Origin of the sequence: Janthinobacterium woesei, from assembly GCF_051380875.1 — a bacterium.
Taxonomy (GTDB): Bacteria; Pseudomonadota; Gammaproteobacteria; order Burkholderiales; family Burkholderiaceae_D; genus Janthinobacterium.
In genome coordinates this window covers 341791-391793 of record NZ_JBNYXW010000001.1, presented here as the reverse complement: position 1 = coordinate 391793, position 50003 = coordinate 341791, and the positions used below count along the sequence as shown (strand labels likewise).

The 50003-nt window shown below is 62.1% G+C and carries 43 protein-coding genes, 2 tRNA genes, 1 rRNA gene and 1 pseudogene; 25 read left to right on the top strand and 22 right to left on the bottom strand.

Annotated elements, in window-relative coordinates; genetic code table 11:
* A 16S ribosomal RNA gene (locus ACQ4W6_RS01780) occupies positions 1–107 on the bottom strand; the annotation flags it as partial.
* A gap of 378 nt (positions 108–485) precedes the next feature.
* Positions 486–1262, bottom strand: coding sequence for an enoyl-CoA hydratase (locus ACQ4W6_RS01775; RefSeq protein ID WP_436565458.1), 777 nt, complete (start codon positions 1260–1262; stop codon positions 486–488).
* Positions 1263–1360: 98 nt separating this feature from the next.
* Here ACQ4W6_RS01775 and ACQ4W6_RS01770 point away from each other — a divergent pair, with 98 nt between their 5' ends.
* The gene (locus ACQ4W6_RS01770; RefSeq protein ID WP_436565471.1) at positions 1361–2644 is read left to right on the top strand and encodes an MFS transporter; all 1284 of its coding nucleotides are present in this window, start codon (positions 1361–1363) and stop codon (positions 2642–2644) included.
* Between the two features lie 137 nt (positions 2645–2781).
* Positions 2782–3219, top strand: coding sequence for a universal stress protein (locus tag ACQ4W6_RS01765; protein ID WP_436565457.1), 438 nt, complete (start codon positions 2782–2784; stop codon positions 3217–3219).
* Between the two features lie 56 nt (positions 3220–3275).
* Here the strand turns inward: ACQ4W6_RS01765 and mltA are convergent, their stop codons facing one another.
* Positions 3276–4565, bottom strand: coding sequence for a murein transglycosylase A (gene mltA / locus ACQ4W6_RS01760; protein ID WP_436565456.1), 1290 nt, complete (start codon positions 4563–4565; stop codon positions 3276–3278).
* A 10-nt stretch (positions 4566–4575) separates the two neighbouring features.
* Between mltA and ACQ4W6_RS01755 the strand changes: the two genes are divergently transcribed.
* A complete protein-coding gene (locus ACQ4W6_RS01755) occupies positions 4576–4722 on the top strand; it encodes a hypothetical protein (RefSeq protein ID WP_436565455.1) in 147 nt (48 codons plus the stop codon).
* A gap of 24 nt (positions 4723–4746) precedes the next feature.
* On the opposite strand, the gene apaG is transcribed toward ACQ4W6_RS01755, so the two are convergent.
* Positions 4747–5121, bottom strand: coding sequence for a Co2+/Mg2+ efflux facilitator ApaG/CorD (gene apaG, locus ACQ4W6_RS01750; RefSeq protein WP_436565454.1), 375 nt, complete (start codon positions 5119–5121; stop codon positions 4747–4749).
* A 177-nt stretch (positions 5122–5298) separates the two neighbouring features.
* Here apaG and rpe point away from each other — a divergent pair, with 177 nt between their 5' ends.
* The 6 genes from rpe (at position 5299) to trpC (ending at position 10931) form a co-directional block, all read left to right on the top strand.
* Positions 5299–5973: a ribulose-phosphate 3-epimerase gene (gene rpe / locus ACQ4W6_RS01745; protein WP_436565453.1), complete on the top strand. Its 675-nt coding sequence runs from the start codon at positions 5299–5301 to the stop codon at positions 5971–5973.
* Positions 5973–6689 (top strand): phosphoglycolate phosphatase, encoded by a 717-nt coding sequence (locus ACQ4W6_RS01740; RefSeq protein WP_436565452.1) that lies wholly within the window; start codon positions 5973–5975, stop codon positions 6687–6689. Before rpe ends, ACQ4W6_RS01740 begins: the two co-directional genes overlap by 1 nt.
* Positions 6690–6926: 237 nt before the next feature.
* On the top strand, positions 6927–8423 hold the full coding sequence (trpE, locus tag ACQ4W6_RS01735) for an anthranilate synthase component I (RefSeq protein ID WP_436565451.1): 1497 nt from the start codon (positions 6927–6929) through the stop codon (positions 8421–8423).
* Between the two features lies 1 nt (position 8424).
* Positions 8425–8988, top strand: coding sequence for an aminodeoxychorismate/anthranilate synthase component II (locus ACQ4W6_RS01730; RefSeq protein WP_436553863.1), 564 nt, complete (start codon positions 8425–8427; stop codon positions 8986–8988).
* Between the two features lie 65 nt (positions 8989–9053).
* Positions 9054–10097 carry an anthranilate phosphoribosyltransferase gene (gene trpD / locus ACQ4W6_RS01725; protein ID WP_436565450.1) on the top strand — a complete coding sequence of 348 codons (1044 nt, stop codon included), beginning with the start codon at positions 9054–9056 and terminating at the stop codon, positions 10095–10097.
* 33 nt (positions 10098–10130) lie between these two features.
* On the top strand, positions 10131–10931 hold the full coding sequence (gene trpC / locus ACQ4W6_RS01720) for an indole-3-glycerol phosphate synthase TrpC (protein ID WP_436565449.1): 801 nt from the start codon (positions 10131–10133) through the stop codon (positions 10929–10931).
* 27 nt (positions 10932–10958) lie between these two features.
* Here the strand turns inward: trpC and ACQ4W6_RS01715 are convergent, their stop codons facing one another.
* The 9 genes and pseudogenes from ACQ4W6_RS01715 to dkgB all read right to left on the bottom strand — a co-directional run bounded on the left by ACQ4W6_RS01715 (position 10959) and on the right by dkgB (position 21008).
* Positions 10959–12161, bottom strand: coding sequence for a GGDEF domain-containing protein (locus ACQ4W6_RS01715; protein WP_436565448.1), 1203 nt, complete (start codon positions 12159–12161; stop codon positions 10959–10961).
* Positions 12162–12446: 285 nt separating this feature from the next.
* The gene (locus tag ACQ4W6_RS01710) at positions 12447–14300 is read right to left on the bottom strand and encodes a M61 family metallopeptidase (RefSeq protein WP_436565447.1); all 1854 of its coding nucleotides are present in this window, start codon (positions 14298–14300) and stop codon (positions 12447–12449) included.
* Between the two features lie 48 nt (positions 14301–14348).
* Positions 14349–14927 (bottom strand): nucleotidyltransferase family protein, encoded by a 579-nt coding sequence (locus ACQ4W6_RS01705; RefSeq protein WP_436565446.1) that lies wholly within the window; start codon positions 14925–14927, stop codon positions 14349–14351.
* A 13-nt stretch (positions 14928–14940) separates the two neighbouring features.
* Complete coding sequence (locus ACQ4W6_RS01700; protein WP_436565445.1) at positions 14941–17211, bottom strand: xanthine dehydrogenase family protein molybdopterin-binding subunit; 2271 nt, start codon at positions 17209–17211, stop codon at positions 14941–14943.
* Between the two features lie 10 nt (positions 17212–17221).
* Positions 17222–17680: a (2Fe-2S)-binding protein gene (locus tag ACQ4W6_RS01695; protein WP_436565444.1), complete on the bottom strand. Its 459-nt coding sequence runs from the start codon at positions 17678–17680 to the stop codon at positions 17222–17224.
* A gap of 131 nt (positions 17681–17811) precedes the next feature.
* Positions 17812–18528, bottom strand: coding sequence for a DsbC family protein (locus tag ACQ4W6_RS01690; RefSeq protein ID WP_436565443.1), 717 nt, complete (start codon positions 18526–18528; stop codon positions 17812–17814).
* Between the two features lie 149 nt (positions 18529–18677).
* A complete protein-coding gene (locus ACQ4W6_RS01685; protein WP_436565442.1) occupies positions 18678–19910 on the bottom strand; it encodes an FAD-dependent monooxygenase in 1233 nt (410 codons plus the stop codon).
* Between the two features lie 65 nt (positions 19911–19975).
* Positions 19976–20161: pseudogene (locus ACQ4W6_RS01680) on the bottom strand (LLM class flavin-dependent oxidoreductase); the annotation flags it as partial.
* Between the two features lie 22 nt (positions 20162–20183).
* A complete protein-coding gene (gene dkgB / locus ACQ4W6_RS01675; RefSeq protein ID WP_436565441.1) occupies positions 20184–21008 on the bottom strand; it encodes a 2,5-didehydrogluconate reductase DkgB in 825 nt (274 codons plus the stop codon).
* Positions 21009–21223: 215 nt separating this feature from the next.
* Between dkgB and ACQ4W6_RS01670 the strand changes: the two genes are divergently transcribed.
* Positions 21224–21299, top strand: a tRNA-Phe gene (locus ACQ4W6_RS01670).
* 226 nt (positions 21300–21525) lie between these two features.
* Here the strand turns inward: ACQ4W6_RS01670 and ACQ4W6_RS01665 are convergent.
* Both ACQ4W6_RS01665 and ACQ4W6_RS01660 read right to left on the bottom strand, forming a co-directional pair.
* Positions 21526–22263, bottom strand: coding sequence for an anti-sigma factor family protein (locus ACQ4W6_RS01665; RefSeq protein ID WP_436565440.1), 738 nt, complete (start codon positions 22261–22263; stop codon positions 21526–21528).
* The gene (locus ACQ4W6_RS01660) at positions 22260–22766 is read right to left on the bottom strand and encodes a sigma-70 family RNA polymerase sigma factor (protein ID WP_436565439.1); all 507 of its coding nucleotides are present in this window, start codon (positions 22764–22766) and stop codon (positions 22260–22262) included. The genes ACQ4W6_RS01665 and ACQ4W6_RS01660 overlap by 4 nt, the downstream gene beginning before the upstream one ends.
* 91 nt (positions 22767–22857) lie before the next feature.
* On the opposite strand from ACQ4W6_RS01660, the gene ACQ4W6_RS01655 reads away from it, so the two are divergent.
* Positions 22858–24201 carry a S8 family serine peptidase gene (locus tag ACQ4W6_RS01655; RefSeq protein ID WP_436565438.1) on the top strand — a complete coding sequence of 448 codons (1344 nt, stop codon included), beginning with the start codon at positions 22858–22860 and terminating at the stop codon, positions 24199–24201.
* A 95-nt stretch (positions 24202–24296) separates the two neighbouring features.
* Entirely contained in the window at positions 24297–25070 is a 774-nt protein-coding gene (locus tag ACQ4W6_RS01650) for a hypothetical protein (RefSeq protein WP_436565437.1), read from the top strand.
* 224 nt (positions 25071–25294) lie between these two features.
* Here ACQ4W6_RS01650 and ACQ4W6_RS01645 read toward each other — a convergent pair whose 3' ends face one another.
* Together ACQ4W6_RS01645 and ACQ4W6_RS01640 are read right to left on the bottom strand one after the other, a co-directional pair.
* Positions 25295–26413 carry a J domain-containing protein gene (locus ACQ4W6_RS01645; protein WP_436565436.1) on the bottom strand — a complete coding sequence of 373 codons (1119 nt, stop codon included), beginning with the start codon at positions 26411–26413 and terminating at the stop codon, positions 25295–25297.
* A gap of 40 nt (positions 26414–26453) precedes the next feature.
* Positions 26454–26993, bottom strand: a complete 540-nt coding sequence (locus ACQ4W6_RS01640) for a DUF2058 domain-containing protein (protein WP_436565435.1) — start codon at positions 26991–26993, stop codon at positions 26454–26456.
* Between the two features lie 277 nt (positions 26994–27270).
* Between ACQ4W6_RS01640 and ACQ4W6_RS01635 the strand changes: the two genes are divergently transcribed.
* The 8 genes from ACQ4W6_RS01635 (at position 27271) to ACQ4W6_RS01600 (ending at position 37634) form a co-directional block, all read left to right on the top strand.
* Complete coding sequence (locus ACQ4W6_RS01635) at positions 27271–27576, top strand: PsiF family protein (RefSeq protein ID WP_436565434.1); 306 nt, start codon at positions 27271–27273, stop codon at positions 27574–27576.
* Positions 27577–27761: 185 nt separating this feature from the next.
* Positions 27762–30068 carry a putative bifunctional diguanylate cyclase/phosphodiesterase gene (locus ACQ4W6_RS01630; protein WP_436565433.1) on the top strand — a complete coding sequence of 769 codons (2307 nt, stop codon included), beginning with the start codon at positions 27762–27764 and terminating at the stop codon, positions 30066–30068.
* Positions 30069–30161: 93 nt separating this feature from the next.
* Entirely contained in the window at positions 30162–32570 is a 2409-nt protein-coding gene (locus tag ACQ4W6_RS01625) for a S9 family peptidase (protein WP_436565432.1), read from the top strand.
* A gap of 146 nt (positions 32571–32716) precedes the next feature.
* Positions 32717–33148, top strand: coding sequence for a hypothetical protein (locus ACQ4W6_RS01620; protein WP_436565431.1), 432 nt, complete (start codon positions 32717–32719; stop codon positions 33146–33148).
* A 169-nt stretch (positions 33149–33317) separates the two neighbouring features.
* Positions 33318–33393: transfer RNA gene (locus ACQ4W6_RS01615), tRNA-Phe, on the top strand.
* Between the two features lie 300 nt (positions 33394–33693).
* Complete coding sequence (locus tag ACQ4W6_RS01610; protein WP_436565430.1) at positions 33694–34044, top strand: collagen-like protein; 351 nt, start codon at positions 33694–33696, stop codon at positions 34042–34044.
* Between the two features lie 188 nt (positions 34045–34232).
* A complete protein-coding gene (locus ACQ4W6_RS01605) occupies positions 34233–36617 on the top strand; it encodes an acyl-CoA dehydrogenase (RefSeq protein ID WP_436565429.1) in 2385 nt (794 codons plus the stop codon).
* A 297-nt stretch (positions 36618–36914) separates the two neighbouring features.
* On the top strand, positions 36915–37634 hold the full coding sequence (locus ACQ4W6_RS01600; protein ID WP_436565428.1) for a choice-of-anchor J domain-containing protein: 720 nt from the start codon (positions 36915–36917) through the stop codon (positions 37632–37634).
* Between the two features lie 81 nt (positions 37635–37715).
* Here the strand turns inward: ACQ4W6_RS01600 and ACQ4W6_RS01595 are convergent, their stop codons facing one another.
* Positions 37716–38957, bottom strand: a complete 1242-nt coding sequence (locus tag ACQ4W6_RS01595; protein WP_436565427.1) for a TCR/Tet family MFS transporter — start codon at positions 38955–38957, stop codon at positions 37716–37718.
* A gap of 106 nt (positions 38958–39063) precedes the next feature.
* On the opposite strand from ACQ4W6_RS01595, the gene ACQ4W6_RS01590 reads away from it, so the two are divergent.
* A complete protein-coding gene (locus ACQ4W6_RS01590; RefSeq protein WP_436565426.1) occupies positions 39064–39702 on the top strand; it encodes a TetR/AcrR family transcriptional regulator in 639 nt (212 codons plus the stop codon).
* An 89-nt stretch (positions 39703–39791) separates the two neighbouring features.
* Positions 39792–41153, top strand: a complete 1362-nt coding sequence (trhP, locus tag ACQ4W6_RS01585) for a prephenate-dependent tRNA uridine(34) hydroxylase TrhP (protein WP_436565425.1) — start codon at positions 39792–39794, stop codon at positions 41151–41153.
* Positions 41154–41331: 178 nt separating this feature from the next.
* Here the strand turns inward: trhP and ACQ4W6_RS01580 are convergent, their stop codons facing one another.
* Complete coding sequence (locus ACQ4W6_RS01580) at positions 41332–41955, bottom strand: hypothetical protein (RefSeq protein WP_436565424.1); 624 nt, start codon at positions 41953–41955, stop codon at positions 41332–41334.
* 377 nt (positions 41956–42332) lie between these two features.
* Between ACQ4W6_RS01580 and gdhA the strand changes: the two genes are divergently transcribed.
* Positions 42333–43676 (top strand): NADP-specific glutamate dehydrogenase, encoded by a 1344-nt coding sequence (gene gdhA, locus ACQ4W6_RS01575; protein ID WP_436565423.1) that lies wholly within the window; start codon positions 42333–42335, stop codon positions 43674–43676.
* Between the two features lie 8 nt (positions 43677–43684).
* Here gdhA and ACQ4W6_RS01570 read toward each other — a convergent pair whose 3' ends face one another.
* Positions 43685–44242 carry a flavin reductase family protein gene (locus tag ACQ4W6_RS01570; protein ID WP_436565422.1) on the bottom strand — a complete coding sequence of 186 codons (558 nt, stop codon included), beginning with the start codon at positions 44240–44242 and terminating at the stop codon, positions 43685–43687.
* 179 nt (positions 44243–44421) lie between these two features.
* Between ACQ4W6_RS01570 and ACQ4W6_RS01565 the strand changes: the two genes are divergently transcribed.
* Together ACQ4W6_RS01565 and ACQ4W6_RS01560 are read left to right on the top strand one after the other, a co-directional pair.
* On the top strand, positions 44422–45051 hold the full coding sequence (locus ACQ4W6_RS01565) for a GIN domain-containing protein (protein ID WP_436565421.1): 630 nt from the start codon (positions 44422–44424) through the stop codon (positions 45049–45051).
* Between the two features lie 40 nt (positions 45052–45091).
* Positions 45092–45889 (top strand): enoyl-CoA hydratase, encoded by a 798-nt coding sequence (locus ACQ4W6_RS01560; RefSeq protein WP_436565420.1) that lies wholly within the window; start codon positions 45092–45094, stop codon positions 45887–45889.
* Positions 45890–45956: 67 nt separating this feature from the next.
* Here ACQ4W6_RS01560 and ACQ4W6_RS01555 read toward each other — a convergent pair whose 3' ends face one another.
* Positions 45957–49118, bottom strand: coding sequence for a S8 family serine peptidase (locus ACQ4W6_RS01555; protein WP_436565419.1), 3162 nt, complete (start codon positions 49116–49118; stop codon positions 45957–45959).
* Positions 49119–49120: 2 nt separating this feature from the next.
* On the bottom strand, positions 49121–49942 hold the full coding sequence (locus ACQ4W6_RS01550; protein ID WP_436565418.1) for an NF038120 family PEP-CTERM protein: 822 nt from the start codon (positions 49940–49942) through the stop codon (positions 49121–49123).
* Positions 49943–50003 lie beyond the last annotated feature (61 nt).

The following is a 50003-nucleotide window of genomic DNA, read 5'->3' as shown; positions in this document are numbered from 1 at the left end:
CCCGTTCGCCACTCGCCACCAGAGCAAGCTCCGTGCTGCCGTTCGACTTGCATGTGTAAGGCATGCCGCCAGCGTTCAATCTGAGCCAGGATCAAACTCTTCAGTTTAATCTCTGTTACTTTGCCATTTTATTGGCACCGTCTTGCGACGGGTCGCTCACTCAAAAAACTGACAGGCTACTTCCGAAGAAGTATCCTATTTCATTATTTCTTGTGAACATTTGATATTTTAAGTTAGACGCCAATCCGAAGATCGACGCTGCACTTGCATCAAATGTCCACACTTATCGACTGTTAATTGTTAAAGAACTGTGATCGGCACTGCTTTCGCGCTATCGACAAAGCGTTGTGTTTGTCAGCTGCGAAGAAGAAAGAGTATGAAGCATTTCGCTAAATCCGTCAACATCTTCTTTTTTACTGCATCGCCGTTTCCGGTGATCCTCAACTGCCGCATTTGACTGCGTCTCATTGGGGAGGCGAATCATATCAAAGACCATCGAAGTTTGGCAAGCGCTTTTCCAGGAAAGCGTGCATGCCTTCTTTTTGAGCAGGTGTGCCGAAGGCGGCCTGGAACAAACGGCGTTCATAGGCGACGCCATCGGTCAGGGTAGTTTCGAAGGCGCGGTTGACGCAATCCTTGATCATCATGGCAACCGAGGTCGGCATGGCGGCGATGGTCTTGGCGGCAGCCAGGGTTTCTTCCAGCAATTTATCGGCCGGCACCACGCGCGACACCAGGCCGATGCGTTCAGCTTCATGCGCGTCGATGGTACGTGCCGTCAGCAACAGGTCCATGGCCTTGGCCTTGCCGATGGCGCGCGGCAGGCGCTGCGTACCGCCCGCGCCCGGCGTGACACCGACCTTGATTTCCGGCTGGCCAAATTTGGCGCTGTCGGCGGCAATCAGGAAATCGCACATCATGGCCAGCTCGCAGCCGCCGCCCAGCGCATAGCCGGCGACCGCGCCCACCACGGGTTTGCGCACGCGCAAGATATGCTCCCAGTTGCGGCTGATGTAGCCCTGGGTGAAAGTATCGGGATAGGTATACTCGGCCATGGCCGCGATGTCGGCGCCGGCGGCAAAGGCTTTTTCGCTGCCCGTGAGCACGATGCAGCCGATATTCTCGTCGGCATCGAACTTGAGCAGCGCATCGCCCAGTTCATTCATCATGCGTTCGTTCAAGGCATTCAGCGCTTTCGGGCGGTTCAGGCGTATCACAGCCACTTTGTCCTGGATGTCGATGATCAAGTCTTCGTATTGCATATAGTCTCCTCTGGATGAACACGGTAACAACGATTGTAGCGGCTAACGGCAGCGGCGCGGCAGGCACGCTGCTATTATTGTGAGCCTGATCATTTCTTATCGAGCGGCAAATTTTCTCCTCTTTCCTCCAGTCTTGCGCCAACCGCCTGCGCGGTGATGGCAGCGCCGCCACGATCAATTTTCGCCGCCTGTGGTTCAGCAATGGCCTCAATTGCTTCGGCGCCCAGATCACCTCACTGGCCTTGCCCCTGTGCGCGGTACTGCTGCTGCATGCGACGCCGGAACAAATGGGCTTGCTGGTCGCCCTGCAGGCGCTGCCGTTTGCCCTTTTCGGCTTGCCCGTCGGCGTGCTGCTGGACCGGCGCAGCAAACACCCGATCATGCTGTTCAGCGAAACCATGTCCGGCCTGGCCCTGGCCAGCGTGGCCATCGCTTACTGGTGCGGCGTGCTGTCGATGCCGTGGTTATATATAGTAGGATTCATTATCGGCACGGGTTTCGTCGTGGGCGGCGGCGCAGAACAAGTCTTCCTGACTTTTTTGGTGGGGCGCGACGGCTTGATCGATGCCCAATCGAAATTTGCCGCCACAGAATCGGCGTCGCGGCTGATCGGCCCCGGCCTGGCCGGCGTGCTGGTGCAAGTGCTGTCGGCGCCGGTCGCCATCCTGTGCACGGCCTGCGGCTATCTTGTTTCCGTGTGCAATCTGCGTGCCATGAGCGTGCGCGATCCGCGTCCCGCGCCATCCGATAAGCACGCCTTGCGCGACATCGCCGATGGCTTGCTGTTTGTCTGGCGCGAACCGCTGCTGCGCGCGCTGGCCTGGGGCGCCGGCATCTGGCACTTCCTGTTTTACGCCAGCATGGCCTTGACAGTGCTGTTTGCCACGCGCGATCTGGGCATGAGTCCCGGCGTGCTGGGCATGACGCAAATGCTCGGCGGCGCCGGCGTATTGCTGAGTGCCATCATCGTCAAGCCGCTGACAAAGCGCTACGGCACCGGCCGCACCATCCTCATCGGCCTGGCGTCAACCTCCGTGTGTTTTGCGCTGACGCCAGCGATACCCGCCTCTTTATTCGGCAGTGCGGCCGCCAGCGCCGTGGCGTATGGCGTGCTGATGTTCTTTTTTGATTGCGGCGTGATGCTGTTCTTTATCCCCTACCTGGGCTTGCGCCAGAAAGTCACGCCCGATGCCATGCTGGGCCGCATGACGTCCACCATGCGTTTTTTGACGGTGGCCACGGCACCGCTGGGCGCGCTGGCAGCCGGCTCGATAGCCGAACATTTTGGCGTGCGTAATGGCCTGGCCTGCATCGCCGCCGGCAGCATCGCATTGACGATCGCCATGGTGTGGGGCACGCCGCTACGTAGCGTGCGCACCTGAAGCTGCGAACAGGCATACACTGTTAAAAGATTGCCTTGACGACACTATTCATGGCAAAGCTTGTCAGGTTTGATTTACATCAAGGAATTCATTGAGGTAAGTCCATAAGCTGTCTCACATCACATCAGGAGCATGCCATGTTCAATACCATATTATTTCCCACCGACGGCTCGCCGTTGTCTGACAAGGCTGCCGAGACGGCCATCGCCTTCGCCCAATTAAACAAGGCCAAGCTGGTCGCCATCAGCGTGGTACAGCCGTTCCCGTTTTCGCCAATGGCAGATGGCGGCATCGTGCTCGACGCCGGCCTGTATGAACAGCAGATGCAGGAAGCATCGCAACGCGCGATCGACAAGATCGGCGAAGCGGCGCGCGCCGCCAGCGTGCCGTTCGAAGGCCTGGTAGCCGTATCGCCCAGCCCGCACGAAGAAATCGTCAATGCGGCGCAAACCTATCAGTGCGACATCATCCTGATGGCCTCGCATGGCCGCAAGGGCTTGAACAAGCTGTTCGTGGGTAGCGAAACGCAAAAAGTACTGGCGCATACCCATTTGCCAGTGATGGTTCTACGTTAATACTCGTCCACCCCGCCCGGCGCCGCGCCGCGCCGCACCGCGCCGCACAAATAACATTAGCGCGCCGGCGCCTGTTTCGGCAACAACACCCACACGGCGCCGCTCTGCTTCATGCGGCCCGCGTTCTCCGCCGCTTCCGCACCAAAACCAAAGAAATAATCGACACGGATAGGCCCGCGAATGGCGCCGCCCGTATCTTGCGCCATCACCAGGCGCTGCATGGGGATATCGCTATTGGCTTGCGTGGTGGCCAGGAACACGGGCGCACCCAGCGGCACATAGCGCGAATCGATGGCCACCGAGCGCTGCGGTGTCAGCGGCACGCCCAGCGCGCCCTTCGGCCCCACTTTCGGATCGGGCAAGCGCTCTTCCTTGAAGAATACATAGCTGGGATTGGCGTTGAACAACTCATCCTTGCGCGTGGGATGGCCGGCGATCCACGCCTTGATGCCCTGCGCGGACGCTTGGCTCATGCTCAGTTCGCCCTTCTCGACCAGATAACGGCCGATGGATTTGTATGGATGGCCATTCTGGTCCGCATACGCGACGCGTACGGTTTCCTGCGTATCGGTCAGCTGCACGCGCCCGGAACCCTGCACTTGCAGGAAGAACGCTTCCACTTCGTCATCAACCCACAACAATTCCTTGCCGGTAACGGACGTGGCGCGCTCGATGTCTGCACGCGTGGCGTACGGCACCACCTTCTTGCCCACCAGCTTGCCGCGCAGGCGCATGTTTTTCAGTTCCGGATACACGCCGGCCAGATCGACCGAGACCAGGTCGTCAGGCACCTTGTACAGCGGTGTCTGGTACGGGCCACCACGCTTGCGCGCACCGTGCAGCAAGGGTTCATAGTAACCAGTGACGAGGCCAGTACTGGCGCCATCGGCAGTGATGACTTGATTTGGCACAAAGAAGGTTTCAAAAAACAGGCGGATGGCCTTGTCGCTGTCGGCATTCACCTGGCGCGCGATCGTGCATGCCTCTTTCCAGTCAGGGCGCTTGAGCAGCACGCCACACGAGGCCATGAAGGCAGGCCATGCGGCGCGCATGTCGTCGCGGCCCCAGCCCGGCAAGGCGGCAAACTGGGCAGGCGCAAACGTGGGTGCAGCCGCATCCGTGGCATCCTTGGCATCCTTGGCATCCCTGGCTTCGGCTGCGGCCGGCTTGGCCGGAACAGGCTTGACGACGGACGGGGCAATCGCCGGCGCCTTGCCGTCGGCAGCGCCGGGGACGGCAGGCGGCGTGGTGCACGCGGAAAGCGCAAGCGCGACGCCACCGATTGAAACGAGTAGACTACCGCGTGTAAATAGACGGCGGGTAAATAGGCTGCGGGTAAATAACATAGGAGTGCGTATGTGGATCTTGATGGTAGAGGCGCTGGTGGCGTTCTTCTTGCTGGCATTTATAGTCTGGTGGACCATGTATTCGGGCAAGAAACCGGCGCCTCCAGTACGCAAGCAACTCAGCGAAGCGCAAGACGCCACCGAAAAACTGAAATAGCGGGCGCGAGCCACCGGCTTGTTCTTAATGCAGGGTACGTGGCACCGACAGCACGAATTCGGGAATGGCCGCCTCGAACTGATGGCCATCTTCGGCCACGCAGAAGTATTCGCCGCGCATCGAGCCTTGCGGCGTGGTCAGCATGGTGCCGCTCGTGTATTCGAATTGCTCGCCCGGCTGCAGCAATGGCTGGTGGCCGACGGCGCCCAGGCCACGCACCTCTTCCACCTTGTCATTCGCATCCGTGATGACCCAGTGGCGCGAAATGAGTTGCGCGCCAACGCTCCCCGTATTGACGACGCGTATGGTGTAGCTGAACACGTGCCGTCCCTGGTCCGGTGCCGATTGCTCGGGCAGATACTGCGTCTTGACCGTTACCGTAAATTCATAAGTCGCCATCGTCATTCCTCTTCAGACATTGCCAGTCGTATATTGCATGTATCGCGTATCGCGCGTGCCGCATTGGCCACCGCGCGCTGTGTATTCTGTGTGTCACTGTGCTTCAATAAGGCATGGTGACGGCGTCAAGCGTAAAATAGCGCATCTTCGCATTTTCTATCCTTTGGCTACTTCACCATGACAACATTCCGTATTGCTCCCAGCATCCTGTCCGCCGACTTTGCCCGCCTGGGCGAGGAAGTGCGCAACGTCGTCACCGCCGGCGCCGACATCATCCACTTCGACGTGATGGATAATCACTATGTGCCGAACCTGACCATCGGCCCACTGGTGTGCGAAGCGATTCGCCCGCACGTGCAAGTACCCATCGATGTGCATCTGATGGTCAAGCCTGTTGATCGCATTATCCCGGATTTCGCCAAGGCTGGCGCGAACATCATCACCTTCCACCCGGAAGCGTCGGAACATATTGACCGTTCGCTGCAACTGATCCGCGATAACGGCTGCAAATCGGGCCTGGTTTTCAACCCGGGCACGCCGCTGCACTACCTGGAACACGTGATGGACAAGATCGACATCATCCTCATCATGTCGGTCAATCCAGGCTTCGGCGGCCAGTCCTTCATCCCGCATACGCTGAAGAAAATCGCCGAAGCGCGCCGCATGATCAATGAATCGGGCCGTGACATCATGCTGGAAGTCGATGGCGGCATCAAGATCGACAACATTGCCGCCGCTGCCGCTGCCGGCGCCGACACCTTCGTCGCCGGCTCGGCCATCTTCGGCAAGCCTGACTACAAGGCTGTCATCGACGCCATGCGCGCGGAACTCGCAAAAGTGGCAGGCGCCTGATGCAGGCGGGCACGGTAAAAGACAGGGTACTGGCCGGCGTGCGCGCCGCCATCATCGACCTCGATGGCACGATGCTCGACACCGTGCCCGATTTCCATGTCGCCATCAACGCCATGCGCGCCGAATTTGCTCTCGCGCCCATCAGCGCCGAGGCCATCAAGCTGATGGTGGGCAAAGGCTCGGAAAACCTGATCCGCACGGTGCTGGCCAAGGATTTCGATGCGGCCGGCGTGGAACAGCGCTTCGAGCAGGCAATGGATGCCTACCAGCGCCACTACCTGGCCATCAATGGCCAATTCAGCACCCTGTACCCTGACGTGATCGCAGGACTGGAAGCGATGAAAACGGCTGGATTGCGCCTGGCGTGTGTCACCAACAAGCCGATCGCCTTCGCCCTGCCCCTGCTGAAACAGAAAAAACTGGATGGCTATTTCGAGATCGTCTACGGCGGCGATTCGCTGGCGAAGAAGAAACCGGACCCACTGCCGCTATTGCAGGTATGCATGGACTTCGACCTGGCACCAGCCAAAGTGGTGGCCATCGGCGACTCATCGAATGACGCGCAAGCGGCACGGGCTGCGGCTTGCCCCGTGCTGACCGTACCGTATGGCTACAACCACGGACACTCTATACACGACACCGATTCCGATGGTATAGTAAATACGCTGCTCGAAGCGGCCCATTTTATTAGCATGCAAAACAGACCAGCATACTGACAACTACATCGTGAACACGTTTCTCATCAAAAAACACAATATCACCCAAACCGGCTCGATTGAGGCCTGGCTTTGGCGACGCTGGCAATCCTGGCAGGCCTAAGGCCGAGCCGTGTAAGATTGCTGCCGGTGGCGCGCGTACTTTGCGTGCACCTGCAGGTTTTTTGATAACCCACCGCAGGGTTTGTGCCTTGTAAACACAACGCACATTCGTACCCTGACGGCATGGAGAGAAACATGACCGAACTCGAATTCAAATCGCTGGCCCAGCAAGGCTACAACCGCATCCCCCTGATCGCGGAAGCCTTCGCCGACCTGGAAACCCCGCTCACGCTGTATCTGAAACTGGCGCAAACCCAGCATGGCGGCAAAAACACCTTTTTGCTCGAATCGGTCGTCGGCGGCGAACGCTTCGGCCGCTATTCCTTCATCGGCTTGCCCGCCACGACCGTGTTGCGCAGCTATGGCAGCCGCACCGAAATCGTCAAGAACGGCGCCGTGATCGAGGAACACGAAGGCAATCCGCTCGACTTCATCGAGCAATACCAAGCCCGTTTCAAGGTGGCCTTGCGCCCAGGCATGCCGCGCTTTTGCGGTGGCCTGGCCGGCTACTTCGGCTACGACACGGTACGCCACATCGAGAAAAAGCTGGCCGGCGGCGCGCCCAAGGACGACTTGAACCTGCCCGACATCCAGTTGATGGTGACGGAAGAACTGGCCGTCATCGACAACCTGTCCGGCAAACTGTATCTGATCGTGTATGCCGACACCACGCAGCCCGAGTCGTTCTCGAAAGCGCGCCAGCGCTTGAAAGACTTGCGCATGATGCTGCGCCGCGGCGTCGATGCGCCCGTGACCAGCGCCTCCGTGCGCACGGAAACCATCCGCGACTTTTCCAAGGAAGACTACCTCAAGGCTGTCGCCAAGGCGCACGAATACGTGATGGCCGGCGACTTGATGCAGGTGCAGATCGGCCAGCGCATCCGCAAACCGTATGTCGATTCACCGCTGACCCTGTACCGCGCCTTGCGTTCGCTCAATCCGTCGCCGTATATGTACTTCTATAATTTCGGCGACATGCAGATCATCGGCGCCTCGCCTGAAATCCTGGTGCGCAACGAGAAGTTGGCCGACGGCGGCAAGAAAGTCACCCTGCGTCCCATCGCCGGCACCCGTCCGCGCGGCGCCACGCCCGAGCGCGACGCGGAATTGTCCGCCGAACTGCTGGCCGATCCGAAAGAGATCGCCGAGCACGTGATGCTGATCGACCTGGCGCGCAACGACATCGGCCGCATCGCCACCACCGGCAGCGTGCACGTCACCGACCGCATGGTCATCGAAAAATACTCGCATGTGCAGCACATCGTCACCAACGTCGAAGGCACATTGAAAGATGGCTTGTCGAACCTGGACGTGCTGCGCGCCACCTTCCCCGCCGGCACCCTGACGGGCGCGCCGAAAGTGCGCGCCATGGAAGTGATCGACGAACTGGAAATCACCAAACGCGGCATCTATGGCGGCGCCTGCGGCTACCTGTCGTTTGGCGGCGAAATGGATGTGGCGATCGCCATTCGCACGGGCGTGATCAAGGACGGCATGCTGTACGTGCAGGCCGCCGCCGGCATCGTCGCCGACTCGATCCCTGAAATGGAATGGCAGGAAACCGAGAACAAGGCGCGCGCCGTACTGCGCGCCGCCGAACAAGTGCAAGATGGCCTGGATGGGGAGTTTTAAGATGCTGCTGATGATCGACAACTACGACTCCTTCACCTACAACATCGTGCAGTATTTCGGTGAACTGGGCGAAGACGTGCGGGTCTACCGCAACGATGAAATCACGATCGAACAGATCGAGGCGCTCAATCCGGACCGCATCTGCATCTCGCCCGGCCCGAAAGCGCCGGCGCAGGCAGGTATTTCGGTGGAAGTGCTGAAACACTTCGCTGGCAAGAAGCCAATTTTGGGCGTCTGCCTGGGCCACCAGGCCATCGGCGAAGCGTTTGGCGGAAAAGTCATCCGCGCCAAGCAAGTCATGCATGGCAAGACTTCCGTCATCGCACATACGGGCGTGGGCGTCTTCAAGGACATCCCCAGCCCCTTCACAGTGATCCGCTACCACTCTTTGGCGATCGAACGCGCCTCGCTGCCTTCCTGCCTGGAAGTGACAGCCTGGACGGACGACGGCGAAATCATGGGCGTGCGCCACCGGGAATACGATATCGAGGGCGTGCAATTCCACCCCGAATCGATCCTCTCGGAGCACGGCCACGCCTTGCTGAAGAATTTTCTCGAGCGCTGATTCCATGCGCACGCCACGGCGTGCCATCAGTGTCCTCCTGCGCCATCATTGAAGAAGGAAGCATCATGCCGATCACCCCACAAGAAGCCCTGCTGCGCTGCATCGAACACCGCGAGATTTTTCACGACGAAATGCTGTACTTATTCCGCCAGATCATGTCCGGCGAAATGTCGCCCACCATGATCGCCGCCCTGACCATGGGTTTACGCGTGAAAAAGGAAACCATCGGCGAAATCGCCGCCGCCGCGCAAGTGATGCGCGAGTTTTCCACCAAGGTGCCCATGGCCGACACCACCAACCTGCTCGACATCGTCGGCACGGGCGGCGACGGCGCGCACACATTCAACATTTCCACGGCGTCGATGTTCGTCGCCGCCGCCGCCGGCGCGCGCGTGGCCAAGCATGGCGGACGCAGCGTGTCTTCCTCGTCCGGCAGCGCCGACGTGCTGGACTCTTTGGGCGTCAACATCAACCTGCAGCCCGAGCAGATCGCCCAGTCGATCGCGCAAACGGGCATCGGCTTCATGTACGCACCGAACCACCATGCCGCCATGAAGCATGCGGCGCCCGTGCGCCGCGAGCTGGGCGTGCGCACCATTTTCAATATCCTTGGGCCGCTGACCAATCCCGCCGGCGCGCCCAACATTCTGATGGGCGTGTTCCACGCCGACCTGGTCGGCATCCAGGTACGCGTACTGCAGCGCCTGGGCGCGCAGCATGCCATCGTCGTGTATGGCCGCGACAATATGGATGAAGTGTCGCTGGGCGCAGCCACCATGGTGGGCGAACTGGTCAACGGCGAGATCCGCGAATATGAAATTCACCCGGAAGATTTTGGCTTGCAAATGATCGCCAGCCGCAACCTGAAGGTGGCCAATTCGGTGGAATCAAAGGCAAAGATGCTCGAAGCGCTGCGCGGCGAGCCGGGTGCGGCAAGCGACATCGTCGCCCTGAACGCGGGCACGGCGCTGTACGCGGCCGGCGTGGCCAGCTCGATCGAAGATGGCCTGGTGCGCGCGCGCGCCGCCGTCAGCTCGGGCGCCGCGCTGGCAAAACTCGATCAATTCGTGCAGGTGACGCAGCAGCTGGGCACCCCGCTGCAAGCGTAACCTCCCCGCCATCCCTATAGAACAGCGACCATCATGTCCGACATACTCGATAAAATCCTGGCCGTCAAAGCCGACGAAGTGGCAAAGGCGAAAGCCTACCGCAGCCTGGCCAGCCTGCGCAGCGACGTGGAAAACGACAGCGCCCTGCGCGCCGGCCTGCGCAATTTTGAAGCGAGCCTGCGCCAGCATATCGCAGCCGGCAAGCCCGGCATCATCGCCGAAGTGAAAAAGGCCTCGCCATCGAAGGGCGTCATCCGTGCCGACTTCCGCCCGGCCGACATCGCCGCCAGCTATGCGGCGCATGGCGCGGCCTGCCTGTCCGTGCTGACGGACGAACAGTTCTTCCAGGGTTGCATAGAATACCTGCAGCAGGCACGCGCCGCCTGCGCCATTCCCGTGCTGCGCAAGGATTTCATGGTCGACATGTACCAGATCTATGAAGCGCGCGCCATGGGCGCCGATTGCATCCTCTTGATCGTCGCAGCCCTCGACCATGGCCTGATGGCGGAGATGGAGGCCTGCGCCCACGAACTGGGCATGGGCGTGCTGATCGAAAGCCATGACGGCACGGAACTCGATGCGGCCTTGAAACTCAAGAGCGCATTGATCGGCATCAATAACCGCAACCTGCGCACCTTCGAGACCTCGCTAGAGACCACCATCGGCCTGTTGCCGCGCATCCCGCAAGACAAATTGATCATCACGGAATCGGGCATCCTTGGCATGGCGGACGTGAAACGCATGCGCGAAGCCGACGTGCATGGCTTCCTGGTGGGCGAGGCGTTCATGCGCGCACCGGATCCCGGCGTGGAACTGGAACGTTTGTTCAGCTAATTGTTCAGCTAATTGTTCAGCTAAGATTCAACGGCCACTATCGCCTGCGGCTGTGGCCATGCTCCGCGCCGCAGTAGCGCCCTTTAGATCACACTCGATGCGGTCGCGGCCATTTTCCTTGGCCTGATACAAGGCCGCATCGGCGCGCGACAGCAACTGATCCAGCTCTTCCTGTATCGACGCCTGGCAAGCCACGCCGATACTCACCGTACACGGCGGCAAACCGTGTCCATTCGGTTCGCGCAGCAAGGCGCGAATGCGCTCGGCCACGCCAAGAGCATTGTGCGGCATCATGTCCGGCATCAGCACGACAAATTCCTCGCCGCCAAAGCGGGCCACGTAATCGCTCTCGCGCAACGCGCCGCCGATAATCCTGGCCACATGCGCCAGCACCTTGTCCCCCATCGCATGGCCATAGCGGTCATTGATCGACTTGAAAAAATCCAGGTCGATGCTGAGCAAGGTCAAGGGCTGGCCTTTGCGCCGCAAATTGGCCTTTTCGCGCTCATACGCATCGCCAAAGCCGCGCCGGTTCAGCACCTGCGTCAATGGATCGTGCGTGGAGCGGCGCTCGAGTATCATCTGCAGGCGCCGCGTAGCCACCGTCATGAAGCCGACGGTCAGCAGCAGCGCCATGAAATTGGCCGCCGCCAGGTAGATGCTCGCTTGTGTGCCCGCGACCGTCAAATCCACGTTGGCGCCACCATGCCGCAAGGCCATGCCACCGCGCATCAGCACCACGCAAGCCTGCAGCAGCATCAGCGCGCCAAAGAAGAAACTGGAAAAATGGCGCTCGCCGTGCACAAGCACCAGCTGCGCCTGGCGCGCATAGAAAAAGAACACTACCAGGGAAAAGACCGCCACGCGCCGCGAAAAATCGGGCGTCGCCAGCAGCCACCAGGCGATGCCAGCCACGCCGAGGCAGCAAACGAGCGTATAAAAGCGCAGGCTGGGCACCTGGCCATAGAATTTTTCCGTGCCCAGCATCGACAATCCGATCCCCAGCATCAAGGCGGCATTCGCCCCCAGCAGCGCCATCGCGTCGGGCCAATTGCCGCGCATACTGAACAGGAAAGAGGCGCACACCAGCAGCAGCAAACCCGCCGACCAGTGACCCAGTCCGTGTACCTCGCGCCGGAAACTGCGGTAGACGGAAAACATGACGATGCTCATGGCCCCGCACATCAGGGTAGTCATCAACATGATGGTGCGGGGATCGAGGGTTTCCACAGACGATTGAAGCCTAAAAAATCAATAGCGCAATTTTAGTTCAGTTATGGCAAATATGCTGTTGTTGTTTCAACGACGCATGCCCGCCGCCGGCAACTTCGATGCGGTCGCGCCCCAGCTGCCTGGCCCGGTACAGCGCCAGGTCAGAGCGCGTCATCTATACCGTCAAGCACGGGAAATTTCGCGGGATAAATTAAACAGCAAATCAGGCTGACAACTGCCGGCAGGATAAAGCTCGATCATCGCATGAGCCACCTACCGGCATTATCAATATGACTGGCGTTTTTACTGTGCGCTAGGGCGCTTCGGTTTCGTGGCTTTCTTTGGCGCCGGCAAGACGGTCAGATTGACGCCCGGTGCCCGGTCGCCCTGCAGCAGGGCAGTGAATGTCATCAGCTCGTCGCGGCGGAAAGCGTGGATCGCCACGGTCGCGCCGACCGCATAACGGCCCAGCAAGGTATCCAGGTTGGCCGGGTTGCCCGTCACGCGCAAGCCATCGACAGCCACCAGCACGTCACCCGCCGACAGGCCCGCCAGGTGGGCGGCGCCACCCTGATGCACCTGCGCCAGTTTGGCGTCGTTGCCGTCGCGGCCCAGGTTGGCGTCCAGGCTCGGTTTCTGCGCCTTGCGCGTATCGCTGACCTTCACGCCGAACGGCGCCAGCAAGCGCGCCAGCGGCACGTCGTCGGTGCCACGGATGTAGCGCTCGAAGAACGGTTTCATGCGCGTGCCGGAAATTTCATCGAACAGGGCTTCGACTTCGGCCGGCGTCACGCCGCAGCCTTTGCCCGCCTTTTCTCCTTTGCCCTTGTAGAAGTCGCGGCCATAGCGCTGCCACAGCGCCTGCATCACATCGTCCAGCGATTTTTCGCCATTCGTCTTGCTGCGCAGGGTCAGATCAAACGCCAGCGCGATCAGCGAGCCCTTGGTGTAATAGCTGACGATGGCGTTCGGTGCATTTTCATCCTGGCGGTAGTACTTGCCCCAGGCGTCAAAGCTGGAATCGGCCACGCTCTGCTTGCTGCGGCCACTGCCGCGCAAGACGCTGTTGATGGTTTTTCCCAACAGCTTGAAGTAAGCTTCCTCGTCGATCAGGCCCGCGCGCACCAGCATCAGGTCATCGTAGTAGCTGGTAAAGCCCTCGAATAGCCACAGCAGCGGCGAATAGCTTTCCGCCTGCAGGTTGTACGGTGCGAAGGCGGCCGGCTTGATGCGCTTGACGTTCCAGGTATGGAAGTATTCGTGGCTGCACAGGCCCAGGAATTTCAGGTAGCCGTCGCCAATCTCCGTACTGTTTGAAGCCGTCGTTGGCAGGTCGGCACGCGCGCAGATCAATGCCGTCGAGGCGCGGTGTTCCAGGCCGCCGTAACCGTCGCCGACGGCCATGGTCATGAACACATAGCGGTCCATCGGTGCTTTTTTTGTCTTCGGTTCGAAGAAGGCGATCTGCGTTTCGCAGATGGCTTTCAGGTCGCGGCACAGGCGCTCCAGGTCCAAATTCGGCACCTTGCCCGTGACGACGATATCGTGCGGCACGCCATGCGCCTTGAAAGTGGCCAGCGCAAAGTCGCCCATCTCCACCGGGTGGTCGATCAATTCATCATAGTTGGCCGCCTGGTAGCTGCCGAAGCCATAGCGCTTGGCTTTCAGTTCCGGCAAGGTGGTGGCCACGCGCCAGGTCTTGCAAGCGGCATCCTTGGGCTGCACGATATTGACTTCATGCGGCTCGGCCTCCTGTCCCAGCACGCGCAGGAACACGCTGGTGCCATTGAAGAAGCCGTGATTCTGGTCCAGGTGGGCGGCGCGCACTGACAAATCCCAGGCATACACGTCGTATTCGAGCGTCAATGCACCCTGGCAGGGCGCAGCCTGCCACGAATGCTTGTCAAGCTTGGTCAAGGCCACGGCCTTGCCTTCAGACTCGGCACGAATGCTGACGATGTTGCGCGAGAATTCGCGGATCATGTAGCTGCCCGGGATCCAGGCCGGCAGGGAAAATACCTGGCCGATGGCGGCCGGCGCCTTGACGGTCAGCGTGACCTTGAACATGTGGCCGGCCAAGTCTGCGGCGGCGATACTGTAGATGATGCCGGCGGCGGGTGCCTTGGCGATGATTTTTTTTACCGGTGCTTTCTTCATGTTTTCCTCGTGTCTGGCATGTCTTCCCGGGAGCGCCACTGCCCCGCCTTACAAATCGTCCGGAGTATCGATGTCGCGCAGGATGCCAGCGTCATCGACGATCACTTCCTGCACCGCATGGCTGTGCACGATGCTGCGCGCACCCTGGTCGCCGTCCAGCGCCAGCAACAGCGGCAAGTGGACAGCGCTGAACGCGACAGGGTTGCCGCGCCGGCCCTGGAAGACGGGCACCGCGATGCGCGCGCCATCGGCAATGGCTTGCGACAAGGCGGCGATTGTAGCGCCTTCCACGTAAGGCATGTCGCCCAAGGCGATCAGCCAGCCCGGCGCGCCGCGCACATGCCCGATGGCGCAGGTCAGCGATGCCGCCATGCCCGTGTCGGCATCATGGCAGACGCGCACTTCACAGCCCAGTGCGCCCAGTGCGCGCGCTACCTGCGTGTCGTCGGCGCGCACCACGGCCAGCACGCGCGGCAAGGCCGCCAACATGGCTTTTGCCGCCGCCACCACCACCGGCAAGCCCGCATACGGGCCTTCCGCCAACGGCTGCAATAATTTGTTCTGCACGCCGGAAGGATCGAACCTGCGTCCCCTTCCGGCTGCCAGCAAGATGCCAACCGTACTCAAAATACCACTACCGTCATGCCGCCGCCAGGTCGAATGGCAGCTTGCGCAGGCGTTTTCCCGTCACAGCAAACAGCGCGTTGGCGAACGCCGGGGCCAGCGGCGGCACGCCGGGTTCGCCCATGCCCGTTGGCGCATCACCCGATGGCACCAGGTGCACCTCGATCACCGGCATGTCGGGCATGCGCGGCACCGGGTAGTCGCCAAAGTTCTGCTGCTCCACCACGCCATCCTTGAGCGTGATGGCCGCGCCGGGAATAGTCATGCCCAGCGCCATCAGCGCGGCACCCTGCACTTGCGCCTCGATCGTCAACGGGTTGACGGCCAGGTTGCAATGCACGCCCGCCCATACCTGATGCAGCTTGGGCGCGCCGTCGGCGACCGACGCCGTTACCACGTAGGCGACCACGGAATTGAACGATTCGTGCATGGCCACGCCCCAGGCCTGCCCTTTCGGCAGCTTCTTCTTGCCGTAGCCGGATTTGGCCACGGCCAGGTCCAGCGCAGCGATGTGGCGCGTGTGCTTCGCGTCGATCAGCTGCTTGCGGTAGGCGACGGGATCCATCTTCGCCACGTGCGCCGCCTCGTCGATCAGGGTTTCCATGACGAAGGCCGTATGCGTCGAGCCGACGGAGCGCCACCACAGCACGGGCACGTTCGCCTTGGCCGTGTGCACCGACAGCTTCATCGGCAAGGTGTACGGTTCGCCCATGCCTTCGACCATGGTGCCATCGACGCCATTTTTCACCATGAAGGCTTCGAACGGCGTGCCGGCCATGATGGACTGGCCCACGATGGTATGCTCCCAGGCGAGGATTTTCCCTTTGGCGTCGAGGCCAAGCTGCGCGCGGTGCACGTGCGACGGCCGGTAGTAGCCGCCCTTGATATCGTCCTCGCGACTCCACATCAGTTTCAAGGGCCCGCTCTTGCCCGCCGCGCGGTACGCCTTGGCGACATTGACGGCTTCGACCACGTAGTCGGAGGACGGCACGGCACGCCGGCCAAAGCCGCCGCCGGCCATCATCGTATGCAAGGTAACCTGCTCTGGTTTCAGGCCGGAAGTGGCCGCGATGGCCGCCTGGTCGCCCGTCTGGAATTGCGAACCGACCCACATCGTGCATTTGTCGGCCTGCAGGTCGATGACGCAATTGAGCGGCTCCATCGGCGCGTGCGCCAGGTAGGGAAACTCATACACGGCTTCGATCTTCTTCGGCGCCGACGCCAGCTTGCTCATATCGGCCGCTTTGGCGACGATGCCCGGCGTGCGGGCCAACGCCTTGAAGGCTGCCAGCTGCTTGTCGCTGCTGACCTTTTCCACGGCACTGGTGTCCCACTCGATCACCAGCGCATCGCGGCCCTGTTTGGCGGGCCAGTAGCCGTCCGCGATCACGGCCACGCCGCTGCCGCCACGGTCGGTTTTGACTTCCAGCACTTCAAGCACGCCCTTGATGGCCTTGGCCTTGGTCGCGTCAAATTTCGCCACCTTGGCGCCAAACACGGGCGGACGCGCCACCATGGCCACTTTCGCCCCAGGCGGCTTGAAGTCGATGCCGAACTGCTGCTTGCCGGTGGATTTGGCGGTGGCGTCGAGCCGTTTGACGGGCTTGCCGATAATCGTGAATTCGCGCGGATCCTTCAGCTTCACCGTGGCCGGCACGCTCTGGCGCATGGCCGCATCGGCAAGTTCGCCGTAGCTGGCCTTTTGTCCGCCGGGGCCATACAGCACGCCCTTGGCGGTACGCACCTGGTCAGGCGCCACTTGCCATTGCGCGGCGGCGGCGGCCACCAGCATGGCGCGCGCCTTGGCGCCGATTTCGCGGTACTGCGCATACGAATGGGCGATACTGCCCGAGCCGCCCGTCATCTGCATGCCGTAGGCGGCATCCTTGTACTGCTCCCCTGCCGGCGCCAGCGCGCCATGCACCATGCTCCAGTCGGCGTCGAGTTCTTCGGCGATCAGCATGGGCAAGCTGGTTTGCACACCCTGGCCAAACTCCAGCCGGTTCACCTGCACCGTCACCGTGTTATCGGGAGCGATGTGCAAAAAGGCGTTCGGCGCATCCACCGGCTTGGCGGGCGCGCCATCGGCCGCCAGCGCCAGCTTGCCAGCGCCGGGCAGGAAAAAGCCCAGCATCAAGCCGCCACCGGCCACCGCGCCGGCCTTCATGAAACCGCGCCGCGAGACGCCTTCAGCGGCCGGGGCAGGCGTTGATGCCGATGCCAGCGCCGCACCCAGAGTCACCCCGCCATGCTGCAATGCTTCCTGATTCAACCATTCGATACGCATGTCGTTCTCCTCAGGCCAGTGTCTTGGCCGCGTCCTTGATGGCTGCGCGGATGCGTTGATAGGTACCGCAGCGGCAGATATTGCCGCTCATGGCGCCGTCGATATCGGCGTCGCTGGGCGACTTGTTCGTGCGCAGCAGTGCGGTGGCGCTCATCACCTGGCCGCTTTGACAGTAGCCGCATTGCGGCACGTCGAGGCGTACCCATGCCGCCTGCACGGCCTTGCCCACCTGGTCGTTTTCCATCGCTTCGATAGTGGTGATCTTTTGCGCGCCGACCGAGGAAATCGGCGTGATGCATGAACGGATAGGCTGCCCATCGAGGTGCACCGTGCAGGCGCCGCACAGGGCCGCGCCGCAGCCGAACTTGGTGCCCGTCATGTTCAGGTTATCGCGCAGCGCCCACAGGATGGGCGTGGATGGATCGGCGTCGACTTGCATGTCGCGTCCATTGATATTCAAGGTAATCATTTGCTGCTTCCCCTTTTTTGGCTTGTTATTGCGTCTACAAACAACACTTGATGATACGACAGCGGAAAAAATGCAAAAAAAAGCGCGCCTTGCGAGGGCGCGCCGTCCGGCCTTCCTGGCGACAGCCCGGATTACTTGATGGCCGAGAGTTTCTGCTCCAGCGTCTTCGTATCGATGGCGCCGGGAATGCGGCTGCCGTCGGCAAAGAAGATGGCCGGCGTGCCCGAGACGCGCAACTGCTGGCCCAGGGCCAGAATTTTTTCATGCGGGTTGGCGCAATTGGCGGCAACCGTGGCCGGCACCTTACCGTTCAGCATCCAGTCGTCCCAGGCCTTGTTGCGGTCTGGCGCGCACCAGACATTGCGCGACTTGGCGATCGAGTCCGGCGACAGGATGTTGTACATGAAGGTATACACGGTGACGTTGTCGATTTCCTTCAGCGTGGTCTGGCGGAAGCGCTTGCAATAGCCGCAGTTCGGATCTTCGAACACGGCGATCACGCGCTTGCCATTGCCCTTGACGGTTTTCATGGCCGAATCGAGCGGCAGGTCGGAGAACTTGATGCGATTGACTTCGTCCAGGCGCACCTTGGTCAAGTCTTGCGACGTCTTGGCGTCGAAGACGTGGCCAACGAACAGATACTGCGCATTCTTGTCCGTGTACAGGATGTCACCACCCGTGCGCACTTCGTACAGGCCGCCATACGGGGTTTCCTTGACCGAATCGACCTTGGCGCCTTCGCCCAGGCGCGGCTCGATCAGCTTCTTGATGTTCACTTCCGTCGGTGTTTCCGCGCCGGCGCACGACATCATCAGGCCCGAGGCCAGCACCAATGCGATTCTGCTCATTTTTATCACTCTCACTTCTCCACTTGAAACGCCCGGCGGAACTGGCATCTGGCCCGGCGCCGTTACCTCTTTAATAAAACGATCGCCGCAGACCAGCTGCGGCGACCTTGAATTTTCACTGCTACCATTATCCGGCACAATCTTAAGGCTTACTGATGTCCCAATGCATGCGCAATCATTTTTCGCTTCAGGGCGGGTAATTTGTCCAGCAAGTTTAATCCCAAATTGCGAACCACGCGCAGCGGTTCCAGATCGGCGCCGAATAAACGCGCCAGGCCATCGGTGGCCAGCTGCATCAGCAGCACGTCTTCCTTGCGCGCGCGCGCATAGCGGGCCAGCACGCGCTCGTCGCCAATGCCGCGCTGCGCTTCGCGTTCGGCTATCGTCTTGACCAGTTGCGCCACGTCGGCAAAGCCCAGGTTCATGCCGTGGCCGGCCATCGGATGCACCACGTGGGCGGCGTCGCCCACCAGGGCCACGCGCGGCGCCACCATGGCGTGCGGGCGCATCAGGGTCAGCGGAAACGCGCGCACCAGCTCTGGCTGCAAAGGCGTCAGTTTTCCCAGTTTGTCGTGGCAATATGCGGCCAGGCGCGCGGCCAGGGCATCGGCCGGCTCGGACATCAATGTATCGGCCAGCGCATCGGGCGCCGACCAGACGAGAGAAACGCGTTCGCCCGGCAGCGGCAGCAGCGCGACGATGCCGTCACTGCCCGTGAACCACTGGTGGGCCGCGCCATGGTGCGGTTTTTCACAGGCGAAGTTGCTGACCACGCCGCGCTGGCCATATGAACGGTAATCGAGGCCGATGTCGCACTGGCCCCGCACCCACGACTGGGCGCCATCCGCACCCACCACCAGCGCGCAGGTGATGCTGTCGCCGCCATCGAGGTGCACGATGGCGCAATCATTCGCCCATTCCAGGCGGCTGGCGCGGCCCTGCACCACATTGACGTTCTGCGCGAATTTCAGGGCGGCGTCCAGCGCCTGGCCCAGGTTGCGGTCTTCGACGATCCACGCCAGTGTGCCCACATGGGCGCCATAGGCATCGAAACCGAGTCCGCCCGCCTGCGCGCCGTCGCCGTTGACCTGCATGGCGTCAACCGGCGCCACTCTGTCGGCATCGAGCGCGCCCCATACCTTCAACGACGACAGCAACTGGTGCGCCGTGTGATTGAGCGCATACACGCGCACATCCCAGCTGGGCTCGACCGGCTTGACAGCGGAAGCGGGCGCGCTGGCCGGGCATAGCAAGGTGACGCTTTGTCCTGCTTGGGCAAATGCCAGCGCCGTGGTTTTCGCGATGGCGCCGTTGCCGACGATACAAACGTCGCTGTGGCTATGCATGAAGCGCCGCATGGTGGGGGAAGAGGGACTGTTCATGCGGCCATTATAGCGTTTGCCCCACCCTTTTCAGATAGTCCGGCAGTACAGGACGCCTGCCCAGATCAAGCTACGCCATGAAACACGGGAAGCACATAGTGCGCAATCTCCTGGATGGTCTCGGCCAGCGGGCGGCGGTTCTGCCGCAGCTGCAAGCCGATATGCTGCACGCCGGCGTCACGCATGGCCTGCAGTTCGGCGATCAAGCCATCGCGCCCCGTGCGCCCACCAAAGCGGAAACGCTGCAGCGGCATGGCAGTCATGGTATTCACCTCAGTCCCACTGCGGCGCCAGGCCGTCCGGATTGGCCAGGCGCTCGCCGCGCTCCAGGGTCGCCATCTGCGCCATGTCATCCGGCGACAGGGTGATGCGCTTGAAATGCAGGTTCGCTTCCTGGTTGGCGCGTTTGGTCGACGACGGAATCACGGCAAAGCCCTGTTGCAGCGACCAGCTCAGGGCCACCTGCGCTGGCGTCACGCCGTATTGCGCGGCAATCGCCACGATCACCGGATCGACGACTACCTTGCCATAGGCGAGCGGCATGTAAGCCGTGATGTGGATACCCTGGCTGCGCACGAAATCGATGACCTTGCGGTTTTGCAGGAAGGGGTGTATCTCGACCTGCTGCGTGGCGATTTGCGCCGCCCCCACCATATCGATGGCCTGCTGCAGCTGCGCGTTCGTGAAATTGGACACGCCGATGGCTGCAGTCAGCCCCTGCGCCTTGGCTTCAGCCAGCGCCGCCATGTATTCGGCCACGGGAATAGCGTCCTGCGGCGATGGCCAGTGGATCAGGGTCAGGTCCAGTTGTTCCAGCCGCAGCTTGTGCAGGCTGCCTTTCAGGCTGAAAATGAGCTTGTCGCGCTGCAGGTTCTCGATCCAGATCTTGGTGGTGACGAATAAATCGTCACGCTTGACGGCGCTGGCGGCAAGCGCCTGGCCCACTTCGGCTTCATTGCCGTAGATTTGCGCCGTATCAATATGGCGGTAGCCGACGTCGAGACCGGTGGTGACGGAATCGATGACGACCTGGCCCTGCAGGCGGAACGTGCCCAGGCCAATGTCAGGGATGGCGGTATGCTGCGTATTGGTGTTCATGCGGTAATCCTCTCGATGGGTTGCGATGCAAGGCGGGGCGACTGAAGCACCGCCGACAGCCACACTATGCGCCCATCCTTTGTTGAGAAAAATACCGCTTACCTCAAATAATATTTGACTCAAAAGCAAATAATAGGAGGCGTTTCCATAAAATACAGGAAAAGTGGCAGCCGGCTCTTGCATTCGCGTTTTGGTCTGCTATAATTCGCCACCTTGGCCTGGTAGCTCAGTCGGTAGAGCAGAGGATTGAAAATCCTTGTGTCGGTGGTTCGATTCCGCCCCGGGCCACCAAGAACATTGTTCACGCAACGCCCACTCATGCAAGTGGGCGTTTTTGTTTCTGAAGCAGAAAAGTCCTCCTGTCCGCCCCATTTCCGGTTTTTCGGGCGCAGATAGGCTGACGTAACTGCGCAGGTGATCGTAGCGCCGTCACGCCTTCGGCGCCGGTGCTCGATGCGGGAAACTGTTCTGAACGCGGCTGGCGCCAGCTTTGCAGTACCGGGCGGGCTCGCCGTTATCAGCGTTGCCAGCCCTTGCGCCGGGCCAGTTGTTCGGCCTGGGCGTCGAGGGTCTGGCCGGCGATGCGCGCATCGATCGCCTCGTTGACGGCGGCCGGCACTGCGTTGCCGGCTTGCTGATAAACGCCACTGGCCTTCTGCTCCACTTGCGCCATCAAGGGTAACTGCCAGCGCGCGCCCTGACGGCAGGCCAATCCGGCCCCCTGTCCCATGATAAAACTGCGGCAGTAATTGCCATCGCTGCCGATAAAGCTCACACCGATCCGGATACCCTGCGCCGACGGGCCTGCGCTGGCGAGCTGCTCAGATAAGGTGGTGGCCAGCGGTCCGTGCGCGAAAAGCGCGCCGTCAGCACTGACGACCGATGGAGGCGCCGCATCGCCGCTCAAGCTCTGGTGGCCGACACTGCCAGCCAGTACGCCAATGAGCAGGGTTGCGGCCAGCGATCCCCATTCCGGCCATTCCCAGCGCCGGCGCGGCAGTTTTGTCAGCCGGGTTGCGCGCGCAGCCTGCAGGTCGACGACCCCGGCCGCGGCAGCGCTCAGGCGTGCTGGCACCGCCTCCTCGACGATCGGCACGAAAGCGGCGAACACGTCCACGCGCAAAGCCTGATGATGGCGCACACGGGCGGCAAGCTCCCCATCGTTCTCAATGGCGCGTGCGACAGCGGCGCTGGTCTTGTCATCGAGCTCACCATCGGCGTAGGCCATCAACGTTTCATCGGAAAAACTGCTCATACGGTCCTCGTTTGATCGGATAAAGACGCTTGCAGGGCTGCACGCGCACGCGCCAGACGGCTCATCAGCGTACCCAAGGGTAAATCCAACACATCTGCGGCCTCCCGATACGCCATGCCGTCGACCAGCACTAGACCGACCACCATCCGGTGGTCTTCCGAGAGCAGGCTGATCGCCTTCTGTATCGCCAGACGCTGCTGGTGGGCTTCGGCAAAGCCGTCACCAACATGCTCGCCCGCCTCTTCCGGCGCAAAGATATTGTCGCGCCGGATACGCGAACGCACTTCATCGATCCAAGCATTCTTCATGATGCGAAACATCCAGCTGTCAAGCCGTGTGCCGACCTCCCACTGCGCACTGCGGTTCAGCGCCCGCTCTACGGCGACCTGTACCAGATCGTCGGCATCGTCACGGTTATATACAATACTGCGGGCAAATCGGCGCAGCCGCGGCAGCAGCGCAGCAATTTCACCGTGAAGCGGAGTAGCGGCAGATGTCATCATTGCTTGTTAAACGTTTCGCGGCGGGACTTTAATCCCTGTTCCAGACGTTTTATCCTGTAGAAATTTCAAACCATTATATGATCTAGCCAGCATGAAACCCAAACCATTTTCCCTGCTTGCGCGCCTGCTGCGCCCGATCCTGCTACTGAGCGCCGTCCTCGGCGTTGCACCGGCGCAGGCCCAGTTACGCCTGCCATCGCTGAATCTGCCCTTGCCGCAGCCGTCGGGCGTGATCGATACCGAAACGCTGCGCGACCGTGGCGCGCGCTTGCTGGCCGGTGCCGATGTGCGTGCGCTGGGCGAGTTGCGCCTGCTACAGGTGGGCGATCTGCTGCGCCGGCACCGCGATGTGCTCGAGCCGGACCCGCACGGTGAACCCATGGTGCGCAGTCAGATTCTGGCTTGGTCGCCCAGTGCTGCCAGCCTGCAGGCCGCCAAGGCGGCTGGACTGCAAGTGATCGAAGTGAGCACCCTCGGCGTTCTGGACGAGACCATTGTCGTGCTGGGGGTGCCGGTCGGCACCAGTACCGCCGCCATGCTGGAAAAATTGCGAGCACTCGATCCGGGCGGCCAATATGACTTCAACCACGTCTATACCACCAGTGCCTCCCGGCCAATCGGGCTGTCAGCGCCGGGCAGTGCGCCGGCGCTGCCCGCCACCGCCGCGCGCAGCGGCGTGCGCATTGGCCTCATCGATGGCGGCGTTGCCGACAACCACCCGGTATTTCGTGAGGCGGCGGTCACGCGCTGGGGCTGTGAGGGAAGGCTGATCCCGGATGCGCACGGCACCGCCGTGGCGGCGCTGATGGTCGGTCACTCGTCGCGTTTTCGCGGCGTGGCGCCGGACGCTGAACTATACGCGGCCGATGTGTATTGCCGTTCGCCGACCGGCGGCGCAGTCGAGCGCATCGCCGCCGCACTTGGCTGGCTGGCCAAACAGCGCGTGGCTGTGATTAATATCAGTCTGGTCGGTCCGCCGAACCTGATGCTGGAGCGCGCCGTTGGCGCAATGGTGCGACGGGGCCACTTACTAGTGGCCGCGGTGGGCAATGACGGCCCGGCCGCCGCGCCGCTGTACCCGGCCAGCTATCCGGGCGTGGTCGGGGTCAGCGGCGTGAACCGCGACGGCCGGACGCTGCCGGAAGCGGCGCGCGGACCACAGGTGATGTTTGCCGCACCCGGCAACCAGATGGTCAGTGCGGCCTTGGGCCGCCCACCTTACCGCGTGGTCCGCGGCACCTCCTTCGCTGCGCCTATCGTTGCGGCGATGCTGGCCGGCGAACTTGGCGAGCCGGAGCCACAGGCCGCCAGACAGGCGATCCGCACGCTGGCGCGCCAGGCATCCGGCGTGCCGGCAAATGGCGTCAGCAATGAAATCGGATACGGCGTACTGGGGGGCGCGTTTCGCAATGACCCGGACAATTTCCGCGAATGAAAAAATATTTTGCGATCTTGGATTAAATACCGGTGTCCGAACGTTTTCCTTGTAACAACTGCGGATTGTCCGTGGTGCCAACAAGGAAAATTATCATGAAAACGGTCAACATCGTTAAACAATTTACCATTGTCGTGACCCTCGGTCTGGCGTTTTCGGTCCACGCCCAATTGCTCGGCGGCAGAGGCACCGTCGGCGGCATGATCGGCGCCAGTGGTGCCGGCGGCTTCGGCGGCACGGGCAGCCTGGGTAATGTCACCCAGATAACCGGCCGCGGCTCCATGACGGGTAGCGCCAATTCGGCAGGTCATCTGGTTCAGCCCGAGAATCTGGGCAAAACGGCCATCCCCAACGCCGATGCTGCCGGCAATGGTGCGGCCGGCTTGCTGGAAAATGTGAATGCAGCGACCAATACTGCGCGCACCGAAGGCTTACGCAAATCGGCCAACGCCAACGGTAGCGGTTCGGCCAGCTTGTTCGATGGCGGCACCGCCCACACGGCCGGGAATGCAGCAGGCAACGCCGGCGCATCGGGCGGCGGCAACGCAACCCTGGGTCTGGGCATCAGCGGTGGCGTGGACGCAGCCGGCAGCGTCGATCAGGGCGCCCGCAACACCGCGCAGCCAGCACGTCAGGGTGTACATGCCCAGGCTGAAACCACCCGCACCTTTGCTCAGGCAAGCGGCGCAAATGCCAAAAACACCGTCGGCCAGATGAACACCACCGGCAACGCCCGGCAGATCGCCGGTGCGGCCCGCTCGGCAAACGTCAAGCCACAACGCAAGGCGAACGGTACAGCGCAGGGCAGTGGGAGCAGCAGCGTCTCCGGCAGCGTCTCCGTCGGCGGCAGCGCCACCAAAGGGGAATAAGGGCCAGCGCTTGATACGCGGCTGAGCCACAAAGGCCAGGAGCTTCCCATCCGGCCTCAACGCCAGCCAGCGGCTCAATATCACCACCGGGTTCCCCAGGTCGGCGAAACGGAAGAAATCCGTTGCCAACTTTATGTTCCAGTGCAATAGCGCGACGGCCCCCAGCTCAGTCCGTATAGCAGAAGATGGAAACTCCTAGTGTGGCTGCGTCGATTCCGCCCGGATCAATACCAATAAGCATCACTATAATCGGACGCCTCGACCGGCTGATACGTCTTCAGCCATGCCTTGAGCTTGTTGACATCCCTGAACTCTTCCAGCTCGGCGACGATGGCATCAAGCTTGGCCTGCATCTCGGCAATATCAACGTGCAGGCAACGTAACAGCGCTTGCGGCGTCAAGCGTCCGCGCTGTTGCCCGCTCATTTCCTGTGCCGCCGCGGACTCGCTGCCGGCGGTCTCGCGTTCGAGCTCACGCAGTTGGCCATCGAGAATCTTGTTGTACTGCTTGATCCGCTCCTCGCTCAGATTGTTCAGGTCGGCTTGTTCGATCTGTTCAATCTCCAACTGCAGCGCCAACAGGTCCAGCAGGTCGTTGGCCGCATACGCCACATTTACGCGCTGCATCAGCGCCGTCTTGCGTTCGCGCTCGGCGGCATCTGGCTCGCGGTCCGGGTGCAGTTCACTGACCAGCTTGCGGAAAATATCGCGCACCGATTGCTTGAGCTTGTCTGCCTCGGCTGCCTGGCGCTGTTCGCGCGCGAGTGCGCTGGCCGGCTTGGGGCGCGTGGCGGCCTTGGCCTGCGCAGTTTGCTGCTCCTGCTCGGCGCGCTGGTGCATCTGCGCTGCCAGCGCCTCCAGCATGGCCTCGGGCGAGCGCAGATCAACCTCGGCATCCATTTGCACGCCCAGAATCTGCTCCATCATGTCGCGGAACGCTGCGCCATCCTGGTCGGCCTCCGCGTCGAAGTCGCCACCGCTGTGACGGTTGTAGATATCCTTGAGTTCGGCATCGTCGCCGTCCGCGAGCACATCGAGCGCCACCGAACAGATCAGGTCGACCAACTTGGCCCGCTCTTTCTTGCCCATCGACTTGTGCTGATGCATCTGGTCCAGCAGCAGTACCAATGCCTTCTGATGCACCGAATAGGCTTGCACGAGCGGCTGGAACTCTTGCTCGGCCTGGCGCATGATGGACGGCATGGCTTCATTCCAGGCGGCTAGCCGCAAACGCATGGCCTCGATTTTCTTGATCAGCGTATTGAATTGCTTGCGGGCACGCGACACAGGCCCCTTGGTGCCTGGTTCGGCGATGCAAATGGAATACTGCGTAGTCAGTTTCATAGGGGTAGTTACGAATATTAATGAATAGACACCAATACCATTACCACATCAAATCATCCGGAATCTGGAACGCCGCGTATGGATCGTCCTCTTCCACTTGCGTGCTGGCCTGTTTCACGCGCACGACGATGGCGGGGTCGCGTTCGGCGATCTTGTCGGCGATGATGCGCGGCACCAGTTCCACGGCGCCGCCCAGGCAGATGATCACCAGGCGGCCCGCCACCAGGTGAGCTTGCACGGCGGCCGTGACATAGATGCGCTCGATCTTGTTGTTGAACGTGAAATTGTATGGCACGTCGCCGTTGTTGCCCTTGCTCTGGCGATTCTTTTGCACCATTTGCGCAATTTGCGCCACGATGGCCTTTTGATTCGCGGCCGCGTCGCGCTGGGCGTTCAATTCGCGGGCGCGCTCGGCGTTCTTGCGCTGCGTCTCGAGCGCGGCCAGGCGCACTTCATCGACACTTTGCGTGCCGCTCTTGCGCTCGTCCTTCTTTTGCTTGCTCTTGTCCTGATTCGCCAGCTTGACTTTCTTCTTGTCGACCAGGCCGGCCTTTAAAAACTGCTCTTGCAACGAGACCATAACTACTCCGTATTGAGGGTGCGCCGGCCAAGGCAGCAACATCGGCCGGTGAAAGACGCTAGCATAGCAAAAAACGGCACGCCCGCTGCCGTAGAAATGGCCGCCCGGGCCAGCTGGCCGGGGGCGTGGCGGTACGCACTGACGCATGCATAACAAAAAGACACACTCGAGTGGAAATTTTGTTGATAAATGTCATATAGTTAGTTACGTTCTGCATATCGGCAATTGTTTGCCGATTGCAATTCCCTTCCAAAGCCTGCGTCTACAAGGATCTGCCATGAAACAATTAATCGCTCTCTGCATCGCCGCCGCGTTTGCCGGCACCGCCTTTGCCGCCGCACCGGAAGCGGCGCCCGTCGCCAAGACGGCGCAACAGTCGAAAATGACCACCTGCAACGCGGATGCCGCCGGCAAAAAAGGCGATGAACGCAAGGCCTACATGAAGGAATGCCTGAGCGCCAAGCCGGCCCCGGCCATGACGCAGCAAAACAAGATGAAGTCGTGCAATGCCGACGCGAAGGACATGAAGGGCGATCCGCGTAAAGCGTTCATGAAGCAATGCCTGAGCGCACCGAAGAAATAAACCCGCCGCCAGCCTCCCCTCCTCCCGCAACGCCAGCTTTGAAGCTGGCGTTTTTTTGGACCTCCAACATGCCCTTGCCAAGCATGTTGAATGATCAAGATGACATGCTGAACGATAAGGCGTAGTATTTAACCAACTTACTGCACAGTACGGCTATACAGCACCCTGGGGGAAAGGACGGCAGCGTGGCGGCGTCGAACGATCTCGCGCATTGGCGCGGCCAGATTTTTGCGCGCCTGTTGCAGGTGGTATTGCTGCTCGGCATGGCAACGGCCATCCCCAGCGCCCTGCTGGCGGCGCGCGAAGCGATCTGGTCCATCGTCGCCATCGACGTGCTGGCCATCGCCTGGATAGCCGCCATCTGGCACTGGCGCGTGCAACCCTACCGCTGGCGCGTGGGGCAATTCCTCGCCATCGCCTACATCGTCGGCATCGCCCTGCTGCTCAAAATCGGTCCCATCAGCCAGATCTACATGATGGTCATCCCCGTGCTGGCAGCTTTGCTGCTGGGCATGCAACCGGCCCTGTGGGGGCTGACCGTGACCTCGCTGACCATCTTTGTGCTGGGGCTGCATCCTGACGTTGCCCTGCAGTTGCATGGCGTAGCCGATACACCTGTGCTGCGCGCGCTGATCATCGCGCTGAACTACCTGTTCATCGCCTCCGTACTGACCCTGTCGTGCGCCTTCCTGCTGCGCCACCTGGAGCACGCGCTGGACAGCCTGCAGGCGAGCGCCCTGTCGCTCGAGCGCAGCAGCGTCGCCTTGTCCGTACTCAATGCGGAGCTGCACTTGACAGCCACGGCGGTGGCCCGCCTGAACGACATGGTCATGATCGCCGAAGTGGCAGATGTCCCGCCCAGCGCGGGCGCCGCGCCTGCCACGCGCATCATCTTCGTCAACGATGCCTTCGAGCGCAGCAGCGGCTATGCGCGCGCCGACGTGCTGGGCCGCAGCCTGCTGTTCCAGCACGGCCCCGCCACCGACATGGGTGAACTGGCGCGCATCGCCACCGCCATGGCGAGCGCCCAGCCGGCACGGGCGGAATTGCTGAACTACAACAAAGCCGGCAACGCCTACTGGGTCGAGGCCGAACTGGTACCCTTTACCGGTGCAGACGGCAGGCAGACGCACTGGGTCGCCGTCGAGCGCGAAATCGGCGAGCGCAAGAAGTCGGAAGCGGACATCCACCGCCTGGCCTTCTACGACGTACTGACGGGCCTGCCCAACCGGCGCCTGCTGATGGACCGCATCACGCATTTGCTGGCCGCCTCGCAGCGCGAAGGCAAGATCAGCGCGCTGATATTCATCGATCTCGACCACTTCAAGCACATCAACGACGCGCGCGGCCACGCCACCGGCGACGCGCTGCTGCGCATGGCGGCAGAACGCCTGGCGCAACTGATGCGCAAGGCCGACACCGTGGCGCGCCTGGGCGGCGACGAATTCGTCGTGCTGCTGGCCCACTTGGCCGAGGACCTGGACCACGCCGCCCGCACGGCGGCGCAGATCGCCGAAAAAGTCCGCGCCGCCATCGCGCGCGACTTCGACATCGCCGGGCAGTCCTACCACTGCTCGGCCAGCATCGGCGTGACCCTGCTGCCGAAAGCGGGCCAGCAGGCGCACGACCTGCTGCGCGAAGCCGATATCGCCATGTACCGCGCCAAGGCGGAAGGGCGCAATGGCATCGCCTTTTTTGAAGCGTCCATGCAAGCGGGCGTGGAGCGCCGCCTGACACTGGAACGGTCGCTGGCGCGCGCCCTCGACGCAGGCCAATTGCGCATGTACGTGCAGCCGCAGGTCGACCGCCATGGCCGGGTGACGGGCGCCGAAATGCTGATGCGCTGGCCGCAGGCGGACGGCACGCAGATTGCGCCGGACATCTTCATTCCCATCGCCGAAGAATCCGGGCTGATCGTCCGGCTGGGCCACTGGGCGCTGCGCGAAGCGTGCCGCGCCGCCACCCTGCTGGCACAGGCCGGCCAGCCCATCGCCGTGTCGGTGAATGTGAGTCCAGCCCAGTTTCGCCAGCCCGATTTTGCCGCCCGCGTGCAGACGGCGCTGGCCGAGCACGGCACGCCGGCCGCCGCCCTGATCCTGGAACTGACGGAAGGCTTGCTGATCGACCAGCGCGACGCCTCGCTGGCGCGCATGCGCGCACTGGCCGGTCTGGGCATCCGCTTTTCCATCGATGACTTCGGCACTGGCTATTCCAGCCTGGCCTACCTGACCACGATGCCGCTGTATGAACTGAAAATCGACAAGCGCTTCATCGACCACACGCCGCACGACGCGCGCGACACGGCCGTCGTGCAAGCCATCCTGGCGATGGCCCGCCACCTGGGCTTGCGCGTGGTGGCCGAGGGCGTGGAAACGGTGGAACAGGCCGATTTCCTGATCGCCCACGATTGCGACGGCTTGCAAGGCTATCTGGTCGCGCGGCCGATGCCGCTGGACGAGCTGATCGCCTGGCTGGCCCTGCCGCGGGCTTAGCTTTCCGACATTTCCTGCATGAAACTCCTCCGCTAGAATACGGGCCTCATGGCCCTGCACCTTCACCGCCCCTACTCGTTAAAGTGACCCCCGATGCGTCTGGTTCTCCCCCTGTTGGCCCGTCCACTGCTGCTGACCCTGCTGGCAGCCGCCCTGCCCGCCGCGCATGCGGCACCTTCCACCGCTACCGCTTCTCCCACGCCGATCACGCTGGACCAGGCGATGGCCGACCCCGACTGGATCGGCACGCCCGTCGAAGCGGCATGGTGGGGCTGGAATGGCCAGCTCTACTACAAGCAAAAACGCCTGGGCTCGCCTCTGCGCGACACCTATCAGTTGCCAGGCGCCAACGCCAAGCTGAATAGCGGCAAGAAGATTGACGATGCACAACTGGCCAATCTCGATGGCCAGCAGATGCGCATCAACCGGGCCGGCACGCGCGCCATCCTGCTGCGCAACGGCGACCTGTTCGAACGCGACCTGAAAAGCGGCGCCTTGATCCAGATCACGCGCGGCGTCTCGGCCATCAGCGACCCGCAATATTCCACCGATGGCAGCGCGGTGCAATACCGCAGCGGCACCGACTGGTTCAGCTGGAGCCGCGACCAGCGTTTGAGCGCGCCCGTCGCCCTGTTGCGCGCCGTCAAGGACCCGGACGCCAAGCCGGAAGCCGATGCCCAGCGCGAGCTGCAGCTGCGCCTGATCGTCAACCTGGCGCGCCAGAAGGAAGAGCGCGACGCCAGCCGCGAGCGCCGCCAGGAAGAGCGCCGTCTCGATCCAACGCGGGCGCCGGAACCGATCTACCTGGGCGATAAAGTAACAATTTCCGGCAGCGCCCTGTCGCCGGACGGCCGCTGGCTGCTGTTCGTCACGCAAGATAAAGCCGCCGAGAAAGGCAAGCTGGGCAAACTGGCCCGCTACGTCACCGAAACGGGCTACCCGGAAGCGGACGACGAGCGCACGCGCGTGGGCCGCAACATGCCCATCGCACAACACCTGACACTGGCCGACCTGCACACGGGCAAAGTGCGCGAGATCGCCTTCGACAGCCTGCCCGGCATCGCCACTGACCCGCTGGCGCTTCTCCGCGCCGAGCAAAAGCGGGCGCCATTGAAAGGCAACCGCCCCGTGCGCGTCGATGCGCAGCGCGACGGCATCGTCTGGACCGATGACGGTAGCAAAGTTGCCGTGCGCGTGCGCGCCATCGACAACAAGGACCGCTGGATCGCCAACGTCGACCTGGCCAACGCGGCACTGCTGCCCGTGCACCGCATCAGCGACACGGCCTGGGTCAACCGCCGCGCCGACGAATTCGGCTGGCTGCCCGACAACGCCACCCTGTGGTATCTGTCCGAGGAAAGCGGCTACGCCCACCTGTACACGAAAACCGGCGCGGCGCCCGCGCGCGCATTGACCAGCGGCAAGTGGGAAGTGAGCGCCGTCGAATGGAGCCGCGACGGCAAGAACGCGTATTTTGTCTGCAACCCGCAGGCGCCCGGCACGTATGAAGTGTGCGCCAGCACGGCCAAGGATGGCGGCGCGCGCGAAGTAACGCAATTAAAAGGCGTGGAAAACTTCGGCCTGTCGCCCGATGGCGGCAAGCTGCTGGTGCGCTATTCGACCAGCTACATGCCGGCCCAGCTGGCGACCATCGCCACCGCTGGCGGCAAGGCCAATATCCTGACCGATACGCGCAGCGACGCCTTCAAGGCGCGCAGCTGGGTCATGCCGGAACTGGTGCAAGTGCCGTCTACGCATGGCGCGGCGCCGATCTGGGCCAAGCTGTACCGCCCGGCGCAAATGGCGCCAGGTAAACAATACCCGATCGTCATGTTCGCCCACGGCGCCGGCTACCTGCAAAATGTGACCGAGCGCTACCCCGTCTATTTCCGCGAGCAAATGTTCCACAACCTGCTGGTGGAACAAGGCTATATCGTGCTCGATGTGGATTACCGCGCCTCGCTCGGCTATGGCAGCGCCTGGCGCACGGCCATCTATCGCCAGATGGGCCACCCGGAACTGGAAGATTTTGTCGACGGCGCCAACTGGCTGGCGGCCCGGCACCAGGGCGACATCAAAAATGTGGGTATCTATGGCGGCAGCTATGGCGGCTTCATGAGCCTGATGGCGCTGATGCGCGCGCCGGACGTCTTCAAGTCGGGCGCCGCGCTGCGCCCCGTGACCGACTGGAGCACCTACAACCACGAATACACGGCGAACATCCTGAACACGCCGGAACTCGATCCGCAGGCGTATAAAATCTCGTCGCCGATCGAGTATGCCGACAAACTTACGGGCAACCTGCTGATTGCCCATGGCATGATCGACGACAACGTGTTTTACCAAGACTCCGTGCGCCTGTCGCAGCGCTTGATCGAGCTCAAAAAGGATAACTGGGAAATGGCCAGCTATCCGATGGAACGCCACGGCTTTGTGCAGCCGGAAGCGTGGTATGACGAATACCGCCGGATTTATCAACTCTTCCAGCGCACGTTGAAATAAGCGCCAAAATGCCCGTTTTTATGCGGGCATTTTTCATGACAGCTAGCGCAGTCAAACGGCACCGGCCGTGGCGTCTTGTCGAAGGCTGGCGACTGCATGCGCGAATCGTGCTTGCCATATCAGCAAGCGTGGCACATGATGAAACCATGCACACATCTACCTATTCCTCCCTGCTGCGCGCCGCCTGCGCCAGCGTCCTGTTGCTGGCCGCCAGCGCCTGCGGCAGTGCCCCTACGCAAGATGATGCGCCACCCGCCCCCGGCAATGCCGGCTTGCTGGCGCAGATCCAGGCGGAAGTAAGTACCGCCGCCTGTGATTCCACCCAGCAATGCCAGACCATCGCCATCGGTGCCAAGGCTTGCGGCGGACCGGATAGCTATCTGGCCTGGTCCAGCAAAAACAATGACGGCAAGAAACTCAAGGCGCTGGCCCAGGCGCATGCGCAGGCCAGCCGCAAGCAACAGCAAGCCGACGGCATGATGTCGACTTGCTCCATCGTCACCGATCCGGGCGCCAGCTGCGAAGCGGGCCGTTGCGTATTGCAAAAGAGCGGCCTGGGCGGCAGCTCGGCGATGTAAGCGCCGCTGACTCAGCGGCCTCGCCTCGCACGCCACAAAGGTAGTTGCATTGCCGCATCCATTCAAGTCATGCAAAGATGTCAAAACACCATTTCTTTGCCATCTGTTGCATTTGAACACAGCTTGCTCTGGTCAGGTGGAATCTCTTTCTGCTATAATTCGCCGCCTTGGCCTGGTAGCTCAGTCGGTAGAGCAGAGGATTGAAAATCCTTGTGTCGGTGGTTCGATTCCGCCCCGGGCCACCAAGAATTCTGCAGCACATATCAAAACGCCAACCTTCGGGTTGGCGTTTTTGTTTGCGTCCGTGCAAAACTCTCACGCCGCCTGCCCGCCACTGTGTACGCAAACGTACGGACTGCAGCAGCCTTCAGGTACATGCTGCATGTAGGCCATTACTGCTCATCCCACCGCCAGAGTCCTCCATCACACGGAGGAACGAACGGTCGCTTGGTCATGCTAGCCCTGCTATACCGCCATGCGAAACTCGCGCCCGACGCCGTCGAGCCGTTCCGCTCACAACGGCGCACACTGCCGAAGGATTCATCATGAAACATACTTTGATATTGCTCGCGCTCGCCTCTACCCTGGCCCTGAGCGCCTGCCAACGCGAAACGCCGCCCGTAGTCCAAGTCGTCCCCGGCCCGGCCGGCACACCTGGTCCTGCCGGCGCCACCGGTGCCACGGGTGCCGGAGCCCTTCCCGGTGCGACCGGGGCCACTGGCGCCACCGGCCAGATGGGCGACAGCGGCGCCCCGGGATACGACGGCGCCAAGGGCGCTACCGGTGCACAAGGCAACACCGGTGCACAAGGCAACGATGGCGCCAAAGGCGAGGTCGGCGACGAGGGCGCCAAAGGTAAGACCGGCGACACGGTGATCGTTGTTCCCAAACGTTAATGCCAGTAGCGCCGGCGGTGCGATTGCACCCCGGCGTTGCCAAGCATGGTGGCAAAAAATAGTGACGACAAATAGTGACAACAAACAACGCCAACCCATGTAGCCTGGCGTTGTTGCTATGTACTACACCGCACAGTTACATCCGCCGCAACGGCCTACCCTGCTCTTATTCAACAGGGAGATATCGCATGCTCAAGATTGCTCTGCTGGTGGCCTTGCTGGCCATCCTTGCACTGTTCGCGCTCGGTCCCGTGCGCCGTGCCTTGATTACTCCACGCCTGCTGGCCCTGTTCAAGCGCATCCTGCCCACCATGTCCGCGACGGAGCGCGACGCGCTTGAGGCGGGCACAACCTGGTGGGATGCCGACCTGTTTTCCGGCCAGCCCGACTGGCCCAAGCTGCTGGCCTATGCAAAACCCGCGCTGAGCAGCGAGGAGCGCCACTTTCTCACGCATGACGTCGAGTGGCTGTGCGCGCTGGTCAACGACTGGGAAACCCAGCAGGAGCAGGACTTGCCGCCCCAGGCGTGGGCATACATGCGGGAACAGGGCTTCCTCGGCATGATCATCCCCAAACAATACGGCGGCAAGCAATTTTCCGCCTACATGCACTCGCAAGTGGTGATGAAGCTGTCGACCCGCTGCTCGGCGCTGGCGGTCAGCGTGATGGTGCCCAATTCGCTGGGACCGGCCGAATTGCTGCTGCACTACGGTACCGAGGCGCAGAAAGATTACTATCTGCCGCGCCTGGCCGCCGGCGTTGACATTCCCTGCTTTGCCCTGACCAGCCCGTACGCGGGCTCCGATGCGGCAGCCATCCCCGACCTGGGCGTGGTGTGCATGGGCATGCATGCAGGGCGCAGCACTCTGGGCATCCGCCTCACCTGGTCCAAGCGCTACATCACGCTGGCGCCGGTAGCGACCTTGCTGGGACTGGCTTTCCAGACCAGCGATCCCGAACACCTGCTGTCCGAGGACGCAGCACCGGGCATCACCTGCGCCCTGATACCCGCCAGCCACGACGGCGTGGTGATCGGCCGGCGCCACCATCCTTTGAGCGCGGTGTTCCAGAACGGCCCCACCTCGGGCAAGGATGTGTTCATCCCCATCGACTGGGTCATCGGCGGCCAGGCGCAAGTGGGCAAGGGCTGGCGCATGCTGATGGAATGCCTGGCGGCCGGACGCGCCATTTCGCTGCCCTCGTCCAGTGTCGGCATGGGCAAGATGGCCGTGCGCGGCAGCAGCGCGTATGCCGCCGTGCGGCGCCAGTTCAACATGCCGATCGGCAAGTTCGAAGGGGTGCAGGAAGCGCTGGCCCGCATGGGCGCCAATCTGTACCTGATGGATGCGGCGCGCACGCTCTCGGCGCTGGGCGTCGACCTGGGCGAAAAGCCGGCCGTCATTTCCGCCATCGTCAAATACCACGTCACCGAACGGGGACGCGCACTCGTCAATGACGGCATGGATGTGCTGGGCGGCAAGGGCATCTGCATCGGACCGAACAATTTCCTCGCCAGTGCCTACCAGCAAGTGCCGATCGCCATCACGGTCGAAGGCGCCAACATCCTCACGCGCAGCCTGATCATCTTCGGCCAAGGCGCCATCCGCGCGCATCCGTATGTGCTCAGGGAAATGGCCGCCGTCAGCGAAAGCGACCCTGTCCGCGCCGTGCGCGATTTCGACCAGGCATTCTTTGGCCACGTCGGCTTTGTGCTGGGCAACCTGGCACGGGGGCTATGGTACGGACTGGGCGGCGCGCGCCTGGCCGCCGTGCCCAAGGCTGGCGCCCTTGAACTGGCGCCCTATTACCACGCGCTGACGCGGATGTCGACGGCCTTTGCCGTCATGACGGATTTGTCGATGTTCGTGCTGGGCGGCGAACTCAAGCGGCGCGAGCGGCTGTCTGCGCGCCTGGGCGACGTACTGTCGCAGCTGTACCTGGCCTCGTCGGTGCTGAAGCGCTATGAAGATGACGGGCGCCCCCTGGCCGACCTGCCGTACGTGCACTGGTCGCTGCAAGATGCGCTGGTCAAGGCGCAGCAGGGCTTGAGCGGCGTGCTCGACAATTTCCCCGCGCGCGTGCTGGCGGTGTTGCTGCGCGCGCTGCTCTTCCCCTTCGGCCTGCCCCATCGGCCACCCTCCGACGAGCTGGGCAGCGCCGTAGCGCAGGCGATGCAAACGGCCGGCGCCGACCGCGAACGCCTGCTTGCCGACTGCTACGTGGCGAGCGACGCCAGCGATCCCGTGGCCTGCGCCGACATGGCGCTGGCCTTGCTGCCGCAGGTGGTGGCCATCGAAAAGCGCCTGAAAGACGCGGCTGGCAACGCTGGCCTCAAGCACCTGCCGCAAAGCCTGCCCGCCATGCAGGAATGGCTGTCCGCAGCCATCGCGGCAGGCTCAATCAGCTGCCAGGAACACAACACCTTGCTGGAGTTCACGCGGCTGGTCGACGCCTTGATACAGGTCGATGATTTTGCGCCCGATGCAGCGCACCGGAAACACGGCAGCAACACTGGCGCCCCCGTGCATATCGCGGATAGCGCAAGTCGTGCTGGCGGGAGTCTCGCAGCATAGGCTAGAAAATCCTGGTGCCGATGGTGCGATTTCGCCCCGGCCGCCAGACGTCCAGCTGCATCTATCAAAACGCCAGCCTTCGAGCTGGCGTTTTTACGTGCGCAACAGAAATTCCCCCTCCCCTCTCCCCGCGCCTGTTTCCAGCAAGCCGATTCTGACGCCCATTAAAAAACAAATAACCATAGTTGCATTTATTAGTAGCAATTTTATTACCATTAGTGTTATCTTTATTGCAGTACATTCAAGCGTTCACCCCCTTCCCCAACTACTTTCACTATTTCTCGATGGAGGTTCAAGATGTCTGTCACATTCAAATCAGCTTTGCTTTCCACGCTAGCCCTGGCCCTGACATTAAGCTTTAGCGGCGCAGCATCTGCTGATGCACTGGTAGAAACGTTCGACAATGGTGTTCCTGCCGGCTGGACGGTGAACAACTTGAGCACGCCTGTAGGCTCGACCAGTTGGTTCCAGGGCAATGGGGGGGTGTTTGAAGCGCACGAGGGTGTGGGAAACTCTTACCTGGCCGCCAACTTCAATAGTGGCAGTGGTCACTCCAGCATCAGCAATTGGCTGATCTTGCCGACATCAACCTACCGCAATGGCGATACGCTGTCCTTCTTCACCCGTACGACTGAAGATTCGTTCTGGCCGGATAGCCTGGAAGTGCGCTTCAGCAACGTTGGCGGCACCGATGTCGGCAACACTGCCAGCAGCGTGGGCAGCTTCTCGACCTTGCTGCTGAGCGTGAATCCGACGCAGGCCCTGCTCGGCTATCCGGAAACGTGGACGCAATACAGCGTCACCCTGAGCGGTCTGTCGAGCGCGACCAGCGGCGCACTGGCATTGCGCTACCTGGTGGACGACGGCGGCCCGAACGGCAATAACTCGAACTACATCGGCATCGATACGCTGCAAATCACCTCTGCCGTACCGGAACCCAGCACCTATTTGATGATGGGGCTGGGCCTGGGCATGGTCGGCTTCCTGCGCATGCGCAAACGCAAGAGCCAGGCTTAAGTCGCCACACAAGGACATGCCTACGGAAGGCCTGGAAGCGCCAGCCTTCGGACTGGCGTTTTTTTGATACAGAACGGCGCCCTACATTGCCGGCGCCGCTGCTGGCTGCTTCAGGCGCAATCCCAGCACGAGCGGCACCAGGGCCGCGTACACGACGATGACCGACAGCCAGATGGCACCGGGCCAGTGCGCTCTGACGCCAAAATAAATACTGGAAAACACCAGCGGGCAGAGCACGGAAGCCAGGCTCACGGCCGAGGCCAGCACGCCCTGGAACTGGCCCTGCCGGCTGTCGTCGACTTGCCGCGTCGCCAGCGATTGCAGGGCCGGCGCGCCGATGCCACCCAGGGCGAACACGGGCATGACGGCAAAGATCATCCAGCTCTGCGTGGCAAACGCCATCACGCTCAAGGCAAGGCAGGCGCAGGCGACGCCCGCCAGGATGGTGGCGCGTTCACCCAGCAACTTGACGGCGGGGCCGGGCAAAAAGGCCTGGGCCAGCGCCTGGCACACGCCAAAGGCGCCCAGCGACAGACCGATCCACAAGCCATTCCATTCAAACGCATCGTGCCCCCACAGTGCCCAGCAGACGCCATACACTTCGCCGGCGGCACTGAAGGTAAAGAAAATGATGGTAATCGGCAACAAGCGCTTCTCGGAGAAAATCCAGCGCAGCGGGCGCAGGGGATTGAGCGCCGCCAGGTCGATTTTCCCGCGCCTGGGCGTGCGCATGGAGGGGCGTGATTCGGGCAAGGTGAACAGCGCCAGCAGCAGATTGCAGGTATTTAATACGGCCGCCGCCATGAACGGCAGGCGCAAGCCGTAATCGCCCAGGGCGCCGCCGAGCACGGGACCGATGATAAAACCCATGCCGAACATGGCATTCAACAGCCCGAAACGGCGCGCGCGCAGGTTCTCGGGGGAAATGTCGGTGATATAGGCGGTGGCCACCGAGACGTTGGCACTCGTCAGTCCGGCGATGGCACGCCCCAGCAGCAGCATCCACAGGCTGGGCGCGAAGGCGAGGAACAGGTAATTGATGGCCGCGCCGGCCAGCGACAGCAACAGCACGGGACGCCGTCCCAGCCGGTCGCTCAAGGAACCCAGCACGGGCGCAAAGATGAACTGCATCAGCGCGTACAGGGCCGTCATGACGCCGATATACGGCGCCACGTTGGCCGCATGGGTGACGTCCTGCAGCAGCGCAGGCAAGATCGGAAAGATCAGGCCGATGCCAACGGAGTCGAGCACCACAGTTACAAAAATGACAAATAGTGCGCGCTGCATGACGGGAGGCGCCGCTACGGGAAGGGATGCATTCATATACTCAATCCAAATATGTACTCAGTACATAAATAGTATGTGCAACATTCGCGCACCATCAAGCGATATCTGTACTCAGTACACATTAGTGTATGATCGCGGCAACATGCCTATCCCTACCGACCTCCGCTCGCGCAAGCGCCTTGCCACCCGGCAAGCCATCTCCAATGCCGCCACGCGCCTGTTTTTCGTGCGCGGCTTCGATAAGGTAACGGTGGACGACATCGCCGCGGCCGCCAGCGTGGGACGCATGACGGTGTTCAACCACTTTCCTCGCAAGGAAGACATGTTCTTCGACCGAGAGGAAGAAGGGCGCGAACTGCTGCGCGCCGCCTTGCGCCAGCGCGATCCCGCAGTGTCCCCCATCGACACCTTGCGCCGGCTGGCGCACCAGCTGGTGGCGGAACAGGCGCCCTACATCACGTTTTCTGCTGCCGGCCAGGGTTTCATCGCCACCGTCGAAGGCAGCGACACCCTCAAGGCCCGGGCCAGGGCGATACGCGACGAGCTGGCGCAAGAGCTCGCGCAGGCGCTGAGCGCGTGCACGGGAGGCGACGCGCACGATCCCCTCGCCCACTTGGCGGCCAGCCTGCTGCTGGCGACCTGGAGCGTGGCCCTCATCGAAGCGCACCGCACGTTTCGCCAGCATGGCGACGCGCAGCAAGCCACCGCCCTCTTCCTCGCCTTGGTCGATCATGGGCACGCGGGCTTGAACGCTGCCATGGCGGGCACGCCGTACGTCTGACGTCATCAGTCCAGCATTGCTGATCCCTTGACCCAGGGCAAGGCTTTCCAGCGCCATGCGGCATACAATCGCCGGCTTTGCCCCTCCCCATGCGCCACGCTCCCGAACTCCTCCTGCCTGCCGGCTCGCTTGCCAAGATGCATGCCGCCTTCGACTTTGGCGCCGACGCCGTCTACGCGGGCCAGCCGCGCTACAGTTTGCGCGTGCGCAATAACGACTTTTCGACCCCGCAAGCCTTGCAGGACGGTATTGAAGGCGCGCATGCGCGCGGCAAGCAGTTCTTTGTTGCCAGCAACATCTTCGCCCACAACGCCAAGCTGAAAACCTATCTGCGCGACATGGAACCGGTGATCGCCATGCGTCCCGATGCGCTGATCATGGCCGATCCTGGCCTGATCATGATGGTGCGCGACAAATGGCCGGACGTGCCCGTCCACCTGTCCGTGCAGGCGAATGCCGTCAACTGGGCTGACGTGAAGTTCTGGCACCGCATGGGCCTGACGCGCGTGATCCTGTCGCGCGAGCTGTCGCTCGACGAAATCGAGGAAATCCGCCAGCGCTGTCCGGAAATGGAACTGGAAGTATTCGTCCACGGCGCCCTGTGCATCGCCTATTCGGGCCGCTGCCTGCTGTCGGGCTATTTCAATCACCGCGATCCGAACCAGGGCACCTGCACCAATTCCTGCCGCTGGGATTACAAGGTGAAAAATGCCGCAGAAGACGCCAGCGGCGACCTGGGCGGCATGCAGGTGGTGCCGCTGCAATTTGGCCAGGCGCTGGCAGAGGCCGACAACAATGCGTTTTCCGCCCTGCACCAGCAGCCGCGCCACCCGCTGGCCGACCAGCCCTACCTGATTGAGGAAGCGCAACGTCCGGGCCAGCTGCTGCCCATCCTCGAAGACGAGCACGGCACCTACATCATGAATTCCAAGGATTTGCGCGCCGTCGAGCATATCGAGCGCCTGGTAAAAATCGGCGTCGATTCGCTGAAGGTCGAGGGCCGCACCAAGTCGCTGTACTACGCGGCGCGCACGGCGCAAGTCTACCGCCAGGCCATTGATGACGCCGTGGCGGGCCGGCCTTTCGACATCGGCCTGCTAGGCCAGTTGCAGGGCCTGGCCAACCGCGGCTACACGGACGGTTTTTACCAGCGCCACCATACGCAGACGCACCAGAACTACATGCGCGGCGCGTCCGAGGCGCACCGCAGCCAGTACGTGGGCGACGTGCTGGGCGTGGCCGATGGCTGGGCACGGGTGGAAGTGAAGAACCGCTTCGCCGTGGGCGACCGCATCGAAGTCATCCACCCGGGCGGCAACCGCGACATTACCGTTGAGCGCATGCTGGCCGACGATGGCAGCGACATCGCCGTGGCGCCCGGCAGCGGCCACTTCGTGCGCATCGCCCTCGACGGGGCGCTGGACAAGGCCTTGCTGGCGCGCTATCTGTAAACGCCGGTCTGGCGTCTATGCCGCAAACCAATCGATTTCGGCGGCATCATCCGTGCTCGGCTACGCGCTGGGTACTGACGACGCCTACATCACGGGCCTAATCCTGCGCAGCATGGCCGGTTGATGGCGTTCCTGGCGTTCGCCAGGCACCCTGCATGACACAAGGCGACGGTGAGCTTCACTTGGTAGGGCACTTGCCATTACGGCAGGTGTAAAAAGTCCCTTCCAGTTTGCACTCGGATTCACTGATAAACAGTGGCGCACGACCTTGCTCATCGGTAATGCTTTTCTGATCGTGTCCGCAGCCTTTCACGTGATAATTCACGCCGGCCACGCCCAAACCATCCGTCGGGCGCACCAAGCGAGGACTGCGGCCATATGGCCCACTTCCCACCACCCTGACAAATCGCATGCGCTCGGGAGTGATGGGAAATGGCGCGCGTATGAATCCGGACCTTCCATGCCCATCTGTCACACCTTTCAGTGTTGTGAGAAATACTGTTTCTGCGGCTGCGGATTTCGCCGGAGCATAGACGTCGAGCGAATACGGTGTATTGACGAGAATTTCTTTCGTCTCCGTATCGAACAGTTGAAAATGGCATCCATACGCCCCCTGCCCTGCCATGGGCAAGCCGTCGACTGGCATCGGCCTGCATTCATAGGATGATGCCCAGGCCACCACGGGCACTGCATTTGTCACACATCCGGAAAGCATTTGCGCGCAGAGCAAGGCGATGACGATTGGCGCGCTTTTAGTGGCAAGACACTTGAGGATAAAAACTCCCCCATTCAAAGTTGGCAAACGGCAAGTCATTCTTGCCTGATGACCTATAGGGGCGATTGAGATCTGTCAATATTTTAAGAAATAAACAATTCTTAACAACTGCGTTCTGGCGAGCGGTAGACCAATAGTGGCGAGTAACCATTTGTGTTCCAAGCTGTCCGGAGCAAAGAGGCCTTACCGCGAAAACGCTGATTTCGTGAGTGTCTTGTCACTACATAACGCCTACTTTTCAGTCGACATTTTCACCAGACCACTATCCGTCCGGGTACGAAATGTCCCTTCACAAGTACACAGCAAGGTAGCAGAAACCTCTCACAACCAAATTTCCGCACCATTTTCGTGCGAAATCTGCGATGATAGTTGCCCAAATAACCGATCACCTCCATGGAATTCTGATGAAATACGCATCTGCTCACGAGTATGTCCAGCATGTCGACGCACGCAATCCAGGTCAGCCCGAGTTTCTGCAAGCCGTCACCGAAGTCATGGAAAGCTTGTGGCCGTTCCTGGAACAGCACCCGAAGTATGCGGAACAAGGCTTGCTGGAACGCTTGATCGAGCCGGAGCGCGTGGTGATGTTCCGCGTCTCGTGGGTCGATGACCATGGGCAGGTACAAGTCAATCGCGGCTACCGCATCCAGCACAGCATGGCCATCGGGCCGTACAAGGGCGGCATCCGCTTCCACCCGTCCGTGACCCTGTCGGTGCTGAAATTCCTCGCCTTCGAGCAAACGTTCAAGAATGCCCTGACGACCTTGCCGATGGGCGGCGGCAAGGGTGGAGCGGACTTCGATCCCAAGGGCAAGAGCCCCGGCGAAGTGATGCGTTTCTGCCAAGCGTTCGTGAGTGAACTTTTCCGTCATGTGGGCTCGGACACGGACGTACCGGCCGGCGACATCGGCGTGGGCGGGCGCGAAGTGGGCTATATGGCCGGCATGATGAAAAAGCTCAGCAACCGCGCCGACTGCGTGTTCACGGGCAAGGGCGCCAGCTTCGGCGGTTCCCTGATGCGTCCGGAAGCGACGGGCTACGGCACCGTATATTTCGCCCAGGAAATGCTGAAAACGCGCGGCCGCTCGTTCGATGGCATGCGCGTCTCCGTTTCCGGCTCTGGCAACGTGGCGCAATATGCGGTGGAAAAAGCCATGGCCATGGGCGCGAAAGTCATCACCGTATCGGACTCCAGCGGCACAGTCATCGACGAAGACGGTTTTACGCCGGAAAAGCTGGCCATATTGATGGAGGTCAAGAATCATCTGTACGGCCGCGTCAGCGACTACGCCGAGCGTACGGGCGTGCGCTTCGAGGCGGGCGTATCGCCATGGCATGTGCCGGTCGATATCGCCCTGCCGTGCGCCACGCAAAATGAGCTGAACATTGAAGACGCGCGCACCCTGATCGCCAATGGCGTGCAGTGCGTGGCCGAAGGGGCCAACATGCCCACCACCATCGAGGCGGCAAAGGCCTTTGAAGCGGCTGGCGTGCTGTATGCGCCAGGCAAGGCCAGCAATGCGGGCGGCGTGGCCACGTCAGGCCTGGAAATGAGCCAGAACGCGGCGCGCATGTCGTGGCCGCGCGAAGAAGTCGACGCACGTTTGCTGCAGATCATGCAAGGCATCCACGCCGCGTGCAAACAATACGGTACGCGCGCCGATGGCACGGTCAGCTACGTCGATGGCGCCAATATCGCCGGCTTTGTGAAAGTGGCCGACGCCATGCTGGCGCAGGGCGTGATCTAACGCGCGTTTTAGCTGATTTCCGGCGTCATCAGGCTCTTGCGGCTGATGGTCCTGCCCGACACCATGAACTCGCCGTTGCCACGGTAGTGCAGGGTTTCGGGCAGCTTGGGCGAGGTGGCCACGTGGGCCTTCACGCACTCGAAGATGAAAAATCCCCCTTTCGGGTTGCCCGCCACCTGTGCCAGCTTGCACTCGAAGTTGGCATAGCATTCCACAATCAGGGGCGCGCCTACCTGTTCGGCCGGCTGCGCCGTCAAGCCAAATGCGGCAAACTTGTCCGTGTCTTCACCGCTGCAATTGCCGATGGCCACCACCTGGTCGACCATGTCGGCCGTCGGCAGGTTGATCACGCACTCCATGCTGCGCTTGATCATTTCATAGCTGTGGTTCGCGTCGGAAATGAAGCAGCCCAGCAGCGATGGCGTAAATTCCATCAGCATGTGCCAGCCCATGGTCATGATGTCGCTCTCGCCCTTCCACGTGGAACTGACCAGCACGACCGGCCCCGGTTCGAGGAAGCGGCGGATATCTGCGACGGGATAATCTACTTTGTGGTAATTTTTCATCTGCTCTCCTCGGACTTTGCAGGCCATAGCATAGACCAATGGCGCCGTGCCGGGCGCGCGGCTGGCCGGCCACGGCGTGCACTTTGCGCGCTGCGATTTGTGCAGTGCATCGCAACTTTCTCCCTTTTTCGAGAGCTTCCACCCTAGAATACACGGATCAACTACTCAAGGAAACCGCCATGCGCCACCTGTTCCTGTTGTCCGCCCTGTCCCTCGCTTCCGTCGCTCCCCTTGCGCATGCCGACGAGCAGGCCCGCACGCTGGGCGCCTTCAATGCCATCGATATCCGCGGCCCCATCAGCATCGAGGTCGAATCGGGCAAGGAACACAGCCTGCTGCTGCGTGGCGACCAGAAGTTTCTCAGCGGCGTGATCACGGAAGTGGTCAATGGCGAGCTGAAAATCTCGATGAAGGACACGAACAGCAAGAAAACCGAGGGCGATCCCAGGGTCATCATCACCATGCCCACCTTGCGCAAGCTGATCGCCGAAGGCGCGGGCGAAAAGATATTGACCAAGCTCAATGGCCCACGGGTGGACATCAGCTACAAGGGCGCGGGCCGCTTGGCCGCCGATGGCAATGTGGACTGGCTGCGCCTGAAGGCGCAAGGCGTGGGCGAAGTCGATACGAAAGCCTTGCTGGCGAAAAACGTCGACGTCAATTTCGACGGCATCGGCTCGGTCAAGGTATATTCTTCGGGCGAACTGAACGCCGTGGTGCGTGGCATGGGCGAACTGACCTATTACGGCAAGCCGAAGATCGTGCACAAGTCGATCGCCGGCATCGGCAGCGTCAACGCCGCCAAGTAAGATTTTCCTACAATAAGGCCATCAGGCCACTGGAGACCGCATGACTGTTGCACTAGACACCGCCGCGCCGCTCGTGCTGCGCGAGGATGAGGCTGGCCTCGTCACCCTGCGCCTGAACCGCCCCCTGCAATTCAATGCCCTGTCCGAAGCCATGCTGGCGGCGCTGCAGGAGGAGCTGGACACCATCGCGCAGCAGCCCCACGTGCGCTGCGTGGTGCTGGCGGCGGAGGGCAAGGCCTTTTGCGCGGGCCACGACCTGCGCCAGATGCAGGCCACGCGCCAGCTTGATTATTATCAAACCCTGTTTGCCCAATGTTCGCGCGTGATGCAAGCCATCCAGGCGCTGCCAGTGCCCGTGATTGCCCGCGTGCACGGCATCGCCACGGCGGCCGGCTGCCAGTTAGTGGCCAGCTGCGACCTGGCCGTGGCGGGCACGTCCGCCCGCTTTGCCGTCTCCGGCATCAATGTGGGCCTGTTCTGCGCCACGCCCTGCGTCGCCCTGTCGCGCAATGTCTCGTCCAAGCGGGCCTTCGACATGCTGGTGACGGGCCGCTTCATCGACGCCGACACGGCCGCCGACTGGGGCCTGGTCAACGAAGCGGTGGCCGACGATGCGCTCGACGCGGCCGTGGCGGGACTGGCGCAGCAGATCATGGCGAAAAGCCCCACGGCGATTCGCTACGGCAAGCAGATGTTTTACCAGCAGCAACAGATGCCGCTGGGCGACGCGTATGCCTACGCGGGCGACGTGATGGCGCGCAACATGATGGAAGAAGATGCAGATGAAGGCGTGAGCGCCTTCCTGGAAAAGCGGCCGCCCAGCTGGGCGCGGCCATAGAGCCGGCCTGCACCGGAATAAAAAAGGCGTGCCTGGAGGCACGCCTTGCGCTCAAACAAGAAACGGTTTAGTTCGCCAGCACCTGCTTGTCGCCGCGCGCGTTCTGGAACAGCGGCACGGGATCATCGGTATTGACCTCGACTACCGTCACGCCCTGCACCACGCCGGCGACCTGATAGCCGACGGCGCCCAGGTGGCGCTTGCCTTCAGCCAGGTTGGACCAGCCCAGGGACACGGAAGCAGTGCCGCCAATAAAGGCCGTGCCCGGCATCAGCGCCTTGAAGCTGCCGTTGTTCAAGCCAGGCGCCAGCACCCACGACGACAGGGTGTAGTTGGCCTGGCCGTTTTGCGGCGCGTAGCCGATCAGGCACACCTTGTAGGTGCCGGCGGCGGGCAAGCGCAGTTCGACTTGCTCATTGGAACTTTGATTGCCGCTGCTACCGACCAGCACGCCGGCGGCGTTGTAGACCTCCATGTCCAGGTCGGTATTTTCACCGCCCGTCGTTTCCGCGTCGTAGGTGGCGAAGCGCGCTGCCAGCGTGCCCGCCGGGATCACCACATTGTGCGCATTGACGCCCGTGCCGCCACCGGCCTTGCAGACGGCCGATGCCGTGTTGTTGTTGGCCTGGCCGATCGTACGCGTTTCGCGCACGGCTTCGATCAGGCCCGACTTGACGCCGACCAGCGATCCCGTGAAGCCCGTGCCCAGGGTCAGCACCTTGCTGCCCGTGGCCGCTTCGCTGCTGACCAGCGGCGAGACAGCCAGTACCGTGGCGCGCGCCGTCAGCGGGCTGCGCACCGTGTGCGTGCCATCCGTCCAGGCGAGGGCGCCATACACCCAGGTGTTGGCCGGCGCCGTGGTGCGCGTCAGCTTGACCTGAAACTGGGCCTTGGCGCCGGGCGCCAGGTTCAGGCTGGCCGGGGTCACCGCCACCGTGTAGCCAGGCAGGCTGGCCGAGGCCGTGTAGACGGCGCCGCTGCTGCCCACATTCGTCACCGTGCGCGTCAGCGTTTGCGTGCCCAGCACATTGGCCGCCGTCAGCGATGCCAGGTTCAGGTTATAGGCGGCGATGGTGCCGATGGCCTGGCAGGTGGCGGCGCTGTAGACCTTGAGGTTCAGGCCGCACAGGAAGCGTGCATAGTCGATTTCCGACACGTCATACACGAGGCCGGGATCGGCGGCGCTGGTCGGCGCGATATGGCCCGCACCCTGCGCCCATGGCAGCTGGCCCGAGTTCTTCGCCGTGGCATCCCACGACACGGAACCGTTCAAGCCGTCCGAATAGGTGCTGAACGCCGTCGTCATCAGCGCAGACTTGATGGCCGCAGGCGACCAGTCCGGATGCTGCTGCTTGAGCAGCGCCGCCACGCCGGCCACGTGCGGGCTGGCCATCGAGGTGCCGGAATAGAAATCCCAGTCGGCCGATGGCGCCGCGCCGCCGGCGGCCACCGCGTTGCGCTGCGCCTGCGTCAGGTCGGCCGTCACGCCGGCGAGGATGTTCGTGCCGGGCGCCGACAGATCGGGTTTCAGGATGTTCGCGTTGGCCACGTTCGGCCCGCGCGAGGAGCGGTCGCTGACGATAGGCGCCTGCACGCTGTTGTCGGCGATGGCATGCACATCGCCCAAGGCCGCCGTGCCGTCCGGCGTGGCCAGCATGAAGGCTTTCAGCGCGTCGCCTTGCGCCAGCGCCAAGTGCACGGTCGACAGCAAGTGCGCCTGGTTGATGATGGTGTTGGCGCCACCGGCCACGTTAGCGATGATCATGCCGCCGGCACCGGCCGTCTTCGCGTTGCCGCTCTTGTTGACCAGCACGTTGCCGCCACGGTCGCACACCAGCACCTTGCCCGCCACTTTCGCCGGGTCCAGATAGGCAGGCGCGCCATCGGCCGCGCCATAGCAGCGCAGCAGGTTGACGTCCGTCGGCGACACGCCCGCCCGGCCCGCGTCGCGCGCGCGGACCAGCGGCAACGCCGGCGTATTCGCATTGCTCGATGCGCCTTCCAGCTTCGTTCCGTTGCTGAGGATGGCATTGCCCGCGTACAGGCGGTTGTGGGTCGAATTGGCCACCGTCGCCAGCCATGGGCTGATGTGCGACACGGGTGCCGGCACATCGGGCGACGGCGTGGCGGGACCGGAGTTGCCGCCCGAGGTGGCGACAAACACGCCAGCTGCCGCCGCGCCCAGGAAGGCCACTTCGGTCGGTTCATCGAAGGCGCCGCCGCCCGCATTCGGGCCGATGGAGAAGTTGATGACGTTGACGCCATCCTTCACAGCCTGGTCGATCGCGGCGACACTGTCGGCCGTGGCGCAGCCATTGTTTCCCGTCGAGGCGGCCGTCCAGCACACTTTATAGGCGGCGATGCGGGCGCGTGGCGCCATGCCGGAGACCTTGCCCAGCGAGGCGCCGCCCGAGCTGGCCACGGTGCCATTGTTGCCGCCGGCGGTGGACGCCGTATGCGTGCCGTGTCCGCCGTGCCCAGTCAGGCCGGCCACGGAATCGCGCGGCGAACGGAATTCGGTCCAGTGCAGGGCCGCGCTCGATCCCCGGTAATAGCGTGCGCCGATCAGCTTGTTGTTGCAATTGTCGGCGGAAAAACCTTCCCCCGTCTGGCAACTGCCCTGCCAGTTCGCCGGTGGCGCGCCATACACGACGTTGTTGCCGCTGTGGCTAGGCACGCCATTGTCGTCGAGGCGGTCGGCAAAGGCCGCGTTCTCGGGCCAGATGCCGCTGTCGACGATGCCGATGATGATATCTTCACCCGCATGCGCCTTGCCGCCCAGCTGTTCCCAGATGCCGCCCGGCTTGTCCAGGCCCAGGAAACTCGGTGTGTAGCTGGTATCGAGTTGCAAGATGGAGTCGGCGCTGATGCTGGCCACGGCGCTGTTTTTTTTCAGAGCGCGCACTTCATCGTCGGTCAGCAAGGCGGAAAAACCGTTGAATACGACGCTGTACTGGTGCGTGATTTCGGCTGCGCTGACGGTTTCGGCCACGGCGGCCTGTTTGGTGTCGAGGTAACTCAGATACGCCTGCACGTCGGCGGCGCTCACATTGATGCGCGCGCCCGGCGCCGGTTTGGTGGCGGCCAAGCCATCGACCTGGCCCGTGTAGGTGGCGGCGGGCTTGTCGACCAGCTGCACGATGTAGGAACGGCGTTCTTGCGCCTGCGCCGACTGGGCAAGGCTGGCGGCCAGCAGGAGGATGGCAAGCGAGACGGGACGAAGTTTCATGCTCATGCTCCTTGCACCGTAGCGGTGGTGACGACCTTGCCAGCGCGGCGGCGCGACAGCATGCCGATGGCACCGAGGCCGGCCAGCAGCATCAGATACGTCGACGGTTCCGGCACGGCGCTGACATTGATGTTGTCGAGCGCGAACTGGCCCTGGTTAAAGGCGGGAAAATCGAGGGAATTGCTGCACATGCCGCCCTCGTTGAAAATGCAGGCATTGAAGGTCAGGCCCGTGAAGGTATAGTTGCTGAAACCGCTCAGCAGGGACGCGCTCTGGAAATGGTAATTGCCATCGCTGCCCTGGCCAGGAAACGCCAGCGCGGTGCTGACCACCTGGCCATTGCTCAATGTGCCGCTCAGCTGCAGCTGGCCCCAATCCATGTTCGGCAAGCCGGACACGGGAGCGATGAAGGAGTAGTCGAAACCGGCCAGCGTGAATGCCTGATGGTCGGCGCGTGAAAAATTCACGCCGCCGTCATTCAGGATGGCCAGGTAGTTGCCGCTGGCGCCCTGCGGGCAGGCGGCGATATCGCACGAGGACGTCACGCGGCCATCGAGGATGGCGCCCACGCCGCTGATGCCGCCGCCGGCGGCGGTGGTCGGATCGGCGAGGAACAGCAAGTTGTAGCTCGATGTGTTGAGCGTCTGGCCGCTTTCATAAATATCAGGCAGCAAGCCATCGAAGCTGAGGACATCCGCCATGGCCGGTGCCGAGGCCAGCAAGGCGAGAGTGGCGAGAGTGGAAAATATGGTTTTGCGACCGCGGGTAGCGGGCAGATTGATGACGGCGGGTGATACCCGCGCGGCTTGCGATAAACGATTCATTCTATTCCCTTGGTTGTTGTGGATAGATAGGTCGGCGGGTCTGACGCCCGCTTTCAGCTTT

Excerpts from the sequence above, each read along its gene's own strand:
- ACQ4W6_RS01775 (WP_436565458.1), bottom strand. The coding sequence starts at position 1,262 with ATGCAATACGAAGACTTGATCATCGACATCCAGGACAAAGTGGCTGTG.
- ACQ4W6_RS01765 (WP_436565457.1), top strand. The coding sequence starts at position 2,782 with ATGTTCAATACCATATTATTTCCCACCGACGGCTCGCCGTTGTCTGAC.
- mltA (WP_436565456.1), bottom strand. The coding sequence starts at position 4,565 with ATGTTATTTACCCGCAGCCTATTTACCCGCCGTCTATTTACACGCGGT.
- ACQ4W6_RS01755 (WP_436565455.1), top strand. The coding sequence starts at position 4,576 with ATGTGGATCTTGATGGTAGAGGCGCTGGTGGCGTTCTTCTTGCTGGCA.
- apaG (WP_436565454.1), bottom strand. The coding sequence starts at position 5,121 with ATGGCGACTTATGAATTTACGGTAACGGTCAAGACGCAGTATCTGCCC.
- rpe (WP_436565453.1), top strand. The coding sequence starts at position 5,299 with ATGACAACATTCCGTATTGCTCCCAGCATCCTGTCCGCCGACTTTGCC.
- ACQ4W6_RS01740 (WP_436565452.1), top strand. The coding sequence starts at position 5,973 with ATGCAGGCGGGCACGGTAAAAGACAGGGTACTGGCCGGCGTGCGCGCC.
- trpE (WP_436565451.1), top strand. The coding sequence starts at position 6,927 with ATGACCGAACTCGAATTCAAATCGCTGGCCCAGCAAGGCTACAACCGC.
- ACQ4W6_RS01730 (WP_436553863.1), top strand. The coding sequence starts at position 8,425 with ATGCTGCTGATGATCGACAACTACGACTCCTTCACCTACAACATCGTG.
- trpD (WP_436565450.1), top strand. The coding sequence starts at position 9,054 with ATGCCGATCACCCCACAAGAAGCCCTGCTGCGCTGCATCGAACACCGC.
- trpC (WP_436565449.1), top strand. The coding sequence starts at position 10,131 with ATGTCCGACATACTCGATAAAATCCTGGCCGTCAAAGCCGACGAAGTG.
- ACQ4W6_RS01710 (WP_436565447.1), bottom strand. The coding sequence starts at position 14,300 with ATGAAGAAAGCACCGGTAAAAAAAATCATCGCCAAGGCACCCGCCGCC.
- ACQ4W6_RS01700 (WP_436565445.1), bottom strand. The coding sequence starts at position 17,211 with ATGCGTATCGAATGGTTGAATCAGGAAGCATTGCAGCATGGCGGGGTG.
- ACQ4W6_RS01695 (WP_436565444.1), bottom strand. The coding sequence starts at position 17,680 with ATGATTACCTTGAATATCAATGGACGCGACATGCAAGTCGACGCCGAT.
- ACQ4W6_RS01690 (WP_436565443.1), bottom strand. The coding sequence starts at position 18,528 with ATGAGCAGAATCGCATTGGTGCTGGCCTCGGGCCTGATGATGTCGTGC.
- ACQ4W6_RS01685 (WP_436565442.1), bottom strand. The coding sequence starts at position 19,910 with ATGAACAGTCCCTCTTCCCCCACCATGCGGCGCTTCATGCATAGCCAC.
- dkgB (WP_436565441.1), bottom strand. The coding sequence starts at position 21,008 with ATGAACACCAATACGCAGCATACCGCCATCCCTGACATTGGCCTGGGC.
- ACQ4W6_RS01665 (WP_436565440.1), bottom strand. The coding sequence starts at position 22,263 with ATGAGCAGTTTTTCCGATGAAACGTTGATGGCCTACGCCGATGGTGAG.
- ACQ4W6_RS01660 (WP_436565439.1), bottom strand. The coding sequence starts at position 22,766 with ATGATGACATCTGCCGCTACTCCGCTTCACGGTGAAATTGCTGCGCTG.
- ACQ4W6_RS01655 (WP_436565438.1), top strand. The coding sequence starts at position 22,858 with ATGAAACCCAAACCATTTTCCCTGCTTGCGCGCCTGCTGCGCCCGATC.
- ACQ4W6_RS01650 (WP_436565437.1), top strand. The coding sequence starts at position 24,297 with ATGAAAACGGTCAACATCGTTAAACAATTTACCATTGTCGTGACCCTC.
- ACQ4W6_RS01645 (WP_436565436.1), bottom strand. The coding sequence starts at position 26,413 with ATGAAACTGACTACGCAGTATTCCATTTGCATCGCCGAACCAGGCACC.
- ACQ4W6_RS01640 (WP_436565435.1), bottom strand. The coding sequence starts at position 26,993 with ATGGTCTCGTTGCAAGAGCAGTTTTTAAAGGCCGGCCTGGTCGACAAG.
- ACQ4W6_RS01635 (WP_436565434.1), top strand. The coding sequence starts at position 27,271 with ATGAAACAATTAATCGCTCTCTGCATCGCCGCCGCGTTTGCCGGCACC.
- ACQ4W6_RS01625 (WP_436565432.1), top strand. The coding sequence starts at position 30,162 with ATGCGTCTGGTTCTCCCCCTGTTGGCCCGTCCACTGCTGCTGACCCTG.
- ACQ4W6_RS01620 (WP_436565431.1), top strand. The coding sequence starts at position 32,717 with ATGCACACATCTACCTATTCCTCCCTGCTGCGCGCCGCCTGCGCCAGC.
- ACQ4W6_RS01610 (WP_436565430.1), top strand. The coding sequence starts at position 33,694 with ATGAAACATACTTTGATATTGCTCGCGCTCGCCTCTACCCTGGCCCTG.
- ACQ4W6_RS01605 (WP_436565429.1), top strand. The coding sequence starts at position 34,233 with ATGCTCAAGATTGCTCTGCTGGTGGCCTTGCTGGCCATCCTTGCACTG.
- ACQ4W6_RS01600 (WP_436565428.1), top strand. The coding sequence starts at position 36,915 with ATGTCTGTCACATTCAAATCAGCTTTGCTTTCCACGCTAGCCCTGGCC.
- ACQ4W6_RS01595 (WP_436565427.1), bottom strand. The coding sequence starts at position 38,957 with ATGAATGCATCCCTTCCCGTAGCGGCGCCTCCCGTCATGCAGCGCGCA.
- ACQ4W6_RS01590 (WP_436565426.1), top strand. The coding sequence starts at position 39,064 with ATGCCTATCCCTACCGACCTCCGCTCGCGCAAGCGCCTTGCCACCCGG.
- trhP (WP_436565425.1), top strand. The coding sequence starts at position 39,792 with ATGCGCCACGCTCCCGAACTCCTCCTGCCTGCCGGCTCGCTTGCCAAG.
- gdhA (WP_436565423.1), top strand. The coding sequence starts at position 42,333 with ATGAAATACGCATCTGCTCACGAGTATGTCCAGCATGTCGACGCACGC.
- ACQ4W6_RS01570 (WP_436565422.1), bottom strand. The coding sequence starts at position 44,242 with ATGAAAAATTACCACAAAGTAGATTATCCCGTCGCAGATATCCGCCGC.
- ACQ4W6_RS01565 (WP_436565421.1), top strand. The coding sequence starts at position 44,422 with ATGCGCCACCTGTTCCTGTTGTCCGCCCTGTCCCTCGCTTCCGTCGCT.
- ACQ4W6_RS01560 (WP_436565420.1), top strand. The coding sequence starts at position 45,092 with ATGACTGTTGCACTAGACACCGCCGCGCCGCTCGTGCTGCGCGAGGAT.
- ACQ4W6_RS01555 (WP_436565419.1), bottom strand. The coding sequence starts at position 49,118 with ATGAAACTTCGTCCCGTCTCGCTTGCCATCCTCCTGCTGGCCGCCAGC.
- ACQ4W6_RS01550 (WP_436565418.1), bottom strand. The coding sequence starts at position 49,942 with ATGAATCGTTTATCGCAAGCCGCGCGGGTATCACCCGCCGTCATCAAT.